Source organism: Halomonas sp. E19, assembly GCF_052439355.1.
GTDB lineage: Bacteria > Pseudomonadota > Gammaproteobacteria > Pseudomonadales > Halomonadaceae > Halomonas.
Genome location: NZ_JBNFWU010000001.1, coordinates 1 through 57,671, shown reverse-complemented (window position 1 = coordinate 57,671; position 57,671 = coordinate 1). Strand labels below are relative to the sequence as shown.

44 protein-coding genes, 6 tRNA genes, 3 rRNA genes and 15 pseudogenes (1 of these 68 running past the window's edge) are annotated in these 57,671 nt (G+C 62.7%); 12 read left to right on the top strand and 56 right to left on the bottom strand.

Annotated features, from left to right (window positions below; all coding sequences use genetic code 11):
- The 9 genes and pseudogenes from ACUDAL_RS00340 to ACUDAL_RS00300 all read left to right on the top strand — a co-directional run.
- Window positions 1-549 carry the 3' portion of a hypothetical protein gene (locus ACUDAL_RS00340; protein ID WP_444676715.1) on the top strand. Its footprint begins 57 nt before the window's first position, so the window shows 549 of its 606 coding nt (coding positions 58-606); its start codon lies off the left edge, out of view; the stop codon is at window positions 547-549.
- A gap of 81 nt (window positions 550-630) precedes the next feature.
- Window positions 631-921 (top strand): sirohydrochlorin chelatase, encoded by a 291-nt coding sequence (locus ACUDAL_RS00335; protein WP_444676714.1) that lies wholly within the window; start codon window positions 631-633, stop codon window positions 919-921.
- 120 nt (window positions 922-1,041) lie between these two features.
- Window positions 1,042-1,954, top strand: a pseudogene (locus tag ACUDAL_RS00330) (MerR family transcriptional regulator).
- A gap of 11 nt (window positions 1,955-1,965) precedes the next feature.
- A pseudogene (gene phrB, locus ACUDAL_RS00325) lies at window positions 1,966-3,380 on the top strand (deoxyribodipyrimidine photo-lyase).
- A 37-nt stretch (window positions 3,381-3,417) separates the two neighbouring features.
- On the top strand, window positions 3,418-3,828 hold the full coding sequence (locus tag ACUDAL_RS00320; protein ID WP_444676713.1) for a nuclear transport factor 2 family protein: 411 nt from the start codon (window positions 3,418-3,420) through the stop codon (window positions 3,826-3,828).
- Between the two features lie 60 nt (window positions 3,829-3,888).
- A complete protein-coding gene (locus ACUDAL_RS00315; RefSeq protein ID WP_444676712.1) occupies window positions 3,889-4,677 on the top strand; it encodes an SDR family NAD(P)-dependent oxidoreductase in 789 nt (262 codons plus the stop codon).
- A pseudogene (locus ACUDAL_RS00310) lies at window positions 4,674-5,968 on the top strand (NAD(P)/FAD-dependent oxidoreductase); the annotation flags it as partial. The gene ACUDAL_RS00315 and the pseudogene ACUDAL_RS00310, both read left to right, overlap by 4 nt.
- Window positions 5,969-6,016: 48 nt before the next feature.
- Window positions 6,017-6,789 (top strand): annotated as a pseudogene (locus ACUDAL_RS00305) (DUF1365 domain-containing protein).
- Entirely contained in the window at window positions 6,786-8,060 is a 1,275-nt protein-coding gene (locus ACUDAL_RS00300; RefSeq protein ID WP_444676711.1) for a class I SAM-dependent methyltransferase, read from the top strand. Before ACUDAL_RS00305 ends, ACUDAL_RS00300 begins: the two are co-directional and overlap by 4 nt.
- 19 nt (window positions 8,061-8,079) lie before the next feature.
- Here ACUDAL_RS00300 and ACUDAL_RS00295 read toward each other — a convergent pair.
- Window positions 8,080-9,936 (bottom strand): annotated as a pseudogene (locus ACUDAL_RS00295) (putative bifunctional diguanylate cyclase/phosphodiesterase).
- Between the two features lie 248 nt (window positions 9,937-10,184).
- On the opposite strand from ACUDAL_RS00295, the gene fabA reads away from it, so the two are divergent.
- Both fabA and fabB read left to right on the top strand, forming a co-directional pair.
- Window positions 10,185-10,700 (top strand): 3-hydroxyacyl-[acyl-carrier-protein] dehydratase FabA, encoded by a 516-nt coding sequence (gene fabA / locus ACUDAL_RS00290; RefSeq protein WP_444676710.1) that lies wholly within the window; start codon window positions 10,185-10,187, stop codon window positions 10,698-10,700.
- A 14-nt stretch (window positions 10,701-10,714) separates the two neighbouring features.
- Window positions 10,715-11,931, top strand: a pseudogene (gene fabB / locus ACUDAL_RS00285) (beta-ketoacyl-ACP synthase I).
- Between the two features lie 110 nt (window positions 11,932-12,041).
- On the opposite strand, the gene ACUDAL_RS00280 reads toward fabB, so the two are convergent.
- From ACUDAL_RS00280 to ACUDAL_RS00265, 4 genes and pseudogenes are all read right to left on the bottom strand, one after another.
- Window positions 12,042-12,800 carry a lysophospholipid acyltransferase family protein gene (locus tag ACUDAL_RS00280; RefSeq protein WP_444676709.1) on the bottom strand — a complete coding sequence of 253 codons (759 nt, stop codon included), beginning with the start codon at window positions 12,798-12,800 and terminating at the stop codon, window positions 12,042-12,044.
- Entirely contained in the window at window positions 12,800-13,690 is an 891-nt protein-coding gene (locus ACUDAL_RS00275; RefSeq protein WP_444676708.1) for a sugar nucleotide-binding protein, read from the bottom strand. The genes ACUDAL_RS00280 and ACUDAL_RS00275 overlap by 1 nt, the downstream gene beginning before the upstream one ends.
- A gap of 27 nt (window positions 13,691-13,717) precedes the next feature.
- Window positions 13,718-14,348: pseudogene (gene ssb, locus ACUDAL_RS00270) on the bottom strand (single-stranded DNA-binding protein).
- 75 nt (window positions 14,349-14,423) lie between these two features.
- Window positions 14,424-15,809 carry an MFS transporter gene (locus tag ACUDAL_RS00265; protein ID WP_444676707.1) on the bottom strand — a complete coding sequence of 462 codons (1,386 nt, stop codon included), beginning with the start codon at window positions 15,807-15,809 and terminating at the stop codon, window positions 14,424-14,426.
- 161 nt (window positions 15,810-15,970) lie between these two features.
- On the opposite strand from ACUDAL_RS00265, the pseudogene uvrA reads away from it, so the two are divergent.
- Window positions 15,971-18,830 (top strand): annotated as a pseudogene (uvrA, locus tag ACUDAL_RS00260) (excinuclease ABC subunit UvrA).
- Between the two features lie 89 nt (window positions 18,831-18,919).
- On the opposite strand, the gene rplQ reads toward uvrA, so the two are convergent.
- From rplQ to ACUDAL_RS00005, 51 genes and pseudogenes are all read right to left on the bottom strand, one after another.
- On the bottom strand, window positions 18,920-19,312 hold the full coding sequence (rplQ, locus tag ACUDAL_RS00255; RefSeq protein WP_444676706.1) for a 50S ribosomal protein L17: 393 nt from the start codon (window positions 19,310-19,312) through the stop codon (window positions 18,920-18,922).
- A gap of 39 nt (window positions 19,313-19,351) precedes the next feature.
- Window positions 19,352-20,350 carry a DNA-directed RNA polymerase subunit alpha gene (locus ACUDAL_RS00250; RefSeq protein WP_444676705.1) on the bottom strand — a complete coding sequence of 333 codons (999 nt, stop codon included), beginning with the start codon at window positions 20,348-20,350 and terminating at the stop codon, window positions 19,352-19,354.
- An 81-nt stretch (window positions 20,351-20,431) separates the two neighbouring features.
- A complete protein-coding gene (gene rpsD / locus ACUDAL_RS00245; RefSeq protein WP_444676704.1) occupies window positions 20,432-21,052 on the bottom strand; it encodes a 30S ribosomal protein S4 in 621 nt (206 codons plus the stop codon).
- 12 nt (window positions 21,053-21,064) lie between these two features.
- Window positions 21,065-21,451: a 30S ribosomal protein S11 gene (gene rpsK, locus ACUDAL_RS00240; protein ID WP_010626488.1), complete on the bottom strand. Its 387-nt coding sequence runs from the start codon at window positions 21,449-21,451 to the stop codon at window positions 21,065-21,067.
- 39 nt (window positions 21,452-21,490) lie between these two features.
- Window positions 21,491-21,847: a 30S ribosomal protein S13 gene (rpsM, locus tag ACUDAL_RS00235; RefSeq protein WP_444676703.1), complete on the bottom strand. Its 357-nt coding sequence runs from the start codon at window positions 21,845-21,847 to the stop codon at window positions 21,491-21,493.
- Window positions 21,848-21,966: 119 nt separating this feature from the next.
- Window positions 21,967-22,080, bottom strand: a complete 114-nt coding sequence (rpmJ, locus tag ACUDAL_RS00230; RefSeq protein WP_009099023.1) for a 50S ribosomal protein L36 — start codon at window positions 22,078-22,080, stop codon at window positions 21,967-21,969.
- Between the two features lie 52 nt (window positions 22,081-22,132).
- Window positions 22,133-23,464, bottom strand: a complete 1,332-nt coding sequence (gene secY, locus ACUDAL_RS00225; protein ID WP_444676702.1) for a preprotein translocase subunit SecY — start codon at window positions 23,462-23,464, stop codon at window positions 22,133-22,135.
- Window positions 23,465-23,899, bottom strand: coding sequence for a 50S ribosomal protein L15 (gene rplO, locus ACUDAL_RS00220; RefSeq protein WP_444676701.1), 435 nt, complete (start codon window positions 23,897-23,899; stop codon window positions 23,465-23,467).
- 3 nt (window positions 23,900-23,902) lie between these two features.
- Entirely contained in the window at window positions 23,903-24,085 is a 183-nt protein-coding gene (gene rpmD / locus ACUDAL_RS00215; protein ID WP_444676700.1) for a 50S ribosomal protein L30, read from the bottom strand.
- 5 nt (window positions 24,086-24,090) lie between these two features.
- Complete coding sequence (gene rpsE, locus ACUDAL_RS00210; RefSeq protein WP_444676699.1) at window positions 24,091-24,591, bottom strand: 30S ribosomal protein S5; 501 nt, start codon at window positions 24,589-24,591, stop codon at window positions 24,091-24,093.
- An 11-nt stretch (window positions 24,592-24,602) separates the two neighbouring features.
- On the bottom strand, window positions 24,603-24,953 hold the full coding sequence (gene rplR / locus ACUDAL_RS00205; protein WP_104205215.1) for a 50S ribosomal protein L18: 351 nt from the start codon (window positions 24,951-24,953) through the stop codon (window positions 24,603-24,605).
- A 9-nt stretch (window positions 24,954-24,962) separates the two neighbouring features.
- Window positions 24,963-25,493, bottom strand: coding sequence for a 50S ribosomal protein L6 (gene rplF / locus ACUDAL_RS00200; RefSeq protein WP_444676698.1), 531 nt, complete (start codon window positions 25,491-25,493; stop codon window positions 24,963-24,965).
- Between the two features lie 9 nt (window positions 25,494-25,502).
- Window positions 25,503-25,895, bottom strand: coding sequence for a 30S ribosomal protein S8 (rpsH, locus tag ACUDAL_RS00195; protein WP_444676697.1), 393 nt, complete (start codon window positions 25,893-25,895; stop codon window positions 25,503-25,505).
- A gap of 32 nt (window positions 25,896-25,927) precedes the next feature.
- A complete protein-coding gene (gene rpsN / locus ACUDAL_RS00190; RefSeq protein ID WP_444676696.1) occupies window positions 25,928-26,233 on the bottom strand; it encodes a 30S ribosomal protein S14 in 306 nt (101 codons plus the stop codon).
- 10 nt (window positions 26,234-26,243) lie between these two features.
- Window positions 26,244-26,783 carry a 50S ribosomal protein L5 gene (gene rplE, locus ACUDAL_RS00185; protein ID WP_444676695.1) on the bottom strand — a complete coding sequence of 180 codons (540 nt, stop codon included), beginning with the start codon at window positions 26,781-26,783 and terminating at the stop codon, window positions 26,244-26,246.
- An 18-nt stretch (window positions 26,784-26,801) separates the two neighbouring features.
- Complete coding sequence (gene rplX / locus ACUDAL_RS00180; RefSeq protein WP_444676694.1) at window positions 26,802-27,119, bottom strand: 50S ribosomal protein L24; 318 nt, start codon at window positions 27,117-27,119, stop codon at window positions 26,802-26,804.
- A gap of 14 nt (window positions 27,120-27,133) precedes the next feature.
- Window positions 27,134-27,505, bottom strand: coding sequence for a 50S ribosomal protein L14 (gene rplN, locus ACUDAL_RS00175; protein ID WP_444676693.1), 372 nt, complete (start codon window positions 27,503-27,505; stop codon window positions 27,134-27,136).
- 39 nt (window positions 27,506-27,544) lie between these two features.
- On the bottom strand, window positions 27,545-27,805 hold the full coding sequence (gene rpsQ / locus ACUDAL_RS00170) for a 30S ribosomal protein S17 (protein WP_444676692.1): 261 nt from the start codon (window positions 27,803-27,805) through the stop codon (window positions 27,545-27,547).
- A gap of 1 nt (window position 27,806) precedes the next feature.
- Window positions 27,807-27,998 (bottom strand): 50S ribosomal protein L29, encoded by a 192-nt coding sequence (rpmC, locus tag ACUDAL_RS00165; protein ID WP_010626474.1) that lies wholly within the window; start codon window positions 27,996-27,998, stop codon window positions 27,807-27,809.
- On the bottom strand, window positions 27,998-28,411 hold the full coding sequence (gene rplP, locus ACUDAL_RS00160) for a 50S ribosomal protein L16 (RefSeq protein ID WP_444676691.1): 414 nt from the start codon (window positions 28,409-28,411) through the stop codon (window positions 27,998-28,000). Before rplP ends, rpmC begins: the two co-directional genes overlap by 1 nt.
- Window positions 28,412-28,426: 15 nt before the next feature.
- Entirely contained in the window at window positions 28,427-29,128 is a 702-nt protein-coding gene (gene rpsC / locus ACUDAL_RS00155; protein WP_086507995.1) for a 30S ribosomal protein S3, read from the bottom strand.
- Between the two features lie 11 nt (window positions 29,129-29,139).
- Window positions 29,140-29,472 (bottom strand): 50S ribosomal protein L22, encoded by a 333-nt coding sequence (gene rplV, locus ACUDAL_RS00150; RefSeq protein WP_010626471.1) that lies wholly within the window; start codon window positions 29,470-29,472, stop codon window positions 29,140-29,142.
- Window positions 29,473-29,490: 18 nt separating this feature from the next.
- Window positions 29,491-29,766 (bottom strand): 30S ribosomal protein S19, encoded by a 276-nt coding sequence (gene rpsS / locus ACUDAL_RS00145; protein WP_009098993.1) that lies wholly within the window; start codon window positions 29,764-29,766, stop codon window positions 29,491-29,493.
- Between the two features lie 22 nt (window positions 29,767-29,788).
- A complete protein-coding gene (rplB, locus tag ACUDAL_RS00140) occupies window positions 29,789-30,616 on the bottom strand; it encodes a 50S ribosomal protein L2 (RefSeq protein ID WP_444676690.1) in 828 nt (275 codons plus the stop codon).
- Between the two features lie 17 nt (window positions 30,617-30,633).
- Window positions 30,634-30,930, bottom strand: coding sequence for a 50S ribosomal protein L23 (rplW, locus tag ACUDAL_RS00135; RefSeq protein ID WP_111413338.1), 297 nt, complete (start codon window positions 30,928-30,930; stop codon window positions 30,634-30,636).
- Window positions 30,927-31,532: a 50S ribosomal protein L4 gene (rplD, locus tag ACUDAL_RS00130; protein WP_444676689.1), complete on the bottom strand. Its 606-nt coding sequence runs from the start codon at window positions 31,530-31,532 to the stop codon at window positions 30,927-30,929. The genes rplW and rplD overlap by 4 nt, the downstream gene beginning before the upstream one ends.
- 14 nt (window positions 31,533-31,546) lie before the next feature.
- The gene (rplC, locus tag ACUDAL_RS00125) at window positions 31,547-32,185 is read right to left on the bottom strand and encodes a 50S ribosomal protein L3 (RefSeq protein ID WP_444676688.1); all 639 of its coding nucleotides are present in this window, start codon (window positions 32,183-32,185) and stop codon (window positions 31,547-31,549) included.
- A gap of 154 nt (window positions 32,186-32,339) precedes the next feature.
- A pseudogene (gene rpsJ / locus ACUDAL_RS00120) lies at window positions 32,340-32,650 on the bottom strand (30S ribosomal protein S10).
- A gap of 161 nt (window positions 32,651-32,811) precedes the next feature.
- Window positions 32,812-34,005 (bottom strand): elongation factor Tu, encoded by a 1,194-nt coding sequence (gene tuf / locus ACUDAL_RS00115; protein ID WP_444676687.1) that lies wholly within the window; start codon window positions 34,003-34,005, stop codon window positions 32,812-32,814.
- 30 nt (window positions 34,006-34,035) lie between these two features.
- Window positions 34,036-36,155, bottom strand: a pseudogene (fusA, locus tag ACUDAL_RS00110) (elongation factor G).
- 45 nt (window positions 36,156-36,200) lie between these two features.
- Window positions 36,201-36,671, bottom strand: coding sequence for a 30S ribosomal protein S7 (gene rpsG, locus ACUDAL_RS00105; RefSeq protein WP_010626463.1), 471 nt, complete (start codon window positions 36,669-36,671; stop codon window positions 36,201-36,203).
- A 123-nt stretch (window positions 36,672-36,794) separates the two neighbouring features.
- Entirely contained in the window at window positions 36,795-37,169 is a 375-nt protein-coding gene (rpsL, locus tag ACUDAL_RS00100; RefSeq protein WP_444676686.1) for a 30S ribosomal protein S12, read from the bottom strand.
- Between the two features lie 139 nt (window positions 37,170-37,308).
- Window positions 37,309-41,527 (bottom strand): annotated as a pseudogene (rpoC, locus tag ACUDAL_RS00095) (DNA-directed RNA polymerase subunit beta').
- 11 nt (window positions 41,528-41,538) lie between these two features.
- Window positions 41,539-45,615, bottom strand: coding sequence for a DNA-directed RNA polymerase subunit beta (rpoB, locus tag ACUDAL_RS00090; RefSeq protein ID WP_444676685.1), 4,077 nt, complete (start codon window positions 45,613-45,615; stop codon window positions 41,539-41,541).
- 229 nt (window positions 45,616-45,844) lie between these two features.
- A complete protein-coding gene (gene rplL, locus ACUDAL_RS00085; RefSeq protein WP_444676684.1) occupies window positions 45,845-46,213 on the bottom strand; it encodes a 50S ribosomal protein L7/L12 in 369 nt (122 codons plus the stop codon).
- 87 nt (window positions 46,214-46,300) lie between these two features.
- Window positions 46,301-46,804 (bottom strand): 50S ribosomal protein L10, encoded by a 504-nt coding sequence (gene rplJ / locus ACUDAL_RS00080; RefSeq protein ID WP_444679255.1) that lies wholly within the window; start codon window positions 46,802-46,804, stop codon window positions 46,301-46,303.
- A 264-nt stretch (window positions 46,805-47,068) separates the two neighbouring features.
- Window positions 47,069-47,761: a 50S ribosomal protein L1 gene (gene rplA, locus ACUDAL_RS00075; RefSeq protein ID WP_444676683.1), complete on the bottom strand. Its 693-nt coding sequence runs from the start codon at window positions 47,759-47,761 to the stop codon at window positions 47,069-47,071.
- Between the two features lie 2 nt (window positions 47,762-47,763).
- A pseudogene (gene rplK / locus ACUDAL_RS00070) lies at window positions 47,764-48,194 on the bottom strand (50S ribosomal protein L11).
- A 90-nt stretch (window positions 48,195-48,284) separates the two neighbouring features.
- The gene (gene nusG, locus ACUDAL_RS00065; protein WP_444676682.1) at window positions 48,285-48,818 is read right to left on the bottom strand and encodes a transcription termination/antitermination protein NusG; all 534 of its coding nucleotides are present in this window, start codon (window positions 48,816-48,818) and stop codon (window positions 48,285-48,287) included.
- 8 nt (window positions 48,819-48,826) lie between these two features.
- Window positions 48,827-49,194 (bottom strand): annotated as a pseudogene (gene secE, locus ACUDAL_RS00060) (preprotein translocase subunit SecE).
- A gap of 73 nt (window positions 49,195-49,267) precedes the next feature.
- Window positions 49,268-49,343, bottom strand: a tRNA-Trp gene (locus tag ACUDAL_RS00055).
- Window positions 49,344-49,487: 144 nt separating this feature from the next.
- Window positions 49,488-49,562, bottom strand: a tRNA-Thr gene (locus tag ACUDAL_RS00050).
- Window positions 49,563-49,598: 36 nt separating this feature from the next.
- Window positions 49,599-49,672 (bottom strand) — tRNA-Gly (locus ACUDAL_RS00045).
- Between the two features lie 47 nt (window positions 49,673-49,719).
- A tRNA-Tyr gene (locus ACUDAL_RS00040) sits at window positions 49,720-49,803 on the bottom strand.
- A gap of 116 nt (window positions 49,804-49,919) precedes the next feature.
- A pseudogene (locus ACUDAL_RS00035) lies at window positions 49,920-50,758 on the bottom strand (type III pantothenate kinase).
- A gap of 78 nt (window positions 50,759-50,836) precedes the next feature.
- Window positions 50,837-51,658: pseudogene (locus ACUDAL_RS00030) on the bottom strand (biotin--[acetyl-CoA-carboxylase] ligase); the annotation flags it as partial.
- A gap of 309 nt (window positions 51,659-51,967) precedes the next feature.
- Window positions 51,968-52,083 (bottom strand): 5S ribosomal RNA (rrf, locus tag ACUDAL_RS00025).
- An 81-nt stretch (window positions 52,084-52,164) separates the two neighbouring features.
- Window positions 52,165-55,052: ribosomal RNA gene (locus ACUDAL_RS00020) — 23S ribosomal RNA — on the bottom strand.
- 197 nt (window positions 55,053-55,249) lie between these two features.
- A tRNA-Ala gene (locus ACUDAL_RS00015) sits at window positions 55,250-55,325 on the bottom strand.
- Between the two features lie 117 nt (window positions 55,326-55,442).
- Window positions 55,443-55,519, bottom strand: a tRNA-Ile gene (locus ACUDAL_RS00010).
- 93 nt (window positions 55,520-55,612) lie between these two features.
- Window positions 55,613-57,153: ribosomal RNA gene (locus ACUDAL_RS00005) — 16S ribosomal RNA — on the bottom strand.
- Together the 16S, 23S and 5S rRNA genes with 2 tRNA genes alongside form the textbook arrangement of a ribosomal RNA operon.
- Window positions 57,154-57,671 lie beyond the last annotated feature (518 nt).

Below are 57,671 nucleotides of genomic sequence, written 5' to 3'. Positions count from 1 at the left end.
GAGACGCTAGCCGCGGCCTGCCGGTCGGTGGTACAGCGCAGCTGCTGGGCAGGCTGGGCCTGCCTGGAAACTCCCCTGCCTGCCGTGCCGGGGGTGGAGCACGACTGGCAGGCGGCCCAGCTGGCCCAAGGCCCGCTGCGCTTCGTCGCGCGCAACCAGTACAAGCCTGGACGAGCACCCCAAGGCGAAACGCTGACGCTGTTGGCCCACCCCGACTGGAGCGACCAGCACCTGGAGGACGAACCGCAGATTGTTGCATGCCGGCTGCTGGAAGCCCTGGCCCAGACCCTGCCGCCTGGCACCGCGCTGCCCCGGGTCGGTCGGCTGGGCGCCCACCGCTGGCGCTTTGCCCATCCCGAGCATTCGACGATCAACGCGCCCGCTCCGGACGGCGACTACCGCGTCACGGCAGCCGGGCTTGCGCTGTGCGGCGACGCCTGGCGCGGTCCGCGCATCGAGGACGCCTGGCTCTCGGGCCATCACCTGGGCCTGGCCCTGGCCGCACCCCACGCTCAACCCACCGCTCCGGGAGATTCCCATGACCTATAGCCTGATCCTGCTGGCCCACGGTTCCAGCGACCCCCACTGGCGCGCCCCTTCGAGCAGCTGCACCACGCCTTGGCGCAGCGCATGCAGACCCCGCTGCGCCTGGCCTACATGGAGCTTAGCGAACCCTCGCTGGAGTCCAGCGTGGCTGAACTGGCGCAGCAGGGCGCCACGCGCGCCGAGGTGCTGCCGCTGTTCTTCGCCGCCGGCCGCCATCTGCGCAAGGATGTACCGGCTCAGATCGAAGCACTGCGCGCCGCCCATCCTGGCCTCGAGCTGACCCTGCTGCCGCCCGTGGGCGAGCATCCCGCCTTCGTCGAAGCACTGGCGGCCGTGATTGCCGAACGGGCGGGCGAAAAGAGTTCGCGTGGATGACTTCCAGGCTCGTTGTACAGCGCTCATTTTATGTACAATATTGAAGGATAAAAACCACCGATCGTCGGCTTGGCCAGCCACGACCCATGAGCCACGACCCATGAAGAGGCAAGCGCGCGCATGACCGACAAGGCGACCCACCCAGCCGACACACCGCTCTACCCCATTCGCGAGGTGTCGCGCATCACTGGCGTCAACTCGGTCACGCTGCGTGCCTGGGAGAGGCGCTATGGGCTGATCTGCCCACAGCGCACGCCCAAGGGCCACCGCCTCTACGCGCGCGATGACATCTCGCGCATCGAACGCATCCTGCAGTGGCTGAGCCGCGGCGTGCCGGTCAGCCAGGTCAAGGAGCTGCTCGACCAGCCTGTCACCGCGCCGGCCCCGGAGCCTGCTTCCGACGACTGGCCGAGCCAGTGCCGCCGCCTGGTGGCCGCGGTAGAGGCGCTGGACCTGGCACAGCTTGACGCCCTCTACGCCCAGAGCCTGGCGCTCTACCCGATCACCACCTGCCTGACCGAGCTGTGGCTGCCCAGCCTACGCGAACTCGAGGAGCGCTGGGACGACCAGCTCGGCGCGGCCCTGCAGCGCCGCTGCCTCGAATCGTTCCTGCGCACCCGCATCGGCGTGCGCCTGTACCATGCCAACCAGGTGGCCAAGGGCGCCAACCTGCTGCTCATGCCGCTGCCCGACGACCCCGGTCCGCTGTGGCTGCTGCTGGCCGCCCTGGCCGGCAGCGAGGCCGGCTATCGCATCCAGTTGCTCGACGCCCCTTGCCCTTCAGCGAGCTGCCGCTGGCCGTCGAGCGTCTGCAGGCCAGCGCAGTGCTGCTGGTCAGCGGTCGCGCCGAGCGCACCGACCTGATCCGACGCCAGCTGCCGCGGCTGGCCGAACAGCTAGATGCCCCCTGGGCCTGTGCGGCCCGGTGTCGCGCATCCGCGAAGCCGACCTGGCCGACAGCCTGGTCGAGCTGCTTGGCGATGACCTGCCACAGGCGCTGGCACGGCTGCGCTCGCTGCTGCGCGACAGCTAGGGCGAGCCGAGATGACGACGCTGGTCTGGTTTCGCAGCGACCTGCGAGTGCATGACAACACCGCCCTGGCCGCAGCCGCTCGCCGCGGCCCGGTGGTGGGCGTGTTCCTGCGCTGCCTTCCGCACTGGCAACGCCATGGCCATGGCGCCAACAAGCTCGACTTCTGGCGGCGCGGAGTGGTCGCACTGGGTGACGCCCTGGCGGGACTCAACATTCCCCTGCTGCATCGTGACATCGATCATTTCGACCAGGCCCCAGCCGCCCTGCTCGCCATCGCCCGTGAGGTCGGCGCCACGGCGCTGCACTTCAACCACGAATACCCGCTCGACGAGCAGCGCCGCGACCATGCCGTACAGGCCGCCTTCCACGCCACCGGTCTTGGCGCCCTTGGTTATCACGACAGCCTGGCCTTTGCCCCGGGGGAGCTGCTGACGGGCAAGGGGGAACCCTATGGGGTCTTCACGCCGTTCTCGCGCGCCTGGCATCGCCAGCTCACGGCGCAGCGTCTGGCGCTGCGCGCCAGCCCGGCGCCCCAGGCCAGACTGGCGATCAGCGCCGATGCGATACCCTCGCTGCCGCCCCTCGACACCGCCCCCGTCGAGGCGAAGCACTGGCCTGCCGGAGAGGCAGCCGCCGCCGAGCGCCTGTCGCGCTTCCTGCGCTTTCGCGCCCGCCACTACGCCGCCCAGCGCGACTTCCCCGCCACGCCGGGCACCAGCGATCTCTCGCCCTACCTGGCCCTGGGCATGCTGTCGTACCGCCAGTGCCTGCAGGCCGTGCTGAGCGACAACGACGGCAGCCTAAGCGAAGGCAATGCCGGACTGGCGTCGTGGGTCAACGAGCTGGTGTGGCGCGAGTTCTACCAGCACGTGGCTGCCGGCTTCCCGCAGGTATGCCGCCATCGGCCCTTTCAGCGCCACACCGAGGCGATGGCCTGGCGCGACGACGACACCGCCTTCCGCGCCTGGTGCGAGGGACGCACCGGCTACCCGCTGGTCGATGCCGGCATGCGCCAGCTGGTGCAGACAGGCTGGCTGCACAATCGCCTGCGCATGGTAGTCGCCATGTTCCTCAGCAAGCACCTGCTGATCGACTGGCGCCGGGGCGAGGCCTTCTTCCTGCAACACCTGGTCGACGGAGAGTTCTGTGCCAACAACGGCGGCTGGCAGTGGGCCGCCTCCACCGGCACCGATGCCGCTCCCTATTTCCGTATCTTCAACCCAACCACCCAGTCGCAGCGCTTCGACCCGGACGGCCATTTCATCGCTACCTACCTGCCGGCGTTCCAGGCCCTGCCGTCCCGAGACCGGCACGCGCCCAGCGATGCGCAGCGAGCCGCCATCGGTTACCCCCTCCCATCGTCGACCATCGCGCCGCACGTGCGCGCGCCTTGGACGCCTTCGCGTCGCTCAAGGCGAAACTCTGACCTAACGGCGCCGCTGGCGCCTGACAGGAGGCATGGCATGAACAGGGATACCGCCCTGGCGGCATTCTGCGCCCGCTTCAATAAACTAGACAAAAACCGTACAGAAATATTGTGCGAGTTATATACTGACGACGTGATCTTCCAAGACCCCTTGCATCGGATCGAAGGGCTGGAATCGCTGGAAAAGTACTCCAAGGCATTGTACGAAAACGTGACAGGCTGTCGGTTCGAGTTCCATCAGCAGGCCCTGCAGGGCGAGGCCGCCTTCGTCAGCTGGACGATGCACCTGAGCCACCGTCGCCTGGCCAGCGGCCGGCAGATCAGCCTGGAAGGCTGCTCGGTGCTTTGCTTCCCGGCCCATGCCGAGGGCGCGCCAGCCGACATCGGGACCACTTCGACCTGGGCGCCCTGCTCTACGAAAACCTGCCGCTGCTGGGCCCGCTGGTGAAAGGAGTGAAACGGCGAGCGGGCAGCTGAGCCCCCACGACCCCACCCCGAGGAGAGAAACATGGCGGTACTGAGCGGCACGCGACGCATCTGGCTGACCGGCGCCACGTCGGGCATCGGGCGCGCCCTGGCCGTTGCCCTGCTCGAGCAGGGCCACCATGTGGCGCTGAGTGCGCGGCGCGAGGCGCACCTGCAGGCGCTTGCAGGCCAGTACAGCAATGCCCTGCTGCTGCCGCTGGACGTACGCGACCGCGACGCCGTGCGCGAAACCGGGGCACACCTGAACGACCTCTTCGGCCAGTTGGACGTGGCCATCCTCAACGCCGGGGTATGCGAATACGTGGACGTGCGCCAGTTCGACACCCAGCTGGTGGAGCGGGTGCTGGCGGTCAACTTCTTCGGTGCACTGCACTGCATCGAGGCGGCCCTGCCGCTGCTGCGTCGCTCGAACCGCCGCCATGGCCGACCGCTGCTGGCGGCCACGTCCAGCGCGTCGGCCTACGCCGCCCTCCCGCGCGCCGAGGCCTATGGCGCCTCCAAGGCGGCCTTGAGCTATTTCCTGGAGTCGCTGCGGCTGGACCTGCACGCCGAGGCAATCGATGTCAGCGTGATCCATCCAGGCTTCGTCAAGACACCGCTGACCGACCGCAACGACTTCGCCATGCCAATGCGGTTGAGTGCGGAGCAGGCCGCCACCGCCATCCTGCGCGGGCTGGAGAAACGCCAGCTCGATATCCATTTCCCCAAGCGCCTTACCTGCGGGGTGCGCCTGCTCGGGGCGCTGCCCGCCGCCCTGCGCCACCGCCTGGGCCTGCGCCTGACACGCACCGCCGCGCCGGAGCCCCGATGAACAGCACCCTGTCAACCAGCCAACCCGTGCTGCCGATCGGGCAGCGCATCGCCGTGATCGGCAGCGGCATCAGCGGCATGGCCGCCGCCTGGTACCTGAGCCGCCGCCACTGGGTAACGCTGTTCGAATCCAGCGCGCGCCTGGGCGGGCATACGGCTACGGTGGAAGTCCCGCTCAACGGCGCCTCCTACGCCATCGACACCGGCTTCATCGTCTTCAACGACCGCACCTACCCCCATTTCCAGGGGCTGCTGGCACAGCTTGGCGTCGCCGTTCAGCCCACGGAGATGAGCTTCTCGGTACACCGGACCGATCGCGACTTCGAATACAACGGCCACACGCTGGCCAGCCTGTTCGCCCAGCGCCGCAACCTGCTGCGCCCCGGCTTCTATCGCCTGCTTGGGGAGATCCTGCGCTTCAACCGCCGCGCCACGGCCGACCTCGACGCCGGCCGCCTGCCGCTCGACCAGTCGCTTGGGGACTACCTGAAGGCCGGCGGCTACAGTGCCGACTTCATGTATCACTACCTGTTGCCGATGGGAGCGGCGATCTGGTCGGCCAGCATCCGTCAGCTGAGCGAATTCTCGGTGCTGTTCTTCGTGCGCTTTTTCCGCCACCACGGCCTGCTGGCGGTGAACGACCGCCCGCAGTGGTACACCCTGGTGGGCGGCTCCCACCGCTATATCCCGGCCTTGACGGCGCCCTATGCCAACCGCATCCGGCTCGCCTGCCCGGTAAGCGGGCTGCGTCGCTATCGCGACGGCGTGGCGATCACCTCCGCGCACGGCCAGGAGTCGTTCGACCAGGTGGTGCTGGCCTGCCATGCTGACCAGGCGCTGGCCCTGCTGGAAGACGCCTCGGCGGCGGAGCGCGAGGTGCTCGGCGCGCTGCCGTACGAGCCAAACGAGGTCGTGCTGCATACCGATACCCGCCTGCTGCCGCGCCGCCGACGCGCCTGGGCAAGCTGGAACTACCGGCTGGACGGGCGCAGCGAAGAGGCACGGGTGGCCGTGACCTACAACATGAACCTGCTGCAGCGCATCGAGGCGCCCCAGACCTTCTGTGTGACGCTCAATGACAGCGCTGCCATCGACCCGGCGAAGGTGCTGGGGCGCTACCACTACGCGCACCCCGCTTCACCCCCGCCGGTCATCTTGCCCAGGCCCGCCACGCCGAGATCTCGGGCTACGCCCGGCGCACCCACTACTGCGGCGCCTACTGGCGCAACGGTTTTCACGAGGACGGCGTCTGGAGCGCCCTGCGGGTGGCCCAGGCGCTTGGCTGCGGCGAGACGGTGCTGAGTCTCGCCCACGGATGCCACCCCCGAGGCAGCGCCCGCATGAGCACGACGCCCCGTTCTCGGGTCTATCGCGGCACGCTGCGCCATCGTCGCTTCCTGCCCCGCGCTCACGTCTTCACCTACCGGGTGTGGATGGTCTGGCTCGATCTCGATGAGTTGCCCGGCCTGTTCGACGGGGTGCCCGGCTTCAGCCTTCGGCACCCGACGCCGGCGAGATTTCGACGCCAGGACTACCTGGCACCCCACGACCAGCCCCTAGCCGAGGTGGCGCGCGACGAGGTCGCCCGCCAGTTGGGCTGGGCGCCCCAGGGCCGGGTCTGCCTGCTGACCCAGCTGCGCACCTTCGGTGCCGGCTTCAACCCCATTTCGCTCTATTACCTGCATGACCCCGACAGCGAAGGGGGCGGGCTGCGTGCGGTACTGGGCGAAGTAACCAACACGCCGTGGCGGAGCGGGCTCGCTACGCCTGCGGCGTCGAGCCTGGGCGGCACTGGCACGCGGCACGGTTCGACAAGCGCCTGCATGTCTCGCCCTTCAACGCCATGGACATGACATACCGCTGGCGCTTCGACACCCCGGGCGAGCGCCTGTCGATGCACATGGAGGTGTGGCGCGAGCAGCAGTGCCATCTGGACGCCTCGCTACGGCTCAGCGGAACGCCCGCCACGCGTGGCGCCCTGCTCGCGGCCCTGGCACGCCAGCCCCTGATGAACCTGAAGAGCCAGGCCGCCATCCACCTGGAGGCACTGAAGCTGTGGGTCAAGGGCGTACCGATCCATGACCACCCCCTGCGCAAGGAGTCCTCGTCGTGAACACGCTTCGCACCAGCCCCCATCCGCCGCTCGCGGAGGCTACGGACGCGCTGACGCGCTGGCTCCGGCAGCGCCTGCTGGCCCAGCTCGATGCCCTGGAGGGCGGCAGAATCACGCTGATAGAAGGCAGCCAGTGCCACCACCTGGGCCAGGGCGGCCCGCTGCAGCTGACCCTGGTGGTGCGCCGCATGCGTGCGTGGCGCCGCCTATCGCTGGGCGGCAGCGTCGGCGCCGCGGAGGCCTACGTCGATGCGGACTGGGACGTGGACGACCTGGTCGGCCTGGTACGCCTGCTGGCGCGCAACCTCGAGCGGCTCAACGGGGAGCTGGAACGCGGGCCGGCGGGAATCGGACGCTGGCTGCTCGGCACCCTGCAGGGGCTAAAGCGCAATACGCAGAACCGCGCGCGACGCAACATCGCCGCCCACTACGACCTGGGCAATGACCTGTTCGCGCTATTCCTCGACCGTGAACACCTGATGTATTCGAGCGCGGTGTTTCCCCACCCCGACGCCACGCTGGAGGAAGCCTCCACCCACAAGCTCGACCTGCTGCTCGACAAGCTCGAGGTGCGCCCCGAGCATCACCTGCTGGAGATCGGCACCGGCTGGGGCGGCCTGGCGCTGCATGCCGCCCGCACCCGCGGCTGCCGCGTGACCACCACCACTTTGTCGGCCGAGCAATATGCCTATACCGCCCGGCGCATCGCCCAGGCGGGACTGGGCAAGCGCATCACATTGCTCAACCAGGACTACAGGGAGCTGCAGGGCCGCTACGACCGGCTGGTCTCGGTGGAGATGATCGAGGCCGTGGGGCACCAGTACCTCGATACCTACCTTGCCACCCTCGACCGCCTGCTAAGCGAGGACGGCCTGGCGCTGCTGCAGGCAATCACCATCCGCGACCAACGCTACGAGGCGGCCAAACGCGAGGTGGACTTCATCAAGCGCCATGTTTTTCCCGGCGGCTTCCTGCCATCCCATCACGCCATCCTGCGCGGACTGGCACGCTGCACCTCGCTCAACATGATCGGCCTGGAGGAGATCGGCCCCCACTATGCCCGCACCCTGCGCGAGTGGCGCCACCGCTTCGAAGCGCGCCTGGATACGGTGCGCCGGCTCGGCTACGACGAACGCTTCATTCGGCTGTGGCGCTATTACCTTTGCTACTGCGAAGGTGCCTTCATGGAGCGCGCCATCGGCACCTGCCAGCTGCTGCTGGCGAAGCCTGGCGCACGCCCGGCTTCGCCAGGCATGCAAGCGGCACCGTGACACGCGCAGAAACGGGGGTTCAGGCGGCGGGGCGTGGACCCAGCGTGGCCGAGGCCTGCGTGGCCTCGCCCTGCCAGGTGGTCTCGAGCATCTGTGCCGACATGGGGCGGGCGAACAGATAACCCTGCACCAGGCGACAGCCCGCCTTTTGCAGAAAGTCGAGCTGCTCCTGGGTTTCCACACCCTCGGCCACCACGTCGAGCCCCAGCCCGCGCGCCATGGCCAGCACGGCACTGACGATGGCGGCATCCGCCGCATCGCCGGGCAGGGAGTTGATGAAGGCGCGGTCGAGCTTAAGCTTGTCCAGCGGCAGATTCTTCAAATAGCTCAGCGACGAATAGCCCATGCCGAAGTCATCGATGGCGATCCGGTGCCCCTTGGCACGCAGCGCCTCAAGGCGAGGCACGATATCGCCGGCACGCTCGTCAAGCAGCACCGACTCGGTCAGCTCCAGTCCGAGCTGGCCGGGGGTAATGCCGTGGCGCGCCAGCCCCGCCGACAGCGCGGCCTCGAGCTCGCCCTGGAACATCTGAATGGCCGAGATGTTGATCCACACAGGAAGCTTGGGCATGCCCAGCTCACGCCAGCGAGCCATCTGGGCCAGCGCCTCGTCGATCACCCAGTTGCCGAGCGGCCCCATCAGGCCATGGCGCTCGGCCAGGGGAATGAAGTCGCCCGGCGAGACCATGCCATGCTCGGGGTGACGCCAGCGCAGCAGCGCCTCCATGCCCACCACCGTTCCATCCTGCACCCGATGCTGGGTCTGGTAGTGCAGCTCCAGCTGCTCGCCCTTGGCCAGCGCGTCGCGCAGGCTGTATACCAGCGCCATGTGCGGCGCATTCTGCACATCGAGCGCCGGACGAAAGCGCTGGCTGACGTTGCGCCCGTGACGCTTGGCCGAGTAGAGCGCCGACTCCAGGCGCTGGAACAGCACGCCGGAGTCGTGGCCGTCCTCGGGCGCCCGGCAGCTGCCGATGGACAGCCCCAGGCGCAACGAATGGTTGCCCACCTCGAAGGGTTCGCCCATGTGCTGGCGCAGCCCGGCAACCCACTGCTCATGGTCGTCGAAAGTGGTCGTGCGAATGACCAGGAACTCATCCCTCCCAGCCGCCCGACGACCCCGCCGGCCACATGCCGCGCCAGGCGCTGGCCGAAGCGCGCCAGCAGACGATCGCCCTGCTCCACCCCCAGGCTATCATTGACCGACTTGAAGCCATCGATGTCGATGATGGCCATGTCGAGGCTCTCGCCAGCACGCAGGTGACGTACCCGCGAGGTCATCAGGTCATGCAGCCGGCGGCGGTTGGGCAGTCCGGTCAGCGGGTCCTCGAAGCCGATGCGCCGCAGATCCTGCTCACGGGCCTTGTGCACGGAAATATCGGTGAAGGTGCCGACATAGTGGCTGACCTTGCCGCGCGCGCCGGTTACCGCCTTGACCCGCAGCCACTCGGGAAATTCATCGCCCTGCTTGCGCCGGTTCCAGATCTCGCCCTCCCAGCGCCCCTTGCTCTCCAGGGTCTGCCAGAAGCGCTTGAAGAAGGCAGTATCATGCCGAGCCGCCGCCAGGCTAGCGGCATTGAGCCCCGCACCTCGTCTTCGGTGAAGCCGGTGATTCGCGTGAAGGCGGGATTGACGGCCAGGATGCGGTTCTCGGCGTCGGTGATCTGCACTCCTCCTCGGAGAGCATCAGCGCCTGCTGCATCAGCTCGGCATGCTGGCGGTCGCGCTGCACCTGGCGCCAGGCGTCGATGATGCCGAACGCGGCGATGCCGACCGCCACCAGCCTGAGGCCAGGATTGGGCAGCCAGATACAGGCCAGCAGCGCCGCCAGCGAGGCCCAGGTCAACGGGCGGTTGATCGCAAAGGAAGCCCACATGTCTTGTCCCGGTCCGACGGCTAGAAAAAACGAATTGTGCCCATGCGATGCATCGACCCGGTTAAGTGTATCGACACATTGACACGACACTTTAATCCGTTGCGCGCACAGCGTCATGCCTGACGTGCATTCACCGTCCTCGGCCAGTAGACTAGGCGGGGCCGCCCGGGCAGGTCGGCCGTCAGTGCCATGCCGCATTTGCGATGCGTGCGGGAAGGCTCACGATAACAGCGACTCGGAACGACTCAGTGACCAAGCAACACTCCTTCGAACGTGAAGAACTGCTGGCATGCAGCCGCGGTGAGCTCTTCGGCCCTGGCAACGCACAGCTGCCGGCTCCCAACATGCTGATGCTCGACCGCATCACCCAGATCAACGAACAGGGTGGCCAGTTCAGCAAGGGCGAGCTGATTGCGGAGCTGGATATCCATCCGGACCTGTGGTTCTTCGACTGCCACTTCCCGGGCGACCCGGTCATGCCCGGCTGTCTGGGGCTAGACGCCATGTGGCAGCTAGTGGGCTTCTATCTGGGCTGGCTCGGCCATCCGGGCCGCGGTCGCGCCCTGGGCTGCGGCGAGGTGAAGTTCACCGGCCAGATCCTGCCCGAGGCCAAGAAGGTCACCTACCATATCCATATCAAGCGCATCATCAGCCGACGTCTGATTCTCGGCATGGCCGACGGCACCGTGACGGTCGATGGGCGTGAAATCTATCAGGCTCATGACCTCCGTGTCGGCCTGTTCACCTCTACTGCGAATTTCTGATTCAGGAGGCTTCCATGCGACGAGTGGTAGTCACCGGCCTGGGCATCGTATCCTGCCTCGGCAATGACCGTCAGGCGGTCCTCGATGCCCTCAAGGACGGGCGCTCGGGTATTCGCTTCAAGGAGGAGTATGCCGAGCGCGGCTTTCGCAGCCAGGTGGCCGGCGTCGTGGACATCGACCTCGATGCGCTGATCGACCGCAAGCTGCGCCGCTTCATGGGCGACGCCGCCGCTTACGCTTACGTCAGCATGGCCCAGGCCATCGAGGACGCGGGCCTGACGCCCGAGCAGGTCTCCAGCGAGCGCACCGGCCTGATCGCCGGCTCCGGCGGCGCCTCCAGCGCCAACCAGGTTGAGGCCGCCGACGCCATGCGCGACAAAGGCCTGCGCCGCGTCGGCCCCTACCGCGTCACTCGCACCATGGGCAGCACCGTCTCCGCCTGCCTTGCCACGCCGTTCAAGATCAAGGGCGTCAACTACTCGATCTCCTCGGCCTGCGCCACCTCGGCCCACTGCATCGGCAACGCCATGGAGCAGATCCAGATGGGCAAGCAGGACATCGTCTTTGCTGGCGGCGGCGAGGAAGAGCACTGGACCTTGTCTTGTCTGTTCGATGCCATGGGCGCGCTCTCGACCCGCTACAACGACACGCCGGACAAGGCCTCGCGCCCTACGACCAGGCTCGCGACGGTTTCGTCATCGCTGGCGGTGGCGGCATGCTGGTGCTCGAGGAGCTCGAGCACGCCCGTGCCCGCGGCGCGAAGATCTACGCTGAGCTAGTGGGCTACGGCGCCACCTCCGATGGCCATGACATGGTCGCGCCGTCTGGCGAAGGGGCTGCCCGCTGCATGCGCCAGGCCCTGGCCACCGTGGAAGGCAAGATCGACTACATCAATACCCACGGCACCTCCACGCCGGTGGGCGATGTCGCCGAACTCAAGGCGATCCGCGAGGTGTTCGGCAGCAGCACGCCGCCGATGAGTTCCACCAAATCCCTGACCGGCCACTCGCTGGGTGCCACCGGCGTGCAGGAGACCATCTACTCACTGCTGATGATGGAGAACGACTTCATCGCCGCTTCCGCCAACGTCGAAACCCTCGACGAGCAGGCGGCCGGCTTCGATATCGTCACCCAGCGCCGCGACAACGTCAGCGTCGATCGCGTGCTCTCCAACAGCTTCGGCTTCGGCGGTACCAACGCCTGCCTGGTGCTGCAGCGCTATCGCGACTAGGCGACCCCGCCCCACGCAAAGGCGCCCCATGGGGCGCGCTTTGCGTGGCCACGACTTCCTTCACGCTAACTTACATGCACGCATAGGCCTGCCTGTGCGTAAGCCGCCGCTCACTCCGCGCCGGCCTCCACCGCGGGCTTGGCCACGGTCGGACGCGGCACCTCGGAGATCTCGGCCAGCCGCGCCTCGATCCACGCCTCGACCTCGACCAGCACCTCTTCCGGCGTGCGGCCAACGGTATCGATCGGCTGGCCCACCACCAGATGCAGCACCCCAGGATTCTTGATCCAGTGCCGTCCTGGCCAGCGCTCGCCCGCATTGTGTGCCACCGGCACCACCGGCACCCCGGCGCGGCAGGCAATCACTGCACCGCTCTTGTTGTAGCGCCGCCGCTGCCCAGGGGCCACGCGAGTCCCTTCGGGAAAGATCAGCACCGACAAGCCCTCCTGCAGCCGTGCGACGCCCTGCGACAGTACCTGCCGCATGGCGCGGGCCGGCTTCGAGCGGTCAAGCGCAATGGGATGCAGCAACCGCAGGCCCCAGCCGAACACGGGGATGCGCAGCAGCTCCTGCTTGAGCACCGTACAGACCGGTGGCTTGAGGATCTGCAGGTAGACGGTTTCCCATTCGCACTGGTGGTTGGCCAGGACCACGCAGGGCCCAGCGGGCAGGTTCTCGCGCCCGCTGATGCGATAGCGAACGCCACAGGTCCAGCGAAACCAGGCGGTGATGAAGTGGTTGTAGAGATTGAGCAGGCGGTAACGGCTCGCCAGCGGCAGGAACGGCGCCACTGGCAGGAACAGTACGCCGCTGACCAGAATGGCGAAGAAATAGCCCAGGTAGAACAGCAGGCTGCGCAACAGGTTCATCACAGGGTTCCGCTATCATCATCGGGGTCGGGAGCGCAGCGCGCCTGACACCAGTCGTCGAGCAGGCGCCCCACCTCCAGCCGCCAGGGCTTCTGGTGCACACCAAAGGCCTCAAGCACCCGTCGGCAGTTGAGCACGCGACGCAGCGGCTGGTCATGGTGATGCTTGAGCGGCTTCACCTCGCCGAGCGCCACCTGCTCGCCGATTCCTTCCAGGCGGGTCAGCAGCTGCGTGCGCACCATGGAGGTGAAGGTATAGGCACTGACCGGCTCAGTGCCCGCCAGGTGATAGGAACCCCAGGCACCGGACCCGCAGCCGAGCTGGTGCAGCATGCCTACCAGCGCCATGGCCACCGCATCGGCCGAGGTGGGGCAGAAGATCACATCCTGGGCGGCACGGACATCCTCTCCACCGACCAGGCTGTCGATGATGCCGCTGAGCCAGGCATGGCCGCCTTCCAGAGCAAACAGCGGGCCCAGCCGCACGATCAGGTGGCGCGGGTGCGTGCTGCGGATGCGGTCGCCGACGGCGATCAATCGACGCAGGCTCTCGTCACGCGGCGCCGGGATGACATGCTCGTCGATGGGAACGTCGAAGCCGTCCTGGTAGAGCTGGTCGGAAACGCACCAGACCAGGGGCGTATCGGTTTCGCGACAGGCCGCCAGGCAGGCGTCGACGCCTTCGCCATGCGCCACCACGGCGGCCGGCTCGATCTCCATCGGCGCCGACAGCGGCGGGATGATGACGGCATCCGGCGCCAGCTCCCGCAGTCGCACAGCATCCAGCGACAGACCCGCCTCGATCACCAGCTCGGTGTCACTGCGCCGATGGGCCAGCCGCGCCATCGCCAGATTGAGGCAGTGGCCGGCATCCAGAATCAACAGCTTCACTCGACAGCCTCCGTGGGCCGGTAATGCCTAGAACGGGATTTCGTCATCGAAATCGTCGAAGCTACCCGGGTCCGGCGCACCGTAATTGCCCTGCCGCTGCCCTCCCTGCTGAGGCTGCTGGTGCTGTCCGCCCTGCTGCTGGGGCTGGCCAGCCGGCGCCGAACGCTGCGGCTGACCACCGCCATGACCGCCCTGCTGGGGAGCTTGGCCGTAGCCGCCGCCTTGCGACGGCGCACCATAGCCGCCGCCCTGCGGCGCCGCACCATAGCCGCCCTGCTGGCCCATGCCTGCGCCGGGCTGGCCGCCGAAGTCGCCTCCGCTGCGGGAGTCGAGCATCTGCATGTCATTGCAGACAATCTCGGTAGTGTAGCGGTCCTGGCCGTCCTGCCCCTGCCACTTGCGCGTCTGCAGCCGCCCTTCGAGATAGACTCGAGAGCCCTTCTTCAGGAACTGTTGAGCGATCTCCAGCCAGGCGGTTGAACAGCACCACCGAATGCCACTCCGTGCGCTCCTGGCGCTGGCCGCTCTGCTTGTCGGTCCAGGTGTCGGTCGTCGCGACGCGCAGATTGGCGACGGGACTGCCGGACGGCATGAAGCGCACCTCGGGGTCCTGCCCCAGGTTGCCGATGAGGATGACCTTGTTGACGCCGCGGGCCATAGGAGACTCCTGTGTGTTGTCGTGAACTCGTCATGAATTCGGTGATAGTTCGTGCGCTAGCCCGGGCATAGCCGGCTAGCCTTCGTGACGGCGTGATCGAATCAAGCGACCGAGCGCTTCCTCGTCGAGATGACGACGGTCGACCTTGAGATAGGCCAGCCGCTCCTCGGGGACCACCAGCACATCTTCGACGCCGGCCACGTCGGCAAAATTTGCCATCAGTGCTTCTAGGGCATCGCCCTGGTGCTCCTCGTCGAGTGCCACCACTTCGCTCGACAGGTGCGGCGGGGTCGGCATGCCCAGCATCACCAGCCACCAGCCGCCGACCACCACGGCGCTGACGATGAACACCGCCCCCAGGCCCCACTGCTGCACGATGAAGCCGCCCATCACGCCGCCGAGGAAGGCGCCCAAAAACTGGCTGGTCGAATAGATGCCCATGGCGGTGCCCTTCGCCCCAGCCGGCGCCAGCTTACTGAGCATCGAGGGCAGCATGGCCTCCAGCAGGTTGAAACCGATGAAGAATAGCAGCAGACAGGCAAACAGCGCCCAGATGCCATCGAGACCGGCAAGCCCGCCAAGGCTGGCCGCCATCAAGGCGATGGCCAGCAGACTCATGCCTTTCATGCGCTGGCGTTTTTCCGCAATCACTACCAGCGGCACCATGCCGATGAACGCCAGCGCCATGACACCGAGATAGGTGACACCATGCCGCTCGGCGCCGATCCCGACCTCGACCAGGCGAAACGGCACGGCCAGGAAGATCGCCATAAGCACCAAGTGCAGGGCGAAGATCGATAGGTCGAGCCGCCACAGATCGCTGCGGGTGAGGATGGTCGTCACCTGCTGGCGATCGATGCCAACGTCGCGATGACGCATCCGGCGTGGCGCGGGAGGTACCAGCTTCCACAGCACGACCAAGCCCAGGGCGGCAAGCAGGGCGGTGAACCAGAATACCGCGGCGAGGCCGAACGTCGCCGCCAGCCACGGGCCAAGCACCATGGCCACCGCAAAGGCCACGCCGATGGACAACCCGATGGTGGCCATCGCAGCCGTGCGCACCTGCTCGCGGGTCTGATCGGCCAGCAGCGCCATGATCGCCGCCGCCACCGCCCCGCTGCCCTGCAGGGCGCGGCCCAGAATGACGCCTTGGATGCTCTCCGCGCTGGCCGCGACCACGCTGCCCACCACGAAGAGCAAAAGGCCACCGGCGATAACAGGCTTGCGCCCGAGCCGATCGGACAGCACGCCGAAGGGGATCTGCAGGATGGCCTGGGTCAGCCCATAGACGCCCAATGCCAGGCCCACCATCAGCGGTGTAGCGCCCACCAGGTCATCAGCATAAAGCGCCAGCACCGGCAGCACCATGAACAGTCCCAGCATGCGCGCGGCATACAGGCTCGCCAGGCCGGTAATGGCGCGCCGTTCAGTGGCTAGCAGCAGACCCGAGACCTTGCGCATGGGGGAGAGGCTTCCATGGGTGGTAGGGCTGAGCCCCATCGAATGAATCGCCTATTCTAACGATTCCCAGCCACACAGGGAACGGCCGGACCGGTGGCGCTTTGGCGCGCGCCTCGGCTCACACGTATAATGAAGGTTTTGCCGAGCGCCATGAGGTGGGAATGGACAGGATTCTGGTCAGGGTGCCCGCACCCACAACCTCAAGCAGATCGATGTCGAGCTGCCCCGCGACAGGCTGATCGTGGTCACCGGGCTCTCAGGGTCGGGCAAGTCATCGCTGGCCTTCGACACCCTCTATGCCGAGGGCAGCGCCGCTACGTGGAGTCTCTTTCCACCTACGCCCGCCAGTTCCTGTCGATGATGGAGAAGCCCGACGTCGACCACATCGAAGGGCTGTCACCGGCGATCTCCATCGAGCAGAAATCGACTTCTCACAATCCTCGCTCCACGGTCGGCACCATCACCGAAATTTACGACTACCTGCGCCTGCTGTTCGCCCGCGCCGGCACGCCGCGCTGCCCGGAACACGACGAGGAGCTCGAGGCCAGCACCATCTCCCAGATGGTCGATCAGGTGCTGGCCCTTCCCGAGGGTAGCAAGCTGATGCTGCTGGCTCCGGTGGTCAAAGGGCGCAAGGGCGAGCATCTGCAGCTGCTTGCCGAGCTGCGCGCCCAGGGCTTCGTGCGGGTCATGATCAACGGCCAAGCGCTGGAGCTCGATGACATCGCCCCGCTGGACAAGCACAAGAAGCACGACATCAGCGTGGTGGTCGACCGAATCAAGGTTCGCGAGGGGCTGGCCCAGCGCCTGGCGGAATCGTTCGAAACCGCGCTCAACCTGGCCGACGGCATCGCCGTGGTGCACTTCATGGACGGCGATGCCGAGGACATCACCTTCTCGGCGCGCTTCGCCTGCCCGGTTTGCGGCTACGCCATTGCCGAGCTCGAGCCACGCATGTTCTCGTTCAACAACCCCGCCGGCGCCTGCCCCACCTGCGACGGCCTGGGCGTGCAGCAGGTGTTCGACCCCGACAAGCTGATCAGCCACCCTCAGCTGTCGCTGGCCGAGGGCGTGATCAAAGGCTGGGACCGGCGCAGCGTCTACTACTTCAGCCAGCTACAGGCGGTGGCCGATCACTATCGCTTCACCCTGGAGACACCTTGGCAGGAGCTTGCCCGTCACGAGCGTGAGATCATCCTGCACGGCAGCGGCGAGGACGAGATCGCCTTCAGCTACGTCAACGACCGTGGCCGCCGCGTGACCCGTGAACACGCTTTCGAAGGCGTGCTGCCCAACATGCAGCGTCGCTATCGCGAGACCGAGTCGAGCATGGTGCGCGAGGAACTGGCGCGCTACATCGCCGACCGCCCCTGCCCCACCTGCCAGGGCTCGCGCCTGCGCAAGGAGTCCCGTCATGTCTTTGTCGACGACCACACCCTACCGCAGATCGTTCAGCTGCCCATCGGCGAGGCCTGGCATTACTTTCAGCAGCTTGCCCTGCCTGGACGCAAGGGCGAGATTGCCCAGAAGGTGGTCAACGAGATCCAGGCGCGCCTGGAATTCCTCGTCAACGTCGGGCTCGACTACCTCAACTTGGAACGCAGCGCCGAGACGCTTTCCGGCGGCGAGGCCCAGCGCATTCGCCTGGCAAGCCAGATCGGCGCCGGCCTGGTCGGCGTCATGTACATCCTCGACGAGCCTTCCATCGGCCTGCACCAGCGCGACAACGACCGCCTGCTCAAGACGCTGGTTCACCTGCGCGACCTGGGCAATACGGTGATCGTCGTCGAGCACGACGAAGACGCCATCCGCGCCGCCGACCACGTGCTCGACATCGGCCCCGGCGCCGGGGTGCATGGGGGCCGCATCGTGGCTCAGGGCACGCCGGAAGCGGTGATGGCCAGTGATGACTCGCTCACCGGCCAGTACCTGTCGGGCAAGCGCCGCATCGAGGTACCCAAGTGGCGCATCCCCGGCAACCCCGAAAAGCGGCTCGTGCTCAGCGGCGCACGCGGCAACAACCTGCATGACGTCACCCTGAGCCTGCCGCTGGGGCTGTTCATCTGCGTCACCGGGGTCTCAGGTTCAGGCAAGTCGACGCTGATCAACGCCACGCTGATGCCGATCGCCGCACGCGAGCTCAACCACGCCACAACCCTGACACCCGCGCCCTTCGACCGCATCGAGGGGCTCGACCAGCTCGACAAGGTAATCGACATCGATCAGAGCCCCATTGGTCGCACACCGCGCTCCAACCCGGCCACCTACACCGGCATCTTCACCCCGATCCGCGAGCTTTTCGCCGGCACCCAAGAGGCTCGCTCACGCGGCTACAAGCCGGGGCGCTTCTCCTTCAACGTCAAAGGAGGCCGCTGCGAAGCGTGTCAGGGCGAAGGCATGATCAAGGTCGAGATGCACTTCCTGCCCGATATCTACGTGCCCTGCGACGTTTGCAAAGGCAAGCGATACAACCGCGAGACGCTGGAAATCGAATACAAGGGCAAGAGCATCGACGAGGTGCTCGAGATGACCGTGGAGGAAGCGCTGGCGTTTTTCAGCCCGGTACCGGCCATCGCCCGGCGCCTGCAGACCCTGCTCGACGTCGGCCTCTCCTACATCCGGCTGGGACAGAGCGCCACCACGCTTTCCGGCGGCGAGGCCCAGCGCGTCAAACTGGCGCGCGAGCTGGCCAAGCGCGACACCGGCAAGACCCTCTATATCCTCGACGAGCCCACCACCGGGCTGCACTTCGAGGACATACGCCAGCTGCTCACGGTTCTCCACCGCCTGCGTGACCACGGCAATACCATCGTGGTGATCGAGCATAACCTGGACGTGATCAAGACCGCCGACTGGATCGTCGACCTCGGCCCCGAGGGCGGCTCCGGGGGCGGGCGGATCATCGCCGAAGGCACCCCCGAGCAGGTGGCGGCAATGGAAGTCTCGCATACCGGTCGCTTCCTCAAGCCGCTGCTGGAGCGGGCCAAACGCAGACAGGCCGAGCCAGCAACGTCCAAGTAGGGTCGCATGCCAATAAAAAACCCGGCTTCGCGAGAAGCCGGGTTTTTCGTATTGCTACAGCACTGCCGGACCAGGCCCGCCGCCGAGGATCACTCCTCGGTAGCGACTTCCTCTGCCTCGACGACCGGACGGTCGACGAGCTCGACGAAGGCCATGGGGGCGTTGTCGCCGGTGCGGAAGCCGCACTTGAGGATACGGACATAGCCGCCCGGACGCTCGACGTAACGCGGACCCAGCTCGTTGAAGAGCTTACCGACCGCTTCCTTGGAGCGGGTGCGGCTGAAGGCCAGACGCCGGTTGGCAACGCTGTCCTGCTTGGCCAGGGTGATCAGCGGCTCGATAACGCGACGCAGTTCCTTGGCCTTGGGCAGGGTTGTCTTGATCACTTCATGCTCGATCAGCGACACGCTCATGTTCTTGAACATGGCCTGGCGATGCGAGCTGGTACGATTCAGATGACGACCACTCTTACGATGACGCATGGTTGCAATTCCTTACCAAACTGGGACTCGAATCGACGCTCACGCAGAGGCCTTGTCGTCCTTCAGGCTCGCCGGCGGCCAGTTTTCCAGCCGCATGCCAAGGGAAAGACCGCGCGCCGCCAGCACATCCTTGATTTCATTCAAGGATTTCTTGCCGAGGTTCGGGGTCTTCAGCAGCTCGACTTCTGTGCGCTGGATCAGATCGCCGATGTAGTAGATATTCTCGGCCTTCAGGCAGTTGGCGCTGCGGACAGTCAATTCGAGATCGTCTACGGGGCGCAGAAGAATCGGATCGACATGATCCTCTTCTTCCTCGATCTCCTGCTCCTTGTCGGCTTCCAGGTCGACGAACGCGGACAGCTGCTCCTGCAGGATGGTCGCACTGCGACGGATGGCCTCTTCAGGATCCAGGGTGCCGTCGGTTTCCAGATCAATGATCAGCTTGTCGAGGTCGGTACGCTGTTCGACACGCGCGGCATCGACGGCATACGAGACACGGCGCACGGGGCTGAACGTAGCATCCAGCTGCAGGCGACCGATGGCACGTGACTCATCGTCGGCACTCAGGCGAGCATCCGCCGGCTCGTAGCCACGACCGCGCGCGACCTTGAGCTGCATCTTGAGCTCGGCACCTTCGTTGACGTGAGCGATGACGTGATCCGGGTTGACGATCTCGACATCATGATCGAGAGCGATGTCACCCGCAGTCACCACGGCCGGGCCCTGCTTGTTCAGCGAGAGCACCGCCTCGTCGCGACTGTGCATGCGGATGGCCACGTCCTTGAGGTTGAGGAGGATCTCGATGACATCTTCCTGAACACCCTCGATCGCGCTGTACTCATGCTCTACGCCGGCAATCTCGACTTCCACCACGGCACAGCCGGGCATGGACGAGAGCAGAATGCGGCGCAGCGCATTGCCCAGAGTGTGGCCAAAGCCACGCTCGAACGGCTCGAGCACGATCTTAGCGTGATGCGCACTGATCTCTTCGACCTTGATATCGCGCGGACGGAGAAACTCTGTCACTGAACGCTGCATAACTACACCTTTGAGGCTGCCTAACGGTTACTCGGTACTCTGGCCGACCCCAAGGGGTCGGCACGGCGCATTCAGCGACGCTTACTTCGAGTACAGCTCGACGATCAGGTTTTCGTTGATGTCGGCAGACAGGTCGCCGCGTTCCGGGATAGCCTTGAAGGTGCCTTCCATCTTCTTCGCGTCCACCTCGATCCAGGCAACGTCGCCACGATTGGCCGCGATGGAAAGCGCACTCTGGATGCGCGCCTGGTTCTTCGCCTTCTCGCGAATAGTGATCACGTCACCCGGCTTCACCTGGAAGGAGGCCACGTTGACGGTACGGCCATTGACCGCAATCGCCTTGTGGCTGACCAGCTGGCGAGCTTCGGCACGCGTGGAGCCGAAGCCCATGCGGTAGACGACGTTGTCCAGTCGGGACTCCAGCAGCTGCAGAAGGACTTCGCCGGTAGCGCCGGAGCGACGGGCGGCTTCCTTGTAGTAGCTGCGGAACTGCTTCTCGAGCACACCGTAGATGCGGCGTACTTTCTGCTTCTCACGAAGCTGCAAGCCGTAGTCGGAAAGACGCTGACGGCGCTGGCCGTGCACACCCGGAATCTGCTCGGATTTGCACTTCTTCTCGAAGGGAGTCACACCGCTCTTCAGAAAGAGGTCGGTGCCTTCACGACGAGACAGTTTGCACTTCGGTCCAATATAACGAGCCATGAATCTGTCTCCTTAAACGCGGCGTTTCTTCGGCGGACGGCAGCCATTGTGGGGAATGGGCGTCGCGTCAGTGATGCTCTGCACGCGGAAGCCAGCGGCGCTCAGGGCGCGCACGGCGGATTCACGGCCAGGACCGGGGCCCTTGACCAGCACGTCGACGTTTTTCACACCATACTCGGCTGCAGCGGTCGCTGCACGTTCGCTTGCCACTTGAGCAGCGAACGGGGTGCTCTTGCGAGAACCACGAAAACCCGAACCACCGGCAGTTGCCCAGGAAAGAGCGTTGCCCTGGCGGTCTGTGATCGTCACGATCGTGTTGTTAAAAGAGGCGTGGATATGCGCAACGGCATCCACAACCTGCTTTTTAACCTTTTTACGGTTGCTACGCGGGTTAGCCATGTTGATGTCTATTCCTGTCTTTACGCCAGAACGTGCGTGTTACTTGCGGATCGGCTTACGCGGGCCCTTACGGGTACGCGCGTTAGTCTTGGTCCGCTGACCACGCAGCGGAAGACTACGACGATGACGCAGACCACGATAGCAACCCAGGTCCATGAGACGCTTGATGTTCAGCGTTACATCACGACGAAGGTCACCTTCCACGGTGTACTTACCGACTTCATTACGCAGGGTATCCAGCTCATCGCTGGACAGCTCCTGAATCTTGGTAGTCGGCGCGATGCCGGCAGCGGCACAGATGTCCTGCGCGCGCGTGCGGCCAATCCCGAAGATATAGGTCAGCGAGATCGCCGCATGCTTGTTGTCCGGGATATTGACGCCTGCAATACGGGCCATCAGCTTTCTCCGAAATTTGAGCGGCTTGCTCGATTAGTCACTACAAAAGGCGCAACAGCATACCCCTTTACCCTTTCCGGGGCAAGGGGTATGCCGGCACCGCTTTCCAGACGCCAGGTTCAGCCCTGGCGCTGCTTGTGCCGCGGCTCGATGCAGATGACGCGAACCGCGCCATTGCGACGAATGATCTTGCAGTTGCGGCACATCTTCTTGACGGAAGCTCGAACTTTCATCGTTCCTTCTCCAAAATCGGCACGCGGCGCGCCACATCAGCGGCAGCGCAGCTCAGCGCATGATACCGCCGCTGCCGTAGCCTTTCAGGTTGGACTTCTTCATCACCGATTCGTATTGGTGCGACATGAGATGCGACTGCACCTGGGCCATGAAGTCCATGATGACCACCACAATGATCAGCAGCGCGGTACCGCCGAAGAAGAACGGCACGTTCCACGCCACGATCAAGAACTGGGGCATCAGGGAAACCGCAGTGATGTACAGGGCGCCGCACAGGGTCAGACGGGTCATGACCTTGTCGACATAGCGAGCGGTCTGCTCGCCAGGACGAATGCCCGGCAGGAAAGCCCCTGACTTCTTGAGGTTGTCAGCGACATCCTTGGGATTGAAGACCAGTGCTGTGTAAAAGAAGCAGAAGAATATCACCGCCGCGGCGAAAAGCAAGATGTACAGCGGTTGTCCCGGCCCAAGAGCCTGTGAAGCCCGCTGCAGCCACTCCATGCCGTCGCCCGCCCCGACCCATTGGCCAAGGGAGGCGGGGAACAGCAGGATACTGGAGGCAAAGATCGGCGGAATGACGCCCGCCATGTTCACCTTCAGCGGCAGATAGCTGCTCTGCCCGGCATACATCTTGTTGCCCACCTGACGCCGCGGGTAGTTCACCGTGATACGGCGCTGGCCGCGCTCGATGAACACCACGAAGGCCACGGTCGCCACACCCAGCACGGAGAGGGCCAGCAGCGGCAGCACGTTCCACGCACCTTCGTTGCGGGCCAGCTCGAACGCCTGACCCACCGCACCAGGCAGGCCGGCAACGATACCGGCGAAGATCAGCAGCGAGATGCCGTTGCCGATTCCCTTCTCGGTGATCTGCTCACCCAGCCACATCAGGAACACTGCACCCGACACAAAGGTGACGATGGCAGTGAAATAGAAGCTGAAGTCAGCGGTATAGGCGATGCCCTGGCTCGCCAGGCCCACCGACATGCCGGTGCCCTGGACGAAGGCCAGCAGCACGGTACCGTAGCGGGTGTACTGGCTGATCTTACGGCGGCCTGCCTCGCCCTCCTTCTTCAACTGCTCAAGGTGGGGCGAGACGGCAGTCAGCAGCTGCATGATGATCGACGCCGAGATGTAGGGCATGATGCCCAGCGCCATGATGCTCATGCGCTCCAGGGCGCCACCCGAGAACATGTTGAACATGCCCAGGATGGTGCCCTGCTGCTCCCTGAACAAGGCAGCAAGCTGGTCAGGATTGATACCGGGAACGGGGATATGGGCACCGATACGGTACACCACAATGGCGAGGAGCACGAAGCGCAGACGCGCCCACAGTTCACTCAGACCGCTGCCCATCGCCGGCATGTTTCCTGACTTGGCCATTTAGTCCTCTACCTTGCCACCAGCGGCTTCGATTGCGGCACGGGCACCCTTGGTGACCTTCAGACCGCGCACGGTGACCGCCTTGTTGACGTCGCCGGACAGGATGATCTTCGCGAATTGCGTGGCATCCTTCAGCACATTGGCCTGCTTCAGAGTTTCCAGGGTGACTTCCTCGCCGCTGACCTTGGCCAGTTCGCTCAGACGTACCTCTTCGGAAACCAGCGACTTGGCCGACGTAAAGCCGAACTTCGGCAGACGCCGCTGCAGCGGCATCTGACCACCCTCGAAACCAGGCTTCACGGTGCCGCCGCTGCGCGACTTCTGGCCCTTGTGGCCACGGCCGCCGGTCTTGCCCAGACCGGAACCGATACCACGACCCACGCGCTTTTCAGCATGCTTGGAGCCCGGAGCCGGGCTCAGCGTGTTGAGTTTCATGGATTACTCTCCCTCTACCCGCACAAGGTAATTGACCTTGTGGATCATGCCGCGCACGGCAGGGGTGTCTTCCAGTTCGACCGTGTGACCGATACGGCGCAGCCCGAGGCCCTTCATGGTGGCCTTGTGCGTGGGCAGGGTGCCGATGGTGCTGCGGACCTGGGTTACCTTGAGTGTTGCTGCCATGGTGGTTACCCCGTAATCGCTGCGACAGACAAACCGCGCTTGGCGGCGATGTCTTCCGGCGACTGCATGGCGGTAAGACCCTTCACGGTGGCCCGCACCACGTTGACCGGATTGGTAGAACCGTAGCACTTGGCCAGGACGTCCTGGACGCCAGCCAGCTCGAGCACGGAGCGCATGGCGCCACCGGCGATGATCCCGGTACCTTCGGAAGCCGGCTGCATGTAGACCTTGGAGGCGCCGTGACGGGCCTTGACCGGGTACTGCAGCGTATGGCCCTTCAGGCTCACCTTGACCATGTTGCGGCGGGCCTGGTCCATGGCCTTCTGGATCGCGACCGGCACTTCACGTGCTTTGCCGCGGCCGAAGCCCACACGACCATTGCCGTCGCCCACGACGGTCAGCGCGGTGAAGCCGAAAATACGGCCACCCTTGACCACCTTGGCGACGCGGTTGACCTGCACGAGCTTTTCCTGCAGATCGCCGGTGTTCTGTTCGTTCTTCGCCATCGTTAAACCCTTTAGAATTCCAGGCCGCCTTCACGTGCGGCGTCGGCCAGGGCCTTCACACGACCGTGGTACTTGTAACCGGCACGATCGAAGGCCACCTGGGTGATGCCAGCCTGCTTGGCACGCTCGGCAATCAGCGCACCCACCTTGGCGGCGGCGTCGGCATTGCCCGTGGCACCCTCGCGCAGGTCCTTGTCCAGCGTGGAAGCGCTGGCCAGCACCTTGCCACCATCCGGCGAGATGATCTGCGCGTAGATGTGACGCGGGGTACGGTTGACGCACAGGCGATACACGCCCAGCTCGCGCATCTTGGCGCGAGCACGGCGGGCACGACGGAGACGAGATTCTTTCTTCGCGTTCATAACCCTGCCTTACTTCTTCTTGGCTTCTTTACGACGCACCTGCTCGTCGGCATACCGAACACCCTTCCCCTTGTAGGGCTCAGGCGGACGGAAAGCACGAACCTCGGCGGCGACCTGGCCCAGCTTCTGCTTGTCCGCGCTTTTCAGCACGATGACGGTATTCTTCGGCGTTTCCGCCGAGACACCTTCAGGCAGGGAATACTCGACCGGGTGGGAGAAGCCCAGTGACAGATTCAGCGTCTGGCCATTTGCCTGGGCACGATAGCCGACGCCAACGATTTCGAGAGTCTTGGTGAAACCCTCGGAGACGCCGGTGACCAGGTTCTGGACCAGAGCACGAGTGGTGCCGACCATGGCCCAGGACTTAGCGGTCTCGCTCGGGGTGAAGGTCAGCTGACCATCGCCCTGGCTGATGACCACGTCCGGGTGAACGGTCAAGGACAGCGTGCCCTGACCACCCTTGGCGGTCAGCTGGTCGCCGTCGAGCTTGATCTCGACGCCGGCGGGCACTTTAACCGGATATTTGGCTACGCGGGACATTCCAGACTCCTAGAATACGGTGCAGATGACTTCGCCACCGACGCCCGCTTGGCGAGCGGCGCGGTCGGTCATCACGCCCTTGGAAGTGCTGACGATCGCCACACCCAGACCATCGGCTACCTTGGGCAGTGCATCCTTGCCCTTGTACTGGCGCAGTGAGGGCTTGGAGACCCGCTGCAGATGCTCGATGACCGGCCTGCCCTCGAAATACTTGAGGGTCACGGTCAGCTCGGGCTTGGCGCCTTCAGCAACCGCGAAGTCGGTAATGTAGCCCTCTTCCTTCAATACGCGGGCCACCTCGACCTTGAGTTTGGAAGACGGCATGGTAACCGTCTCCTTGGTGGCCATCTGCGCATTGCGGATACGGGTGAACATATCCGCCAGAGTGTCTTGCATGCTCATTTACGTTGCGCTCCTGATGTTTCCGTGGCGGCTTACCAGCTGGACTTCTTCAGCCCAGGGACCTCGCCACGCATGGCGGCTTCACGCAGCTTGTTACGGCCAAGGCCGAACTTGTTGTAGTAGCCGTGCGGACGACCGGTGATGCGACAGCGGTTACGCTGGCGTACCGGACTGGAGTCGCGCGGCAACTGCTGCAGCTTCAGCGTCGCCTCGAAGCGCTCTTCATCGGAAGAGTTCACGCTCTGGATGATCGCCTTGAGCTCGGCACGGCGGGCCGCATATTTCTCGACCAGCTTGGTGCGCTTGAGCTCACGCTCCATCATGCTTTTCTTTGCCATGATCCCACCCTTATTTCTTGAACGGGAAGTTCAGCGCGCTCAGCAGCGCACGACCTTCGTCGTCGGTGTTGGCAGTAGTGGTGATGGTGACATCCAGACCACGAATCCGATCGATCTTATCATACTCGATCTCGGGGAAGATGATCTGCTCACGTACACCCATGGAGTAGTTGCCGCGACCGTCGAAGGACTTCGGGTTGAGACCACGGAAGTCACGTACGCGGGGAATCGCGATGTTGACCAGGCGATCGAGGAAATCCCACATGCGCTCGGCGCGCAGGGTCACCTTGATGCCGATCGGCCAACCTTCGCGCACCTTGAAGCCCGCGACGGACTTGCGCGCATTGGTCACCAGCGGCTTCTGACCGGAGAGCTTCTCCAAGTCGCCGATGGCATTCTCGATCAGCTTCTTGTCGCTGGTCGCGTCACCGATGCCCATGTTGAGGGTCACCTTGGTGATCCGCGGCACCTGCATCACGTTGGCGTAGCTGAACTGCTCTTGGAGCTGAGCCACCACCTCGTTCTGATAACGTTCTTTCAAGTTCGCCATTTTGCTACCCGACTCGCGTTAGGCGTCGATCTGCGTCTGCGTCGACTTGTAGATGCGTACCTTGGTACCGTCTTCCTTCACCTGGAAGCCGACGCGATCCGCCTTACCGGTCTCCGAATTGAAGATCGCCACGTTGGACGCGTGAATCGGAGCCTCGCGCTCGACGATACCGCCCTGATTGCCCGCCATAGGATTGGGCTTGGTGTGACGCTTGATCATGTTCACACCGGACACGACGAAGCGGTCGTCCCTGAGGACGCGCTTGACGGTGCCACGCTTGCCCTTATCCTTGCCGGCGATGACGATGACTTGATCGTCACGTTTGATCTTTTGCATATCCGCCTCGCTCCTTACAGCACTTCGGGCGCCAGGGAAATGATCTTCATGAACTTCTCGTTACGAAGTTCACGGGTCACCGGCCCGAAGATACGGGTCCCGATCGGCTGTTCGTTGGTGTTGTTCAACAGAACGGCCGCATTTCCGTCGAAGCGAATCAGCGAGCCGTCGGCACGACGCACGCCACTTCTGGTGCGAACGACCACTGCCTTGAGCACCTGGCCCTTCTTGACCTTGCCACGGGGAATAGCTTCCTTCACCGTGACCTTGATGATGTCACCAACGTGGGCGTAACGGCGGTGTGAACCACCGAGCACCTTGATGCACTGCACCCGGCGCGCTCCGCTGTTGTCGGCGACATCCAGCATTGTCTGAGTCTGAATCATCGGTTTTCTCCAAACCTAATCTGACTGCTCACGCCGAGCTTAGCCCTTGGCCTGCTCAAGCACTTCGACCAAGGTCCAAGATTTCTTCTTGGACAGCGGACGGCACTCCTGAATAGCAACCAGATCGCCGGTCTTCGCCTGGTTCGCCTCGTCATGGGCGTGCAGCTTGGTGGAGCGCTTGACGTACTTGCCATAGATCGGATGACGCTCGCGACGCTCGATCATGACGACGATGGACTTCTCCATCTTGTCGCTCACCACCTTGCCGGTGAGCGTACGGGCTTTCTTTTCTTCGGCCATCTCAGTCACCTGCCTTCTCGTTGAGCACAGTCTTCACCCGGGCGATGTCCCGACGAACCTGCTTGAGCAGATGAGTCTGGCTCAGTTGGCCGGTGGCCTTCTGCATGCGCAGGTTGAACTGCTCGCGGAGGAGTTCGAAGAGCTGCTCCTGGAGCTGCTCAACTGACTTTTCACGAATTTCCTGGGCTTTCATCACATCACCGTCCGCTTCACAAAGGTGGTGGATACGGGCATTTTCTGGGCGGCGAGAGTGAAGGCTTCACGAGCCAGCTCTTCGGACACGCCTTCGATTTCATACAGGACCCGACCCGGCTGGATCTGCGCGACCCAGTACTCGACGGAGCCCTTGCCCTTACCCATACGGACTTCGAGAGGCTTCTTGGAAATCGGCTTATCAGGGAATACGCGAATCCAGATCTTGCCGCCACGCTTGACGTGGCGGGTGATTGCGCGACGGCCGGCTTCGATCTGACGCGCGGTGAGGCGGCCACGACCGGTAGCTTTGAGGCCGTATTCCCCGAAGCTGATCTTGCTTCCGCGATGGGCCAGACCGCGGTTGCGGCCCTTCATCATCTTGCGGAATTTCATGCGCTTGGGCTGTAACATCGACTCGCTCTCCCCTTACCTGGAACCTTTCTTCTTGGAGGGCGCGGCCTGCGGCTGTTGCTTGGCCTTGGCGCGGACCTCTTCGATGCCCCCGAGGATTTCACCCTTGAAGACCCAAACCTTGACACCGATGATGCCGTAGGTGGTTTTTGCTTCGTAGGTGGCGTAATCGATGTCCGCACGCAGGGTGTGAAGCGGCACGCGGCCTTCGCGGTACCACTCGGTACGTGCGATTTCGGCACCACCCAGGCGACCTGACAGCATCACCTTGATACCACCTGCACCCAGGCGCATGGCGTTCTGCACGGAACGCTTCATGGCGCGACGGAACATCACGCGACGTTCGAGCTGGCCGGCGATATTCTGCGCGACGAGCTTGGCGTCGAGTTCCGGCTTGCGGACTTCCTCGATGTTGACGTGCACGGGCACGCCCATCATCGCGGTGACGTCACGACGCAGCTTGTCGACGTCCTCGCCCTTCTTGCCGATCACGATACCCGGACGGGCAGTGTGAATGGTGATACGAGCGTTGTTCGCCGGACGCTCGATGGTAATCTTACTCACCGAAGCGTTCTTCAGGCGCTCCTCGAGGAAGCGACGTACCTCGAGATCATTGTTCAGCTTGTCGGCATAAGCACCGCGTTCGGCGTACCACACCGAGGTGTGATCCTTGACGATACCCAGCCGAATACCTGTCGGATTGACTTTCTGACCCATCTGGTCGACTCCTACTTCTCGGCTACCTTGACGGTGATGTGGCAAGTGCGCTTCAGAATGCGATCCGCACGACCCTTGGCCCGCGGCTTGATGCGCTTGAGCGTCATGCCCTCATCGACGCAGATGGTCGAGACACGCAGCTCGTCGATATCCATGCCGTTGTTTTCTTCCGCATTCGCGATGGCGGACTGCAGCACCTTCTTGACCAGCTTGGCAGCCTTCTTCGGGGAGAAGGTCAGCAGGTCGAGCGCCTCGGCGACAGGCTTACCGCGCACCTGGTCAGCCACCAAACGGGCCTTCTGGGCGGATAAACGAGCGCCACGCAGCTTAGCTGTGACTTCCATCTCTCAATCCTCTCTGGCTTACCGTTTGGCTTTCTTGTCCGCCGCATGACCGCGATAGGTGCGGGTGGCAGCGAATTCGCCCAGCTTGTGGCCAACCATTTCCTCGGAGACATGCACCGGGACGTGTTGGCGACCGTTATGGACTGCAATGGTGAGTCCCACCATGTTCGGCAGGATCATGGAACGACGCGACCAGGTCTTGATCGGTTTGCGGTCGTTCTTTTCCACTGCAGCCTCAACCTTCTTCAGCAGATGAAGGTCGATAAAAGGACCTTTCTTCAGTGAACGTGGCACAGCCGTTACCCCTCAATGTCTGTTACTTGGCCTTACGGCGACGAACGATCAGCGCGTCAGTGCGCTTGTTCTTGCGGGTCTTGTGGCCCTTGGTGGGTACGCCCCACGGGGTCACCGGATGACGGCCTCCGCTGGTGCGGCCTTCACCGCCACCATGCGGGTGGTCAACCGGGTTCATGGCCACACCACGAACGGTCGGTCGTACACCTCTCCAGCGCTTTGCACCGGCCTTGCCAAGCTGACGCAGGCTGTGCTCGGAATTGCTCACTTCACCCAGAGTCGCACGGCACTCCGACAGCACCTTGCGCATCTCGCCGGAGCGCAAACGCAGGGTGGCGTAGTTGCCATCGCGCGCCACCAGCTGAGCGCTGGTTCCGGCGCTGCGAGCAATCTGCGCGCCCTTGCCGGGCTTGAGCTCGATGCAGTGCACGGTGGAACCCAGCGGAATGTTGCGCAGCGGCAGGGTGTTGCCCTTCTTGATCGCCGCATTCACACCGGACTCGAGCTTGTCGCCAGCGCTCACGCCTTTGGGCGCGATGATGTAGCGACGCTCGCCGTCCAGGTACTTCAGCAGCGCAATGTTGGCGCTACGATTCGGATCGTATTCGAGGCGCTCGACGATGGCGGGAACGCCATCCTTGGTGCGCTTGAAGTCGATCAGACGGTAGTGCTGACGGTGACCGCCGCCCACGTGACGGGTGGTGATGCGACCGTAGTTGTTGCGACCGCCGCTGCGCGACTGCTTCTCGAGCAGGGGTGCGTAGGGCTTGCCCTTGTGCAGATCTTCGCTGACGACCTTGACGACGTGGCGACGACCGGCGGATGTGGGTTTAGTCTTGACGATTGCCATGATCCGTACTCCTGCCCTTATTCGGCGCCAGTGAAGTCTTCGAGCGTTTCACCAGCAGCCAGGGTCACGTAGGCCTTGCGGTAGCCCTGGCGGCGGCCCAGACCGTGCGCGGTGCGCTTGGTCTTGCCCTTCATGTTCAGCACCTGGACGCGGTCAACCTTCTTGCCAAACAGCACCTGCACGGCCTGCTTGATTTCCGGCTTGGTCGCGTCGCTGGCCACTTTGAACACATACTGGTTGCGCTCGGCGGCGAAAGCGGCCTTCTCGGTCACGTGCGGACCAAGCAGAACCTTGAATACGCGCTCCTGGTTCATGCCAGCTTCTCCTCGAATTTGCGCAGAGCAGAGACGGTGACCAGCACCTTGTCGAAGGCGATCAGGCTCACCGGATCGGCAGCAGCCACATCCACCACCGCCACGTTGGGGATATTGCGAGCGGCCAGGTAGAGCTTCTCGTCGACTTCCTCGGTGACGATCAGCGCTTTCTCCAGGCCCAGCTCAGCCAGCTTGGCGACCAGCTGCTTGGTCTTCGGCGCATCCACCGTGAACTCGTCGATGGCAATCAGGCGTTCCTGACGAACCAGCTCAGAGAGAATGGCGCGCATCGCCGCACGGTACATCTTGCGGTTGACTTTTTGGGAGTGATCCTGCGGGCGAGCCGCGAAGGTCACGCCACCGCTGCGCCACAGCGGCGAACGGATGGTGCCGGCGCGAGCGCGACCGGTACCCTTCTGGCGCCACGGCTTCTTGCCACCGCCGCTGACGTCAGAACGGGTCTTCTGAGCACGAGTCCCCTGACGCGCACCGGCCAGATAGGCGGTGACGACCTGGTGAACCAGCGCTTCGTTGAATTCTTTGCCAAAGGTGGCGTCGGCGACTTCGACAGTACCCGCGCCTGCAGCAAGATTCAGATTCATCGGTGTTATCCCCTTCAGCCAGCTTTGACGGCGCTGCGCACGATGACTTCGCTACCGGTAGCGCCGGGCACGGCACCCTTGATCAGCAGCAGGTTACGCTCGGCATCAACGCGAACGACTTCGAGGCTCTGCACGGTGCAGCGGACATTGCCCATCTGGCCGGCCATTTTCTTGCCTTTGAAGACACGGCCCGGCGTCTGGCACATACCGATGGAACCCGGCGCACGGTGCGACAGGGAGTTGCCGTGAGTGGCGTCCTGGGTGCGGAAGTTCCAGCGCTTGACGGCGCCCTGGAAGCCCTTGCCCTTGGAGGTGCCGGTCACATCGACCTTCTGACCAGCTTCGAAGAGGGATACGGTGAGTTCGCCGCCCACTTCCGGAGCTTCATCGCCTTCAGCGAGGCGGAACTCCATCAGCGAACGACCGGCCTCGACACCAGCCTTGGCATAAAGCCCGGCTTGCGCCTTGGTAAGGTGCTTGGCCTTGCGGGAGCCGGCTGTCACCTGAATCGCAGCGTAACCGTCGCTTTCGACGCTCTTCACGCTAGTGACGCGATTCGGCGCAACCTCGATAACGGTCACGGGCACGGAAGCGCCCTCCTCGGTAAAGACACGGGTCATACCGGCCTTTCTACCGACCAAACCGATAGTCATTCTCAGTCTCCTTTAGTGTACGGGGCTATCACCCGCTATGGCTGCCCTTTCCAGAGCATTCCACTAGCACGTTGTATGACGCCATCACGGCGTGGCGGCTGCTGCTTCAACTGATCATCACGTGAAGCGCTGGGCCGCGGGGTGTCTAGTGTGGTTAGTCGAGCTTGATCTGCACGTCCACGCCGGCGGCGAGGTCGAGCTTCATCAGCGCATCGACGGTTTTTTCGGTCGGCTCGACGATGTCGAGCACACGCTTGTGAGTGCGAATCTCGTACTGGTCGCGCGCGTCCTTGTTGACGTGCGGCGAAATCAGCACCGTGTAGCGCTCACGATTGGTCGGCAGCGGATCGGACCCCGAACCTGAGCACCGGTACGCTTGGCGGTATCGACGATCTCCGCGGCGGACTGGTCGATCAGGCGATGGTCGAACGCCTTCAACCGAATGCGAATCTTCTGGTTCTGCATTTGCCCTAAACTCCAATGGATGGCGACGGCACAAGCCGCCTACCCACGCATTCAAAGGATGCGCATTATATGCACCCCCAAGACGAGAGTCAAACACTCTGCTTCAGGTGCGCAGAAGGGGCTCCTTGCGGAGCCCCTTCGATCAGTCAGCAGCCAGCGGCTTACTGAACGATCTTGGCCACGACGCCGGCGCCGACGGTACGACCGCCCTCGCGGATGGCGAAACGCAGGCCATCGTCCATGGCGATCGGAGCGATCAGGGTGACAACCATCTTGACGTTGTCGCCCGGCATGACCATCTCAACGCCTTCCGGCAGTTCACAGGTACCGGTCACGTCAGTGGTACGGAAGTAGAACTGCGGACGGTAGCCCTTGAAGAACGGGGTGTGACGACCACCTTCTTCCTTGGACAGCACGTAAACTTCGGCTTCGAAGACGGTGTGCGGCTTGATGGTGCCCGGCTTGGCCAGAACCTGACCACGCTCGACTTCATCACGCTTGGTGCCGCGCAGCAGGGCGCCGACGTTCTCACCCGCACGACCTTCGTCGAGCAGCTTGCGGAACATCTCGACACCGGTAACGGTGGTCTTGGTGGTGTCACGGATACCGACGATCTCGACTTCCTCGCCAGACTTGACGATACCGCGCTCGATACGACCGGTAACCACGGTGCCACGGCCGGAGATGGAGAACACGTCCTCGATCGGCATCAGGAACGGCTGATCGATGGCACGCTCCGGCTCGGGGATATAGTCGTCCAGCGCCTTGATCAGGTTGGCAACGGCGGTGGTGCCCATGCCGTTGTCGTCTTCGCCGTTCAGGGCCATCAGCGCGGAGCCAATGATGATCGGCGTGTCGTCGCCCGGGAAGTCGTACTCGTTGAGCAGCTCGCGAACTTCCATCTCGACCAGCTCAAGCAGCTCTTCGTCGTCGACCATGTCGGCCTTGTTCAGGAACACGACGATGTACGGAACGCCAACCTGGCGAGACAGCAGGATGTGCTCGCGAGTCTGCGGCATGGGGCCGTCAGCTGCGGAACAGACCAGGATGGCGCCGTCCATCTGCGCGGCACCGGTGATCATGTTCTTGACGTAGTCGGCGTGCCCCGGGCAGTCGACGTGCGCGTAGTGACGCGCTTCGGACTGGTACTCGACGTGAGACGTCGCGATGGTGATACCGCGCTCACGCTCTTCCGGGGCATTGTCGATGGTGTCGAAAGCACGCATCTCGCCACCAAACACCTCAGCAGAAACGCGAGTCAGGGCCGCAGTCAGAGTGGTCTTGCCGTGGTCGACGTGACCGATGGTGCCGACGTTGACGTGCGGTTTGGAACGTTCGAATTTTTCCTTAGCCACTTCGATAACCTCTTTAACGTTTGCTAGCGGTTAGCCTTTCTGATTGATGACGGCTTCAACGATGCTGGAGGGCGCCTCTTCGTACTTCGCGAACTCCATAACGTAGCTCGCACGACCCTGGGTCTGTGAGCGCAGATCGGTCGCATAACCGAACATCTCACCCAGCGGCACCATCGCGCGGATGATCTTTCCGGAGGAAGAGTCATCCATGCCTTGTACCAGACCGCGGCGACGGTTGAGGTCGCCCATGACGTCACCCATGAAATCCTCGGGGGTCACGACTTCGACCTTCATCACCGGTTCCAGCAGCACGGCCTTGGCCTTGCGCGCCCCTTCCTTGACAGCCATGGAAGAGGCGACCTTGAACGCGTTCTCGTTCGAGTCCACGTCATGGTAGGAGCCATCGTACAGCGTGACCTTGACGTCAATCATCGGATAACCCGCGATGACGCCGTTCTGCAGCTGCTCGTAGGCCCTTTCTCGACGGCACCCACGTACTCCTTGGGTACCACACCGCCGACGATCTCGGACGCGAACTTGAAGTGCATTTCTTCGTCGTCGCCCTTGTCCGCCTCGGTGAGCGGCTCGATGCGCAGCCAGACATGACCGTACTGGCCACGACCACCGGACTGACGCACGAACTTGCCTTCCTGCTCGACCTTGCCGCGGATGGTTTCGCGGTAGGCGACCTGCGGCTTGCCGATGTTCGCTTCGACCTTAAACTCGCGACGCATGCGGTCGACGATGATGTCCAGGTGCAGCTCGCCCATGCCGGAGATGATGGTCTGGCCGGTTTCTTCATCGGTCTTGACGCGGAAGGACGGATCCTCCTGGGCCAGCTTGCCCAGCGCCACGCCCATCTTCTCCTGATCGGCCTTGGACTTCGGCTCGACGGCGACCGAGATAACCGGCTCAGGGAATTCCATGCGCTCGAGCACGATCTTGTTCTCGAGATCACACAGGGTGTCACCGGTAGTGACGTCCTTCAAGCCGATACAGGCGGCGATATCGCCAGCGTAGACCTGCTTGATCTCCTCGCGCGAGTTGGCGTGCATCTGCACGATACGGCCGATGCGCTCCTTCTTCTGCTTGACGGAGTTGTAGACGCTGTCGCCGGAATTCAGCACGCCCGAGTAGACGCGGATGAAGGTCAGGGTACCGACGAAGGGGTCGGTAGCGATCTTGAACGCCAGCGCAGCGAACGGCGCGTTGTCGTCAGCCTCGCGGGTGGCGATGGTGCCGTCCTTATCGTCCAGCTCGCCCTCAATGGCCTTGACCTCGACCGGGGACGGCATGTACTCGACGATGGCATCCAGCACCGCCTGCACGCCCTTGTTCTTGAACGCCGAACCGCAGGTGACCAGCACGATCTCGTTGTCCAGGGTGCGGCGACGCAGGCCGGCCTTGATCTCCTCGTTAGAGAGCTCGCCCTCTTCGAGGTACTTATCCATCAGCTCTTCGGAGGCTTCCGCGGCGGCTTCCATCATCTGCTCGCGATACTCGGCGGCAGTTTCCTGAAGCTCTTCCGGGATTTCGACCAGCTGGTAGCTCATGCCCTGATCGGCTTCATTCCAGAGAATGGCCTTCATCTCGATCAGATCGATGACGCCTTTGAACTCTTCCTCGGTGCCCCAGTTGATCTGGATCGGCACCGCATTGGCGTTCAGGCGGTCCTTGAGCTGGCTGACAACCATGAAGAAGTCGGCGCCGGTACGGTCCATCTTATTGACGAACACCATGCGCGGCACTTCGTACTTGTTGGCCTGGCGCCAGACGGTCTCGGTCTGCGGCTGAACGCCGGAGCTGCCGCACAGCACCACGACGGCACCGTCGAGCACGCGCAGGGAACGCTCAACCTCGACGGTGAAGTCGACGTGCCCGGGGGTGTCGATGATGTTGATGCGGTGCTCGTCGAACTGCTGACTCATGCCCTTCCAGAAGGTGGTGACAGCAGCTGAGGTAATGGTAATGCCCCGCTCCTGCTCCTGCTCCATCCAGTCGGTGGTGGCAGCACCGTCGTGCACTTCACCCAGCTTGTGGGACAAGCCGGTGTAGAACAGCACACGCTCGGTAGTAGTGGTCTTGCCCGCGTCGACGTGGGCACAGATCCCGATGTTGCGATAGCGGTTGAGAGGTGTCTTGCGTGCCACGGTGGAACTCCCCGTTGGTTGGCGATGCGTTTAGAAGCGCTGCGCTTAGAAACGGTAGTGCGAGAACGCCTTGTTGGCTTCCGCCATGCGATGCACGTCTTCACGCTTCTTCACCGCTGAGCCCTTGCCTTCCGCGGCATCGAGCATTTCGCCGGCGAGGCGCTGCACCATGGTCTTCTCACCACGCTTGCGCGCCGCATCCACCAGCCAGCGCATGGCCAACGCCTGGCGACGCGACGGACGAACTTCTACCGGCACCTGATAGGTTGCACCACCGACGCGGCGGGACTTGACCTCGACCATCGGCTGGATGGCTTCCAGCGCGCGATCGAAAATCTCCAGCGGCTCTTCCTTGCTACGCTCGGCAACCGTGTCCAGCGCACCATAGACGATGCGCTCAGCTGTGGACTTCTTGCCGCTGACCATCAGGTGGTTCATGAACTTGGCCAAACGCTCACTTCCGAACTTGGGATCCGGCAGGATCTCGCGCTTGGCAACAACTCTTCTTCTAGGCATGACAAGCCCTCTAGCGAAGGGTCTTTCAGGCAAACCCGGAACTCCCGCACGCTCGTAACGAACCCGCGACGCCCGACCTTACTCTTATCAGACCGAATTGATTCTGTTACGTACCGAGGCCTATTAGGACTTCGGACGCTTGGTACCGTACTTGGAACGGGCCTGCTTGCGGTTCTGCACGCCGGAGGTATCCAGGGCGCCGCGCACGGTGTGGTAACGCACACCCGGCAAGTCCTTGACACGACCGCCGCGGATCAGCACGACAGAGTGTTCCTGAAGGTTGTGGCCTTCACCACCGATATAGGACGACACTTCGAACCCGTTGGTCAGGCGCACGCGGCAGACCTTACGCAGGGCCGAGTTCGGCTTCTTCGGGGTGGTAGTGTAGACGCGGGTACAGACACCGCGCTTCTGCGGACAGGCCTGCAGCGCCGGCACGTCGCTCTTGGCGACGGGGCGCTTGCGCGGCTTGCGCACGAGCTGATTGATCGTTGCCATGTTGTGTAGCTGACTCCAATGGTTGCCTTGCCTTTCCAGCGGACGCGGGCGCACCCACCCCACTGTTAAAGGCTGCGCATTCTAAGGGTTAGCAGGCAAGACGTCAAGCGGGGAACCCCGCCTGACGTCCGCCGACCTGCTACAGTTCGTCGTCGTCCGAATCGAGTGCGGTGAGCTGGGCACCCAGCTCCTGCTCGACGTCGAAGGCCGACGGGTGGAGCAGACGCTCGGTGTCGTCCCGCTTGCGGCGGCGCTCCTGATGGTGAGCCAGACCCGTACCCGCCGGGATCAGGCGACCCACCACCACGTTCTCCTTCAGGCCGCGCAGGTAGTCGCGCTTGCCGGTCACCGCTGCCTCGGTCAGCACCCGCGTGGTCTCCTGGAAGGAGGCCGCGGAGATAAACGACTCGGTGGCCAGGCTGGCCTTGGTGATACCCAGCAGCACACGCTGGTACTTAGCTGGGAACTTGTCGGCCTGGGTCAACCGCGCATTCTGCTCCAGCACCCGGACCAGTTCGACCTGGTCGCCCGGGATAAAGTCGGAGTCGCCGGCGTCGGTGATCTCCACCTTGCGCAGCATCTGACGCACGATCACCTCGATGTGCTTGTCGTTGATACCTACGCCCTGCAGACGGTAGACCTCCTGGATCTCGGCGGTGATGTATTTGGCCAGCTCCGCCACGCCCAACAGACGCAGGATGTCGTGCGGGTTGCTCGGGCCGTCCGAGATCACCTCGCCTTTCTCGACGCTCTCCCCTCAAAGACGGCGATCTGGCGCCACTTGGGAATCAGCATCTCGAACGGGTCGCTGTTGTCGTCCGGCGTGATCGTCAGGCGACGCTTGCCCTTGGTCTCCTTGCCGAAGCTGACCGTACCGCTGATGTCGGCGAGGATGGCCGGCTCCTTCGGCTTACGCGCCTCGAACAAATCGGCCACACGCGGCAGACCCCCGGTGATGTCCTTGGTACCGGACGCCTCCACCGGGATACGCGCGACGATCTCGCCGACGCCGATCTGCGAGCCATCATCCACCGAGACGATGGCGTTGCCCGGCAGCAGGTACTGCACCGGCGTATTGGAACCTGCCACGCTGACCGGCTCACCGCTTTCGTCAGTGAGCAGAATCATCGGGCGCTTGTCACGGCCCGCCTGGGGACGCGCCGCCGACTCGATCACCTCGATGGAGGAGAGACCGGTCATCTCGTCCACGCTGCGGTGGATCGTGACCCCTTCGTCCATGTCGACGTACTGCACCTTACCCGCCGCCTCGGCGATGATCGGGTGGGTGTGCGGGTCCCACTTCGCCACGGCCTGGCCGGCATCCACCGCCTCGCCGTCCTTGACCGACAGCTCGGCACCGTAGGGAAGCTTGTAATACTCGCGCTCGCGGCCATGCTCGTCGGCCACCGCCAGGGCGCTGGAGCGGGACACCACCACCAGCTTGCCGTCGGCGCGCTCCACAAACTTCATGTTGTGCAGGCGGACTTTACCACCGTGCTTGACCTGCACGCTGTCCACTGCCGAAGCACGTGAAGCGGCACCACCGATGTGGAAGGTCCGCATGGTCAGCTGGGTACCCGGCTCACCGATCGACTGGGCGGCAATAACGCCCACGGCCTCGCCGATGTTGACCTGATGCCCGCGAGCCAGGTCGCGGCCATAACAGGACGAACAGACGCCGTGGGTCGATTCACAGGTGATGGCGCTGCGCACCACGATCTCGTCGACGCCCATGGTATCGAGGCGCTCGCACCAGGCCTCGTCGAGCAGGGTGCCCTTCTCGATCAGCACCTCGTCGGTGGCCGGATCGATGACATCCTGCGCCACCACGCGGCCCAGCACGCGCTGGGCCAGCGAGACGATGATGTCGCCACCCTCGATGACCGGGTGCAGGGTGAGGCCCTGCTCGGTACCGCAGTCGATCTCGGTAATCACCATGTCCTGAGCCACATCGACCAGACGACGGGTCAGGTAACCGGAGTTGGCGGTCTTGAGAGCGGTATCCGCCAGACCCTTCCGGGCGCCGTGGGTCGAGATGAAGTACTGCAGTACGTTCAGGCCCTCGCGGAAGTTGGCCACGATCGGCGTCTCGATGATTGAGCCGTCGGGCTTGGCCATCAGGCCGCGCATCCCCGCCAACTGGCGAATCTGGGCGGCGCTACCCCGGGCGCCGGAGTCGGCCATGATGAACACGCTGTTGAACGAGTCCTGCTCCACCTCGTTGCCGTCGCGGTCGACCACGGTCTCCTTGGAGATGCCCGCCATCATCGCCTTGGCCACCTTGTCGTTGGCCTTGGACCAGATGTCGATGACCTTGTTGTACTTCTCGCCCGCGGTGACGAGGCCGGAGGAGAACTGGTCCTCGATCTCCTTGACCTCGGCCTCGGCGGCTTCGACGATCTCGCTCTTCTCATCGGGAATGACGAAGTCGTTGACGCCGATAGACGCGCCCGACCAGGTCGCCATGCGAAAGCCGGTGTACATCAGCTGGTCGGCAAAGATGACCGTCGGCTTGAGGCCGGCACGGCGATAGACCTCGTTGAGCAGTCTGGAGATCGCCTTCTTCTTCATCGGCTGATCGACCAGCTCGAAGGGCACGCCGTCGGGCAGGATGCGGAACAGCAGCGCACGGCCCACGGTGGTGTCGTAGAGGGTGCGCGCGGTGCTCTGCTCGCCGCTCTCCTCGTCGATCAGAATCTCAGTCAGGCGCACCTTGACGCGGGCATGCAGCGACACATTCTGGGTACCGAAGGCGCGCTCCACCTCATTGAGGTCGGAGAACACCATGCCCTCGCCCTTGGCGTTGATCTTCTCGCGGGTCATGTAGTACAGACCCAGAACGACGTCCTGCGACGGCACGATGATCGGGTCACCGTTGGCCGGCGACAGCACGTTGTTGGTGGCCATCATCAGTGCCCGCGCCTCGAGCTGGGCTTCCAGCGTCAGCGGCACGTGGACCGCCATCTGGTCACCGTCGAAGTCGGCGTTGTAGGCGGCACACACCAGCGGGTGCAGTTGGATCGCCTTGCCTTCGATCAGCAGCGGCTCGAAGGCCTGGATGCCGAGGCGGTGCAGGGTCGGCGCACGGTTGAGCAGCACCGGATGCTCGCGAATGACGTCGGCGAGGATGTCCCACACCTCGGGCAGCTCGCGCTCGACCATCTTCTTGGCCGCCTTGATGGTGGAGGCGTGGCCCAGCGACTGCAGCTTCGAGTAGATGAACGGCTTGAACAGCTCCAGCGCCATCTTCTTCGGCAGACCGCACTGGTGCAGGCGCAGGGTCGGGCCGACGGTGATGACCGAACGGCCGGAGTAGTCGACGCGCTTGCCCAGCAGGTTCTGGCGGAAGCGCCCTGCTTGCCCTTGATCATGTCGGCCAGCGACTTCAGCGGACGCTTGTTGGAGCCGGTGATGGCCCGGCCGCGACGGCCGTTGTCGAGCAGCGCATCCACCGCCTCCTGCAGCATGCGCTTCTCGTTGCGCACAATGATGTCCGGCGCATTGAGGTCGAGCAGCCGCTTCAGTCGGTTGTTGCGGTTGATCACCCGACGGTACAGATCGTTGAGGTCGGAGGTGGCAAAGCGGCCGCCGTCCAGCGGCACCAGCGGACGCAGGTCCGGCGGCAGCACCGGCAGCACTTCCATGACCATCCACGCCGGGTCGTTGCCGGAGTTGAGGAAGGCCTCGAGCAGCTTGAGCCGCTTGGAGAGCTTCTTGATCTTGGTCTCGGAGTTGGTCTGCGGGATCTCCTCGCGCAGGCGGTCGACCTCCTCGGCGAGGTCGATGTCCTTGAGCAGCGCCTGGATCGCCTCGGCGCCCATGCGGGCGTCGAAGTCGTCACCGAACTCCTCGAGGGCCTCGAAGTACTGCTCGTCGTTGAGCAGCTGGCCGCGCTCCAAGGTGGTCATACCCGGATCGATGACCACGAAGCTCTCGAAATAGAGCACCCGCTCGATGTCGCGCAGGGTCATGTCGAGGAACATGCCGATACGCGACGGCAGCGACTTGAGGAACCAGATGTGTGCCACCGGCGAGGCCAGCTCGATGTGGCCCATGCGCTCGCGGCGCACGGCGGCCTTGGTCACCTCGACGCCGCACTTTTCGCAGATGATGCCGCGGTGCTTCATGCGCTTGTACTTGCCGCACAGGCACTCGTAGTCCTTCACCGGACCGAAGATCTTGGCGCAGAACAGGCCATCCCGCTCCGGCTTGAAGGTGCGGTAGTTGATGGTCTCGGGCTTCTTGACCTCACCATAGGACCAGGAGCGGATCATGTCCGGCGAGGCGAGCGAGATCTTGATCGCATCGAACTCTTCGGACTGTGACTGCGACTTGAGGACTTTCACCAAATCTTTCATGGAGTCGGCTCCTAGCTCTCTAACTCGATATCGATGCCCAGCGAACGGATTTCCTTCACCAGTACGTTGAAGGACTCCGGCATGCCGGCATGCATGGTGTGGTCGCCGTCGACAATGCTCTTGTACATCTTGGTGCGACCTTCCACGTCGTCGGACTTCACCGTGAGCATCTCCTGGAGGGTGTAGGCGGCACCGTAGGCTTCCAGTGCCCACACCTCCATCTCACCGAAGCGCTGGCCGCCGAACTGCGCCTTGCCGCCCAGCGGCTGCTGGGTGACGAGCGAATAGGAGCCAGTGGAACGGGCGTGCATCTTGTCGTCTACCAGGTGGTTGAGCTTGAGCATGTACATGTAGCCCACCGTCACCGAGCGGTCGAAGGCATCGCCGGTACGCCCGTCATACAGGGCCATCTGTCCGGAATCCGGCAGGTCGGCCAGGCGCAGCAGTTGCTTGATCTCGCCTTCCGCGGCACCGTCGAATACCGGCGAGGCCATCGGCACGCCGCCACGCAGGTTCTTGGCCAGTGCGATGATCTCCTCGTCGGTGAGCGAGTCGAGATCTTCGATCCGCGTACCTTCGGTGGTGTTGTAGACCTGGCCGAGGAACTCCCGCAGCTGGGCGATCTGCTGCTCGCGCGCCTCGCGCAGCATGGCATCGATCTTCTGGCCCAGGCCCCAGGCCGCCAGGCCCAGGTGGGTCTCGAGGATCTGACCGACGTTCATGCGCGACGGTACGCCCAGCGGGTTGAGGACGATATCCACCGGCTCACCCTTGCCATCGAAGGGCATGTCCTCGACCGGCATGATGGCGGAGATGACCCCCTTGTTACCGTGACGACCGGCCATCTTGTCACCCGGCTGGATGCGCCGCTTGACCGCCAGGTAGACCTTGACGATCTTGAGCACGCCCGGCGCCAGGTCGTCGCCCTGGGTCAGCTTGCGCTTCTTGTCCTCGAAGCGCTCTTCCATCTCCTTGCGGCGATTCTCCAACTGCTCGTCGGCCTGAGCCAGCAGCTCGTTGAGCGACTCGTCCTGAAGACGCAGCTTGAACCACTGCTGGCGCGGCAGTTCCTCGAGGTAGCTATCGGAGAGCACGTCGCCCTTCTTCAGCTTGGGCCCACCGTTGACCGGCTCGCCGGACAAGGTGCGTTTGAGGCGCTCGAAGGTGGCTTCCTCGGCGATGCGGTAGGTCTCCTGCAGGTCCTTGCGGACCTCGTCGAGCTGCATCTGTTCGATAGCCAGCGCCCGCGAGTCCTTCTCCACGCCGTCGCGGGTGAACACCTGCACGTCGATGACGGTGCCGCGCATCCCGGTGGGCGCACGCAGCGAGGTGTCCTTCACGTCGGAGGCCTTCTCGCCGAAGATCGCCCGCAGCAGCTTCTCTTCCGGGGTCAGCTGGGTCTCGCCCTTAGGCGTGACCTTGCCGACCAGGATATCGCCCGGCCCGACATCGGCACCGATGTAGACCACGCCGGCCTCGTCGAGCTTGGCCAGCGCGGACTCGCCGACGTTGGGAATATCGGAGGTGATCTCCTCCGGCCCCAGCTTGGTGTCGCGGGAAACGCAGGTCAGCTCCTGGATGTGGATGGTGGTGAAGCGATCCTCCTGCACCACGCGCTCCGAAAGCAGGATCGAGTCCTCGAAGTTATAGCCGTTCCAGGGCATGAAGGCGATGCGCATGTTCTGGCCAAGCGCCAGGTCGCCCATGTCGACGGAGGGACCGTCGGCCAGGATGTCACCACGCGCCACGACGTCACCAGGCCGCACGATCGGACGCTGGTTCATGCAGGTGTTCTGGTTGGAACGCACGTACTTGGTGAGGTTGTAGATGTCGACGCCGGCCTCGCCGCCGATGATCTCGTCCTCGTTGATGCGTACCACGATGCGCTTGGCGTCGACCGAGTCGATCACACCGCCACGCCGGGCCACGGCGCAGACGCCGGAGTCACGGGCGACGAAGCGCTCCATGCCGGTACCCACCAGCGGCTTCTCGGCGCGCAGGGTCGGTACCGCCTGACGCTGCATGTTCGAGCCCATCAGTGCGCGGTTGGCGTCGTCGTGCTCGAGGAACGGAATCAGCGCCGCGGCCACGGAGACGACCTGCCGCGGTGACACGTCCATCAGGGTCACCTGCTCGGGGCGCATGAAGGTGGTCTCGCCCTTGTGGCGTACCTGCACCAGGTCGTCGACCAGCTTGTTGGTCTCGTCCACGGTCGCCGAGGCCTGGGCGATGATGTAGTCGCCCTCCTCGATGGCCGAGAGATGCACCACCTCGTCGGTGAGCTGGCGATCCACCACCTTGCGGTACGGCGTCTCGAGGAAACCGTAGCTGTTGGTGTGGCTGTAGGTGGCCAGCGAGTTGATCAGACCGATGTTCGGACCTTCCGGGGTCTCGATCGGACACAGGCGGCCATAGTGAGTAGCGTGAACGTCACGCACCTCGAAGCCGGCCCGCTCACGAGTCAGGCCGCCCGGACCAAGCGCGGAGACACGGCGCTTGTGGGTGACCTCGGAGAGCGGGTTGTTCTGGTCCATGAACTGCGACAGCTGGCTGGAACCGAAGAACTCCTTGACCGCCGCGGCCACGGGCTTGGCGTTGATCAGGTCCTGCGGCATCAGGCCTTCGCTCTCGGCCATGGAGAGACGCTCCTTGACCGCACGCTCGACGCGCACCAGGCCAACACGGAACTGGTTTTCGGCCATCTCGCCGACGCAGCGGATGCGACGGTTGCCCAGGTGATCGATATCGTCGACTTCACCGAAGCCGTTACGGATGTAGATCAGCTCCTTGAGCACGTCGAGAATGTCGCGGTTGTCGAGCACGCCGGAGCCGGTGTCAGACTCGCGGCGCAGACGACGGTTGAACTTCATGCGACCAACGCCGGAGAGGTCGTAGCGGTCTTCGGTGAAGAACAGGTTGTGGAACAGCGTCTCGGCAGCTTCCTTGGTGGGCGGCTCGCCGGGGCGCATCATACGATAGATTTCCACCAGCGCCTCGAGCTGCGAGCTGGTGGTATCCAGGCGCAGGGTCTCGGAGACGAACGGACCGCAGTCCAGGTCATTGGTGTAAAGCGTCTCGACCTTGGTGATACCGGCCTGACCGATTTTTTCGAGCAGTTCGGGGGTGATGGCGGTGTTGCAGGGGCAGATCAGCTCGCCAGTGCTGGCATCGACCTGGTCCTTGGCCAGGGTCTTGCCGAACAGGTAGTCCATCGGCACCTCGAGGCGCTCGAGGCCGGCCTTCTCCAGCTGGCGGATATGCTTCTGGGTGATACGGCGCCCCTCCTCAACGATCAGGCTGCCGTCGGCATCCTTGATGTCGAAGGTGGCGGTCTCGCCGCGCAGGCGAGAAGGCACCAGCTCCACGGAAAAGCCGCGTTTCTCGATGTGGAAGGTGCTGGTGTCGAAGAATTCGTCGAGGATCTCCTCGGCGCTCATGCCCAGCGCACGCAGCAATACCGTGGCCGGCAGCTTGCGGCGACGGTCGATACGCACGAAGACGTTGTCCTTGGGATCGAACTCGAAGTCGAGCCAGGAACCACGATAGGGAATCACGCGGGCGGAATAGAGCAGCTTGCCAGAGGAGTGGCTCTTGCCCTTGTCATGATCGAAGAACACACCCGGCGAACGGTGCAGCTGGGAGACGATGACCCGCTCGGTGCCGTTGACCACGAAGGTACCGTTCTCGGTCATCAGGGATTTCCCCATGTAGACTTCCTGCTCCTTGATGTCCTTGATGGCCTTGTTCGAGGAGTCGCGATCGTAGATGATCAAGCGAACCTTGACCCGCAGGGGCGCCGAATAGGTGACGCCGCGCAGCTGGCACTCCTTGACATCGAACGCCGGGGTGCCGAAACGGTAGCTAACGTATTCGAGCGCGGCGTTGCCGGAGAAGCTCTCGATCGGGAACACGGACTTGAACGCCGCATGCAGGCCGACCTCGAGACGCTCCTCGGGTGAGCGGTCCTGCTGGAGGAAGTCGTAATAGGAATCAAGCTGGATCGCCAGCAGGTAGGGCACATCCATCACTTGGGGCAGTTTGCCGAAATCCTTGCGGATGCGTTTTTTCTCAGTGTATGAGTAAGCCATCTGTATTCCCCAGCTTGTTCACCATGGGTGACCGATGCGTGGTCGGCGCCACCCGACGGGTCGCCCCGTCAGGCGCTGACGGCAAGCTCCACAGGGGAAGCTCGCCGTCGGGATTCTTCTAGCGTCGCTGCGTCAGCAAGGCGCTAGTGCAACAGAAAAGGCCGGCAGCGGGAGGGCCCGCCACCAGCCGTGGAAGCTTACGCAGCGCGCAAAGCCATGGGCACAAGAGTTACTTGAGCTCCACGGTAGCGCCAGCTTCTTCCAGCTTCTTCTTGGCCGCTTCGGCGTCGTCCTTGGACATGGCTTCCTTCAGGGTTGCCGGAGCGCCGTCGACGGCTGCCTTGGCTTCCTTCAGGCCCAGGCCGGTGATCTCGCGCACCGCCTTGATCACGTTAACCTTCTTGTCGCCAGCGCTGGCCAGCACCAGGTCGAACTCGGTCTGCTCTTCAGCGACTTCGCCAGCGGCAGCCGGGCCGGCCACAACGGCAGCAGCGGCAGAAACGCCGAACTTCTCTTCCATCGCTTCGATCAGCTCGACGACTTCCATGACGGACATGTCGGCGACGGCGTTGATGATGTCTTCTTTGGTCAGTGCCATTTCGATATTCCTAACTTTGCGGGAGCCTCGGCGCACCGAGCGCTCGGATTCAGTGTTCGACTAAGGCTGCAGAAAGGGGTTCGCCGATTAGGCGGCGGCTTCCTGCTTCTGGTCGCGCAGGGCGGCCAGGGTGCGAACCAGCTTGCCGGCGGATGCTTCTTTCATGACGGACATCAGCTTGGCGATGGCTTCGTCATAGGTCGGCAGTGTCGCCAGACGGTCGATGTCGCCAGCCGGGATCAGCTCGCCTTCGTAGGCCAGCGCCTTGACTTCGAAGTTCTTCTCGTCCTTGGCAAAATCCTTGAACAGACGGGCAGCAGCGCCCGGATGCTCAACGGAGAAAGCCAGCAGAGAAGGACCAACGAAGCTCTCGTTCAGACACTCCCACTGAGTGCCGGAGAGGGCGCGACGCGCCAGGGTGTTGCGAACAACACGCAGCTGGACGCCATTCTCACGGGCCTGCTTGCGCAGGGCGGTCATCTTCTCGACCGTCACGCCACGAGAATCGGCAACGACGACGGAGAGAGCGCTCTTGGCGGCTTCACTGACCTCGGCAACAATCGCCTTCTTGCCTTCGAGTGCTAGTGGCACAGTGATCACTCCTTCGTGCCGGAACCATGCAAGGCAGGCTCCGGGGGTTACCATCTCTTCCTCCCGATGCCTTGGCGGGCGCGGGGAAGTCCTGGGTGATGGTGCTCACCAGCTAGCTGGCGGCCACACCATCTGCGCAGGCTCCCCGAGGGGTATTAAGCCGCCCACTCGAAAGAGGGCGGCGCCTGCGGTCTTTGACGGCGCCCGATGCCTTTCACAGCACCGGGGACCGCAAAGTTATTGCTCTTGACTCGACCTAACTCGTCAGACCAGCGCGGAGTGGTCGACGGTCAGCCCGGGGCCCATGGTGGTGGACAGGGTGACCTTCTTGAAATAGATGCCCTTGGAGGTGCTCGGCTTCAGACGCTTGAGGTCTGAAATCAGCGCTTCCAGGTTGCCACGGATGGCATCGGCCTCGAAATCGACCTTGCCCAGGGTGGTATGGATGATACCGTTCTTGTCAGTACGGAAGCGCACCTGACCCGCCTTGGCGTTTTTCACCGCAGTGGCGACGTCGGGCGTCACGGTACCGACCTTGGGGTTCGGCATCAGTCCACGCGGACCGAGGATCTGGCCGAGCTGGCCGACCACGCGCATGGCGTCCGGCGAGGCGATCACAACGTCGAAGTCGAGCTGGCCTTTCTTGACCTGCTCGGCCAGATCGTCCATGCCGACGATGTCGGCACCGGCTTCCTTGGCAGCGTCGGCGCTGGCACCCTGAGTGAACACGGCGACGCGGACGTCCTTGCCAGTTCCGTTGGGCATCACGGTGGCGCCACGCACCACCTGGTCGGATTTACGCGGATCGACGCCCAGATTGATGGCGACGTCCAGCGACTCCTTGAACTTGACAGTAGAGAGTTCGGCGAGCAGGGCCACGGCCTCTTCCAGGCTGTACGCCTTGGTAGCGTCAACCTTCTCGCGAATCATCTGCGCGCGCTTGGACAGCTTGGCCATGATCAGAGACCCTCCACGTTGAGGCCCATGCTACGGGCAGTACCAGCAACGGTGCGCACCGCGGCGTCGAGGTCGGCAGCCGTCAGGTCCGGCTCCTTGGTCTTGGCGATCTCTTCGAGCTGCTCACGGGTCACGGTACCGACCTTCTTCTTGTTCGGCTCACCGGAGCCGGACTTGATGCCAGCCGCCTTCTTCAGCAGGACGGCCGCAGGGGGCGTCTTGGTGATGAAGGTGAAACTGCGGTCGGAATAAACGGTGATGACCACGGGAGTCGGCAGACCCGGCTCCATGTCCTGAGTCGCGGCATTGAATGCCTTACAGAACTCCATGATGTTCACACCATGCTGACCCAGCGCCGGGCCAACGGGGGACTCGGGTTGGCCTTACCAGCTGCCACCTGCAGCTTGATGTAAGCCTGTACTTTCTTGGCCATGATTCACTCCAGTTGGGTAATAACGCCTTGCGGCTCCCTGATCAAACGGCCGCCTGACGGCGGCCTCGATATGCAGCAGGACGCGAAGACTTACTCTTTCTCGACCTGCGCGAATTCCAGCTCTACCGGCGTTGAGCGCCCGAAGATCAATACGCTGACCTGCAAGCGACTCTTGTCGTAGTTGACCTCTTCCACGACGCCATTGAAATCGGCAAAAGGACCGTCGACGACACGCACTGACTGCCCAGGCTCGAACATGGTCTTGGGCCGCGGCTTGTCGCTGCCATCCTTTACGCGGCGCAAGATTGCATCAGCCTCGCGCTGGGTGATGGGCGCCGGCTTTTCCTTGGTACCACCGATGAAGCCCATCACACGCGGCGTCTCGTTGACCAGATGCCAGGTCGCATCATCCATTTCCATCTCGACCAGCACATAGCCGGGATAGAACTTGCGTTCGCTCTTGCGGCGCTTGCCATCGCGCATTTCGACGACTTCTTCCGTGGGCACCAAGATCTCGCCGAAGCGATCCTCCATGCCATATAGCTTCACGCGCTCCTTGAGGGAGCGCATGACATGTTTCTCAAAACCTGAATAGGCGTGCACGACGTACCAACGCTTGGACATGAAGACTCCTAACCGATGACGCCGGACATCGCCCAGCTAAGAAGGGTGTCGATCAGCCACAGCATCAGCCCCACCACCAACACGGCAACAAGCACGATGGCGGTGGTCTGCACGGTTTCGGGACGGGTCGGCCACACTACGCGCTGGATCTCTTTCTTGGAGCTCTTCGCCAGCTCGGCGAGATCTCGCCCCTGGCAGTGGTCAGCGCGATCACGCCAGCCAGAACACAAAGCACCACGACACCCAGCACGCGATAAAGAAGAGCCTGATCGGCAAAGTAGGTGTTTCCCACCACCGCTACGACCAGCAGAGTGACGACCACCGCCCACTTGAGCCCGTCGTGGCGCGACTCTTGCACCTCGGCGTTATGTTTCATGAAAACGAGACTCCTCAAGGCGCGGCAATCGAACTTGCGCAACTGCGGAAAAAGATGCCAACCTGAGGGAGGTTGGCAGGCCAGGAGGGAATCGAACCCCCAACCTGCGGTTTTGGAGACCGCTGCTCTGCCAATTGAGCTACTGGCCTGAACTTGCCGCCACACACTACTATCTGTGCATGCGCGACAGCGGGCGTCATGATAGCGAAGAGCTCGCCTACTGACAACCCCCTTCTGCAACTTGCTGCCAGAAGGGCAAGAAAAAGGCGAGCCTTGGCCCGCCTTTCGCTATATGGAGCTCATGGACGGATTTGAACCGTCGACCTCACCCTTACCAAGGGTGTGCTCTACCCCTGAGCTACATGAGCACAAACACATGATACCTAGGCCTTCGCCGCGATATCTGGAGCGGGCAGCGGGAATCGAACCCGCACCATCAGCTTGGAAGGCTGAGGTTCTACCATTGAACTATGCCCGCCTACCCACTCTTGCTGCCCCGCCCAGTATACTGGGCCTGGCGAAATCTGGTGGAGGGGGAAGGATTCGAACCTTCGAAGCTTTCGCGGCAGATTTACAGTCTGCTCCCTTTGGCCACTCGGGAACCCCTCCAACTGGCGACCAATTTTACCGCCCTCTTCAGCCTTGTCAAGCCCTTATTTTTCATGGACTTGCCTTTAGCTTGCTCCACATGACGATTGCTTGCCTGCGGAACGCGCTGCATTATTTCAAAGCAGCATGGAGAATGCAAGGCCAGCACGTATTTTTTCCAGGCTCGGAGGCTGCGGCACCTGGGGCGCACCCGACATTCTTCCCGCTCGTTCGGCCGCCGTCAGCGGAAAGCAGGCCTCAAGCCCCCGTAGACCATGTCAGGCCACACGGCATGAGGGCAATGGACTCCGCGCGCGACAACCCGCGCATCACCTCCGGTCAACAGCATGGGCAGGGCGATGCCCTCACGGTCGCAGACTTCGCTGTAGATCCTGTTCACGGCGCTGACCGCTGCCAGATAGATACCGTGATTGACCGCCTCCACGGTGCGCCTGCCGGGCAAAAGCAGCTCCTCGGCCTCACTATCAGGGTCGATCGCCACATTGCGGGTGCCGAGTTTAAGGCTCTCCTTCATTAGCCGCAGGCCAGGGAGAATGTATCCTCCCAAGTGCCGCCCGCCCGGCAGCACGAAATCAATGGTAATCGCACTGCCACAATCCACCGCACAGCACCCGCCGGCCAATTGATAGCCTGCCAGCACGCCCATCCAGCGATCGACACCCAGGCGGTGCGGCTCATCATACCCATTGACCACCCCCAGCGACTCAGGCGCAGAACGTGCAACATGCACATTGCTGACGCGGTGCTGGAGCAGAGCCACGGTCTGCTCCAGCACCGCTTCGCGTGCGACGCTTGAGATGCGCACTGCCTCCACGACATCCAGGTCCGGGATATCTGATCCGGGCTTCCACTCTTCCCGGGTCCAGACGGCACCACGCGAGCGTATCTCGCTACTGTCGGCATCCTTCAACCGCCATTTCGATAGCGTATTGCCGATATCCAGATCCAGGATCATGTACGTCCACGCACGCTGATCTCCCCCTGACAGGCGTTCACGCTGCTCGCCACGCCGAATCCATAGATTGCCCGCCTTATCCACCCCTTCTGCTGTTGCCACCAGCCGCTGCTGACCTCTTGTCACCTCGACCTCACAGCCCTGGTAGGCATGGCGTGCATTCCATTCCTCCTGCCAGGCAGCAAACCCGGCGTTCTCGTAACCGGCCAGCAGCGGCATCAATTCTCCGAGCAGCTCAGAGGCCAGTAGATTGCGCGATAGCGTTGGGGCCTGATCCTGCACGGCCGCGACACGCTGCTCGATCTGCTGACGGAAGCCTGGGGACAGGTCGAAGTTGATGCCCAGGCCCACCACAACCTCACAAGGGCCTGCCGCATCACCGCTGATCTCGATCAGGATGCCTGCTAACTTACCAAGCCCCCCCTCGTCGAGCAACACATCATTGGGCCACTTCAGCCGAGGCGCCACCCCATGCCGCTCCAACACGCGTGCCAAGGCCACACCAACCGCCAGGCTCAGGCCTTCCAGAGCTGCCACACCCGACTCGAAACGCCAGCCTATGGAAAGCATCAGGGCTCGGCCCCAAGGCGTCGTCCAGGAGCGACCACGACGCCCTCGCCCCGCACTCTGCTGCTCGACGAGACAGACCTCGCCGTGCCCAGCACCTTGAGCAAAGCGCTGCCGAATGAACTCATTGCTGGACGGTAGTGTTTCCTCGACGAATAGCCTGGTCACATGCTGCCTGCCCGAACGCGAGAGACCAGCAACAATAGCGTTGCCATTAAGCAGCTCCAGCGGCCTGGTCAAGCGATAGCCCTGCCCCTTGACGGCTTCGAGCGGAATATCGAGCGCCTCAAGTTTCTTCAACTGTTTCCAGACCGCAGTGCGGGATACGCCCATACGCTCTCCCAACTGCTCGCCGGAATGGAACTCACCGTCGCTCAGCAGTCGAATCAGATCGCCGATGGTCATGCCACTTGCCCCAACTGGGAAAGGAGTCATTCTAGCGGAACTGCCGCAGGCACGGAAACGCCTGAATCCGCTAAACAAAAAACCCCGAGCGCTTTTGCGCTCGGGCTTCGGGGTGTTGTGGTATCGGGAGAGTAGGCGCAGCCAAGCTGCCGACGCTGGCTCACCGCACGACCTGCTGTTTTTCATCACCCCCAAACGACGAAACCCCGACCAATTGGCCGGGGTTTCTGAAGAAGTGCCTGACGATGACCTACTCTCACATGGGAAGACCCCACACTACCATCGGCGCTGAGCGGTTTCACTGCTGAGTTCGGCATGGGATCAGGTGGTTCCCACTCGCTATGGTCGTCAGGCGAAAACGGTTGGAATCATGCTGACGCGATCGTCTCGTCGTATCCGTCAATGTGCGCGATGCGCAGACCCCTTGGGGTTATATGGTCAAGCCTCACGGGCCATTAGTATCGGTTAGCTCAACGCCTTGCAGCGCTTCCACACCCGACCTATCAACCAGCTGGTCTCGCTGGGCCCTTCAGGAGGCTCAAGGCCTCGGGGAGATCTCATCTTGAAGGGGCTTCCCGCTTAGATGCTTTCAGCGGTTATCCCGTCCGCACGTAGCTACCCGGCAATGCCACTGGCGTGACAACCGGAACACCAGAGGTGCGTCCACTCCGGTCCTCTCGTACTAGGAGCAGCTCTTCTCAAATCTCCAACGCCCACGGCAGATAGGGACCGAACTGTCTCACGACGTTCTAAACCCAGCTCGCGTACCACTTTAAATGGCGAACAGCCATACCCTTGGGACCGACTTCAGCCCCAGGATGTGATGAGCCGACATCGAGGTGCCAAACACCGCCGTCGATGTGAACTCTTGGGCGGTATCAGCCTGTTATCCCCGGAGTACCTTTTATCCGTTGAGCGATGGCCCTTCCATACAGAACCACCGGATCACTAGAACCTACTTTCGTATCTGCTCGACGTGTCTGTCTCGCAGTTAAGCACCCTTATGCTCTTGCACTCAACGCACGATTTCCGACCGTGCTGAGGGTACCTTCGTGCTCCTCCGTTACGCTTTGGGAGGAGACCGCCCCAGTCAAACTACCCACCACACACTGTCCTCGATCCGGATCACGGACCTGAGTTAGAACGCCAATGATGCCAGGCTGGTATTTCAAGGTTGGCTCCACCCGAACTGGCGTCCGGGTTTCCTAGCCTCCCAGCTATCCTACACAAGCAACATCAGCGTCCAGTGTGAAGCTATAGTAAAGGTTCACGGGGTCTTTCCGTCTAGCCGCGGGTACACAGCATCTTCACTGCGATTTCAATTTCACTGAGTCTCGGGTGGAGACAGCGTGGCCATCATTACGCCATTCGTGCAGGTCGGAACTTACCCGACAAGGAATTTCGCTACCTTAGGACCGTTATAGTTACGGCCGCCGTTTACCGGGGCTTCGATCAAGAGCTTCGCCCGAGGGCTAACACCATCACTTAACCTTCCGGCACCGGGCAGGCGTCACACCCTATACGTCCGCTTGCGCGTTTGCAGAGTGCTGTGTTTTTAATAAACAGTTGCAGCCACCTGGTATCTTCGACCGCTTCGTGCTCCGGCCGCGAGGGCCTTCACACTAGTGCGGCGTGCCTTCTCCCGAAGTTACGGCACCATTTTGCCTAGTTCCTTCACCCGAGTTCTCTCAAGCGCCTTGGTATTCTCTACCTGACCACCTGTGTCGGTTTGGGGTACGGTCCCATAGAGTCTGAAGCTTAGAGGCTTTTCCTGGAAGCGTGGCATCGATGACTTCGGCACCGTAGTGCCTTCGTCTCACCTCTCGGCCTTGGGATCCCGGATTTGCCTAAGATCCCAGCCTACTGGCTTTCACCAGGACAACCAACGCCTGGCCCACCTAGCCTTCTTCGTCCCCCCATCGCAACTCTATGAGGTACGGGAATATTAACCCGTTTCCCATCGACTACGCCTTTCGGCCTCGCCTTAGGGGCCGACTCACTCTGCTCCGATTAGCGTCGAACAGAAACCCTTGGTCTTCCGGCGGGGAGTTTTTCACTCCCCTTGTCGTTACTCATGTCAGCATTCGCACTCGTGATACCTCCAGCAGACTTCTCAATCCACCTTCATCGGCTTACACGACGCTCCTCTACCGCTCATCCAGAGGATGAACCCGTAGCTTCGGTACCTGGTTTAGCCCCGTTACATCTTCCGCGCAGGCCGACTCGACTAGTGAGCTATTACGCTTTCTTTAAAGGATGGCTGCTTCTAAGCCAACCTCCTAGCTGTCTGAGCCTTCCCACATCGTTTCCCACTTAACCAGGATTTCGGGACCTTAGCTGACGGTCTGGGTTGTTTCCCTTTTCACGACGGACGTTAGCACCCGCCGTGTGTCTCCCACGCTGCACTCACCGGTATTCGGAGTTTGCCTCGGGTTGGTAAGTCGGGATGACCCCCTAGCCGAAACAGTGCTCTACCCCCGGCGGTGATACGTGAGGCGCTACCTAAATAGCTTTCGAGGAGAACCAGCTATCTCCGAGCTTGATTAGCCTTTCACTCCGATCCACAAGTCATCCAAATCTTTTTCAACAGATCCTGGTTCGGTCCTCCAGTTGATGTTACTCAACCTTCAACCTGCTCATGGATAGATCGCCCGGTTTCGGGTCTATTTCCAGCGACTGGTCGCCCAGTTAAGACTCGGTTTCCCTACGCCTCCCCTATACGGTTAAGCTCGCCACTGAAAATAAGTCGCTGACCCATTATACAAAAGGTACGCGGTCACATGACTAGCATGCTCCCACTGCTTGTACGCATACGGTTTCAGGATCTATTTCACTCCCCTCTCCGGGGTTCTTTTCGCCTTTCCCTCACGGTACTGGTTCACTATCGGTCAGCCAGGAGTATTTAGCCTTGGAGGATGGTCCCCCCATATTCAGTCAAGGTTTCACGTGCCCCGACCTACTCGATTTCACGACACTCAGATTTCGGCTACGGGACTATCACCCGCTATGGTCAGGCTTCCCAGCCTGTTCGCCTATCAGTTGTGCCGCTTAAGGGCTAGTCCCCGTTCGCTCGCCGCTACTAGGGGAATCTCGGTTGATTTCTTTTCCTCGGGGTACTTAGATGTTTCAGTTCCCCCGGTTCGCCTCCCAACACCTATGGATTCAGTGTGGGATACCCAGCTTGTGCTGGGTGGGTTTCCCCATTCGGAAATGCCCGGGTCACAGGTTGTTTGCCACCTCACCGAGCCTTATCGCAGGCTACCGCGTCCTTCATCGCCTCTGGCTGCCAAGGCATCCACCGTATGCGCTTAATCGCTTGACCATATAACCCGAAGGGGTCTGGTCTGCGATCACGTACGACATTGCCGGATACGCTTGAGACGTATCTTCGTTTCCTTTCCTGTCGGAAAGGAACTGTCAGCATGATTCACATTGTTAAAGAGCAGACTGTTCAGAGAACAGTGGAAAGTCTATCGACTTGCCGCTGGTCTCTGCAGATAAAGACTGGCTTGGAGTAGATGGTGGAGCCAAGCGGGATCGAACCGCTGACCTCCTGCGTGCAAGGCAGGCGCTCTCCCAGCTGAGCTATGGCCCCACTGATTCCGACCTTCCCTCAAGGGGCGGTTCGGTTAATTTTATTCAGGTCAAGGCATTTCGGGGCGACGCATAGCTCGCTATGCGAGTCACGAAATAACGCAGGACTGGATAAAATTGGTGGGTCTGGGCAGATTTGAACTGCCGACCTCACCCTTATCAGGGGTGCGCTCTAACCAACTGAGCTACAGACCCGGCTAACCACTGGGTCGGCGACCCAAACAGTCTTTGCTCTGGCCGATCAGGTAATTCATTGTGAGCACTTGCCGCGAGGCGTGATACGTCGTTTAAGGAGGTGATCCAGCCGCAGGTTCCCCTACGGCTACCTTGTTACGACTTCACCCCAGTCATGAACCACACCGTGGTGATCGCCCTCCCGAAGGTTAGGCTAACCACTTCTGGTGCAGTCCACTCCCATGGTGTGACGGGCGGTGTGTACAAGGCCCGGGAACGTATTCACCGTGACATTCTGATTCACGATTACTAGCGATTCCGACTTCACGGAGTCGAGTTGCAGACTCCGATCCGGACTGAGATCAGCTTTCTGGGATTGGCTTGCTCTCGCGAGTTCGCAACCCTTTGTACTGACCATTGTAGCACGTGTGTAGCCCTACCCGTAAGGGCCATGATGACTTGACGTCGTCCCCACCTTCCTCCGGTTTGTCACCGGCAGTCTCCTTAGAGTTCCCGACTTTACTCGCTGGCAAATAAGGACAAGGGTTGCGCTCGTTACGGGACTTAACCCAACATTTCACAACACGAGCTGACGACAGCCATGCAGCACCTGTCTCTGCGTTCCCGAAGGCACCCCTTCGTCTCCGAAGGGTTCGCAGGATGTCAAGGGTAGGTAAGGTTCTTCGCGTTGCATCGAATTAAACCACATGCTCCACCGCTTGTGCGGGCCCCCGTCAATTCATTTGAGTTTTAACCTTGCGGCCGTACTCCCCAGGCGGTCGACTTATCGCGTTAACTGCGCCACAAAGTCCGCGAAGGACCCAACGGCTAGTCGACATCGTTTACGGCGTGGACTACCAGGGTATCTAATCCTGTTTGCTACCCACGCTTTCGCACCTCAGTGTCAGTGTCAGTCCAGAAGGCCGCCTTCGCCACTGGTATTCCTCCCGATCTCTACGCATTTCACCGCTACACCGGGAATTCTACCTTCCTCTCCTGCACTCTAGCCTGACAGTTCCGGATGCCGTTCCCAGGTTGAGCCCGGGGCTTTCACAACCGGCTTATCAAGCCACCTACGCGCGCTTTACGCCCAGTAATTCCGATTAACGCTCGCACCCTCCGTATTACCGCGGCTGCTGGCACGGAGTTAGCCGGTGCTTCTTCTGTGGGTGATGTCCTTCCTCGCGGATATTAGCCGCGAGGCTTTCTTCCCCACTGAAAGTGCTTTACAACCCGAGGGCCTTCTTCACACACGCGGCATGGCTGGATCAGGCTTGCGCCCATTGTCCAATATTCCCCACTGCTGCCTCCCGTAGGAGTTCGGGCCGTGTCTCAGTCCCGATGTGGCTGATCATCCTCTCAGACCAGCTACGGATCGTCGCCTTGGTGAGCCTTTACCTCACCAACTAGCTAATCCGACATAGGCTCATCCGATAGCGCAAGGTCCGAAGAGCCCCTGCTTTCTCCCGTAGGACGTATGCGGTATTAGCCTGGGTTTCCCCAGGTTATCCCCCACTATCGGGCAGATTCCTATGCATTACTCACCCGTCCGCCGCTCGCCACCAGGAAGCAAGCTTCCCGTGCTGCCGCTCGACTTGCATGTGTTAGGCCTGCCGCCAGCGTTCAATCTGAGCCATGATCAAACTCTTCAGTTTAAGATCAGTAGTCCGTTAAGCGGACCAAACTTGGCTCAAGGTTAAAGCTTCTCAAAAGACCCGAAGGTCTTGACGAGTCGCTTGCCTTGATAATGGTGTGACTTCTCACCACCTCATCGACAAGCGCCCACATGAATTACCTGATCGATTGTTAAAGAGCGGCTCCGGGCTCTATAGAGAGTGGAGCGCCTCGCTTGCTGTCGCGGCCGTCGATCCTGTGATCGAGGGGCCTCATCAGCGCCCTGCGAGGAAGGCGTATTCTACTCAAGTGCCGGAGTTTGTCAACTCTCTTCGTGGCCGTCACCGAGGTGACCCTGACCGCGAAGACCCGCCGGAGCAGGCGACCGCAAGACCGCTGCCGGACTTGCTTTCGAGTGGGGCGCATTCTACCGAATTCGCTGTGGGCGTCAAGGGCGATTTTTGCGAAGCGAATCGAAAAAATCAAAACGAGACAACCACTTACCACTCTTCCCACCGCTGATGACGTTGCCCGTCACCGGCAGCGGATGCGTACTTTA

Coding starts and splice junctions, on each gene's coding strand:
- rpsG (WP_010626463.1), bottom strand. CDS start 36,671: ATGCCTAGAAGAAGAGTTGTTGCCAAGCGCGAGATCCTGCCGGATCCC.
- rpsC (WP_086507995.1), bottom strand. CDS start 29,128: ATGGGTCAGAAAGTCAATCCGACAGGTATTCGGCTGGGTATCGTCAAG.
- rplO (WP_444676701.1), bottom strand. CDS start 23,899: ATGAAACTCAACACGCTGAGCCCGGCTCCGGGCTCCAAGCATGCTGAA.
- rplE (WP_444676695.1), bottom strand. CDS start 26,783: ATGGCGAACTTGAAAGAACGTTATCAGAACGAGGTGGTGGCTCAGCTC.
- rplC (WP_444676688.1), bottom strand. CDS start 32,185: ATGACTATCGGTTTGGTCGGTAGAAAGGCCGGTATGACCCGTGTCTTT.
- ACUDAL_RS00280 (WP_444676709.1), bottom strand. CDS start 12,800: ATGAACCTGTTGCGCAGCCTGCTGTTCTACCTGGGCTATTTCTTCGCC.
- rpsQ (WP_444676692.1), bottom strand. CDS start 27,805: ATGGCCGAAGAAAAGAAAGCCCGTACGCTCACCGGCAAGGTGGTGAGC.
- rpmC (WP_010626474.1), bottom strand. CDS start 27,998: ATGAAAGCCCAGGAAATTCGTGAAAAGTCAGTTGAGCAGCTCCAGGAG.
- nusG (WP_444676682.1), bottom strand. CDS start 48,818: ATGTCCAAGCGTTGGTACGTCGTGCACGCCTATTCAGGTTTTGAGAAA.
- rplB (WP_444676690.1), bottom strand. CDS start 30,616: ATGGCAATCGTCAAGACTAAACCCACATCCGCCGGTCGTCGCCACGTC.
- rpsH (WP_444676697.1), bottom strand. CDS start 25,895: ATGAGCATGCAAGACACTCTGGCGGATATGTTCACCCGTATCCGCAAT.
- rplD (WP_444676689.1), bottom strand. CDS start 31,532: ATGAATCTGAATCTTGCTGCAGGCGCGGGTACTGTCGAAGTCGCCGAC.
- rpsM (WP_444676703.1), bottom strand. CDS start 21,847: ATGGCCCGTATTGCAGGCGTCAATATCCCGGACAACAAGCATGCGGCG.
- rplW (WP_111413338.1), bottom strand. CDS start 30,930: ATGAACCAGGAGCGCGTATTCAAGGTTCTGCTTGGTCCGCACGTGACC.
- rpmJ (WP_009099023.1), bottom strand. CDS start 22,080: ATGAAAGTTCGAGCTTCCGTCAAGAAGATGTGCCGCAACTGCAAGATC.
- ACUDAL_RS00335 (WP_444676714.1), top strand. CDS start 631: ATGCAGACCCCGCTGCGCCTGGCCTACATGGAGCTTAGCGAACCCTCG.
- rpsL (WP_444676686.1), bottom strand. CDS start 37,169: ATGGCAACGATCAATCAGCTCGTGCGCAAGCCGCGCAAGCGCCCCGTC.
- ACUDAL_RS00315 (WP_444676712.1), top strand. CDS start 3,889: ATGGCGGTACTGAGCGGCACGCGACGCATCTGGCTGACCGGCGCCACG.
- rpmD (WP_444676700.1), bottom strand. CDS start 24,085: ATGGCAGCAACACTCAAGGTAACCCAGGTCCGCAGCACCATCGGCACC.
- rplP (WP_444676691.1), bottom strand. CDS start 28,411: ATGTTACAGCCCAAGCGCATGAAATTCCGCAAGATGATGAAGGGCCGC.
- ACUDAL_RS00250 (WP_444676705.1), bottom strand. CDS start 20,350: ATGCAGCGTTCAGTGACAGAGTTTCTCCGTCCGCGCGATATCAAGGTC.
- ACUDAL_RS00320 (WP_444676713.1), top strand. CDS start 3,418: ATGAACAGGGATACCGCCCTGGCGGCATTCTGCGCCCGCTTCAATAAA.
- rpsK (WP_010626488.1), bottom strand. CDS start 21,451: ATGGCTAACCCGCGTAGCAACCGTAAAAAGGTTAAAAAGCAGGTTGTG.
- rplF (WP_444676698.1), bottom strand. CDS start 25,493: ATGTCCCGCGTAGCCAAATATCCGGTTAAAGTGCCCGCCGGCGTCGAG.
- rplV (WP_010626471.1), bottom strand. CDS start 29,472: ATGGAAGTCACAGCTAAGCTGCGTGGCGCTCGTTTATCCGCCCAGAAG.
- rpsD (WP_444676704.1), bottom strand. CDS start 21,052: ATGGCTCGTTATATTGGACCGAAGTGCAAACTGTCTCGTCGTGAAGGC.
- secY (WP_444676702.1), bottom strand. CDS start 23,464: ATGGCCAAGTCAGGAAACATGCCGGCGATGGGCAGCGGTCTGAGTGAA.
- rplN (WP_444676693.1), bottom strand. CDS start 27,505: ATGATTCAGACTCAGACAATGCTGGATGTCGCCGACAACAGCGGAGCG.
- rplA (WP_444676683.1), bottom strand. CDS start 47,761: ATGGCCAAGCTGTCCAAGCGCGCGCAGATGATTCGCGAGAAGGTTGAC.
- rpoB (WP_444676685.1), bottom strand. CDS start 45,615: ATGGCTTACTCATACACTGAGAAAAAACGCATCCGCAAGGATTTCGGC.
- ACUDAL_RS00265 (WP_444676707.1), bottom strand. CDS start 15,809: ATGCGCAAGGTCTCGGGTCTGCTGCTAGCCACTGAACGGCGCGCCATT.
- rplQ (WP_444676706.1), bottom strand. CDS start 19,312: ATGCGTCATCGTAAGAGTGGTCGTCATCTGAATCGTACCAGCTCGCAT.
- rpsN (WP_444676696.1), bottom strand. CDS start 26,233: ATGGCAAAGAAAAGCATGATGGAGCGTGAGCTCAAGCGCACCAAGCTG.
- rplX (WP_444676694.1), bottom strand. CDS start 27,119: ATGCAAAAGATCAAACGTGACGATCAAGTCATCGTCATCGCCGGCAAG.
- rplL (WP_444676684.1), bottom strand. CDS start 46,213: ATGGCACTGACCAAAGAAGACATCATCAACGCCGTCGCCGACATGTCC.
- rpsE (WP_444676699.1), bottom strand. CDS start 24,591: ATGGCGAAGAACGAACAGAACACCGGCGATCTGCAGGAAAAGCTCGTG.
- rplR (WP_104205215.1), bottom strand. CDS start 24,953: ATGAACGCGAAGAAAGAATCTCGTCTCCGTCGTGCCCGCCGTGCTCGC.